This is a genomic window from Sphingobacterium sp. BIGb0165 (genome assembly GCF_024810095.1).
In the GTDB taxonomy this organism is placed as follows: Bacteria; Bacteroidota; Bacteroidia; order Sphingobacteriales; family Sphingobacteriaceae; genus Sphingobacterium; species Sphingobacterium detergens.
Genome location: NZ_JANUEB010000004.1, coordinates 461,372 through 519,042, shown reverse-complemented (window position 1 = coordinate 519,042; position 57,671 = coordinate 461,372). Strand labels below are relative to the sequence as shown.

Sequence of the window (57,671 nt, the reverse complement as noted above, 5' to 3'; positions counted from 1 at the left end):
ATAACTTCTCTAAATCATTTTTCTTCAATTGGTAAACCGAACTTTCTTCAATGGCCTCTATGGTCAACATGGCGGGAAGTGTATTTATAAAGCAATACATATCCGTCACCCACCAATCCTTTATAGCAAACATGATCGTGGATTCTCTCCCCGATACATCCAAATAAAATGCCCGCAATGCACCGCAATCAACAAAAAAGATCGAATCGCACAATTGCCCTTGTGTCAGGAGCTTGTTTTTTCGTGGTATTTTCTTTTTCTTGAGCAGGGACAAAAACAACGAACACTCGCTTTCCGTGAGTGTGATGTGTCTATTGATATTTTCTAAAAGTGACCGGTCTTCCATACATGCTCAATCTACAAATTTCTTTGGATTCCGGCGGTTAATTTTATAAAAGAGGAAGAGCCGGAACTTAAAAATTAAGTACGCGGCTATCTGGGGACAGATCGTATTTAAAGTTTATCTGTTATATTCTCTATCGGTAATATTGGTAGTTAAATCAGTAATATGTATACATTCAAGTATTCCTTTTATAGCATCTTTGCAAAGATGAGTTTATGTGGGGCACACTTTTATAAGCCGCCACTTAAATATGATCGGCTGTAGTTTTAAATAATCCAGTATATTAAAAAGTTAAAACCAATATATCTCAATGAAAAAAGCAATTATCGCGCTATTATTTGTAGTTGTGGGCATGCAATTGTCCTTCGCACAAAGTTCTTCCGTTGAACAGGAGCTTAAAGAGCTTTCTAAAAATAAATGGCAATGGATGGCCGACAAAAACGTAGCGAAACTAGCTTCACTCTTTCATGATAAATCCAAATTTGTCCACATGAGTGGAACCTGGAAAAAAGATGAAGAACTGGAGATTATTAAAACGGGTAGTATCTGGTACAAAAATGCGAATGTACATGATGTTGCCGTGGAAGTTGATGGCGATGTCGCTGTTCTTTGGAACCGCATTACATTAGATGCTGTCGTTCGGGGAAACATAGCAGTTACTGAATTTACGGTTACGGAGGTTTACAAGAAAGATAATGAAGGTTGGAAATTGCTGGCTTTGACTTTTAGCAGTGTCCGCGACACACATAAGATCAAGCATTAGTTTATCGAAATAGTACTTTCGGGAAATCATCTGGTTTAGATCCAATGCGTTTTTAAAGAGGCAGGGAAAATGAAGCTTTCGTTATCAGCTCAGCCGTTGTATGGCAAGGTCCAGGCTATCTTCTTTATCCAACTTTAGCTTTTGTTTGATCCGGTAACGTGCCATCAAAATGCTTTTGGGGTCTACAGCAAGTCGATTGGCAATTTCTTTGTTGGAAAGCCCCATCAGGATATAGGAGCAATGCTTTAGATCCAGACGCGTGAGCTTGTTGTCGGCCAGCTGTTGAAGCCGATTAAAAAACTCGGGGTGTATATCGGCAATACTGCTCTTGATATGCTCCACATCTTCGTCCATCCGCAGATCCTCTTTAAGGATGCGTTCCATCTGGTTTTTGAGCATGTCATATTCCGGATGGTCGGCCAATTTATCGCGCATCGTCTGGAGAAGCTCATTTTTTTGCTCTACCTGCAGATTGCCGGCCAGCAGTTCTTTTTGGAGCCTGTCTTGTCTTTCCTGTAACAGTTCCTGTTCTGCTTTCAGCCGCGCAGCTTCTTCTGTCTGCAATTTTTCCTGTTGAATAGATGATTTCAGCCGAAAGTGGTAGGAGCGGAAAAGAAAGATCAACGCAAGTACACCAGCGATAATCAGTCCGATGTAAATAACATTGAGCTGTTTGTTAAAGGTGGCTCGCTCTTGCAGCCGCTCCAGTTCTTTATCCTTCTTCTCGGCCTCATATTGGACTTCCAGCCGCTGTGTAATGGCCATTTTTCCGGCGTCATAAACCTGACTCTCATACTGCATATACCGCTTGAAGTAAGCCAATGCTTTAACAGGATCGCCAGCTTTTTCGGCGACGGAGGCCAGTCCTTTTAACATCGAAGCTTTGACCTGTAGGCTGCTGCCAACATGGCTTTCTACTTCGCTGAGCCCCAGCAGAAAAAGTTTTTCCGCAGCCTCGTAGTTGCCTTCGGCAAGAGCATACTCGCTCAATATTCCATAGCTATTGGCAATGATCTCCTCGTGACCGGACTTTCGGCCAATGATCAGGGCCAGGTTGATGTATTTATCAACGCTGTCTTTATACTGCTTCGGAAAGAACTCCCAATAAATATTGGCCAGATTTAGCGCGGCAGCACCGCTGTTGATATGATTGATAATCCTGCCGGATTGTGCCTTGGACAGCTGCAGCAGTTGTCGATTATAATACATCGAAGAATCTAGTAATTGCCTCTTCGAGGGTTCCAGTCTAAAATCCTTCAAGAAAGAGGCCCCTACAGCCAGGTAGGCATTACAGATCATGTCCGGGTCACCTGAACTGTACGCTGATTGAAGGCTTAATTGGGTGTATGTCTTTAATTTTGTATTGTCTTTGAGATCTCCATAAATACTTGCTAAGTAATGGTATACCAAGCTCCGATAGGCATCCGCAGGTTGTCCTTCCAAGGCTTTAAGTGCTTTAAACAAACTGGCGGTGGACCGATCCGGCTGATTAACGATGTATTCCAGCCAGCCCTTTCTTAACCACACATAGCCATTGACAACCTTATCCGTAGATGTCGCGCTATAGATCAATGCGCTATCGATATTCCGTTGGGCGAGTACCAGACTGTCCCGTTGCACATTCAGATAGGTCAATGTGGCCAATGCAAAAGCAGCGTATTGGCCGTCGGAAAGTCCGCGGCTTAACCGCAAGGCTTCATTTGCCGAAGCTAAAGCGGCTGGCAGATCGCTTTCATAAACGGTCCTGCCAAGCTGAGCAAGTGTCAAGGCTCTTTTTTCAGTGGCCAGATCCGGCTGACGAAGAACTGTTCGCAGCGAATCCTCAATGCGCGATTGCGCACCTGCCGGCTTTAGCGCGGTGAAAAATACAACTAAGATCAGGCTGAGGCTTATATAGATCTTCATAACAGTTCGCGGTATGGAATAGTAATTTTCAAAATTCTTTGTTCATAAAAATACAACTTAATCCATAATATGCAGCTGATCCCCATTGTCTACAGGGTTGAAAAATAGACGAGACAGCGCTGTAGACGTTTTATAGAGCTATTCTTTTTCACTTGTAGATACTTTGTAGAGGCTTTATTCTTGGACAATGTAGGCATTCGATAGCACCTTTGTATAAAAAAGAACCTCATCTAAAGAACTCATTTTAAATTTTATCTTATGGACAACAAAACCACTGCAATCGTATCTTACATCACCATCGTTGGCTGGCTGATCGCATATTTCTCTTATAAAAACCGGACCGAAAAAGATGCCTACGTAAGCTATCATCTGGAGCAAAGCCTGGGTGTATTTATTTTTAGTATCATCATTTCGGTCATCACCGGAATCCTGGTCACCGTCATACCGACCTTGTCTGGTATCTTTTCTTTACTCACGCTTGCTCCCCTGATCCTGTTGGTCTTGGGTATTATCAATGCATCGAATGAAGTCACGAAACCGGTACCGCTGATCGGAAGTTTTTTTGAGAGAAAATTCAGCTTTCTACACTAAGTTTTAATAAAAAATGTCATGAAAAATATCCTCGTATTCCTGTTTTCCATTGTAAGCGCTTACAGCGTTTACGGACAAAATACAGAAAAGCCTTTTATAGAAGTAAGAGGTATGGCAAAAATTGAAAGAACCATTAAGTCGTATACCATGGACATCGTCATTACCGAGGAGCTTGCTTATCTCGAAGAAAAAAAACCTTTTGAAGATGTAAAAAAAGCTTTTTTTGAAAAGGTTAAAACTGCGGGTCTTGATGTCTCCCGGTTTAAAGAAGATAAACTGGCCTTTGCACTTACACAGTACAGCGCCCTAGGTAGCCAGTTCAGTTTTGAAACAAGGGATCCTGCTGATATCATCAAGCTGAGTAACCTCATGGTGGATAAAAACGGTACACAATCTATTACTGCCCGAAAGGTGAACTATCTGCCCGTGAAAGATTTTTCAAAGGTGATCGCAGCTGCTTTTGCCGATGGAAAAACACGTGCAGAAAAAGTAGCTACCGCCATCGGTAAAAAACTGGGACCACTGCAAGCTGTTGTCGATTATTCCACCACCAATGATGAAGTGGAGGACAGCGCTTATTACCAGCCAAAGGACGATAGGTACTATTACCTCTCTTTAAAATATCATGTGGAGTAAATAGAAAATAAATTATAGACCGATGAAAAAGACAATTTTTAATCTTCTCGTTTTGATCCTCACCTTCAGTATGGTGGGCTGTAAAAAAGACCAAATATCCGATAAGCCTATATCGGAAAGGATATTGGGAAAATGGACCTTTGTCTCGCAGGCTACAGAAATGCTTGAACCTCCAAATCCCCCCAAGGTAAAAACAAAGCCAGGAGAAACGGGGGACTATATTGATTTTCGTCAGGATGGCATAATATATTATGTCATCAATAGTTCCGATGAAAGACAGGATGACTACAAACTGAATGGTGCTGAAATTGATATTGACGGCGGCACCTATACGATCATAGAACTGACCGAGACGAGTTTCATTATGCGCAGTATTGAACAAGAAGATAATATAACATATACAACCACAATTACGTTAAGAAAATAGCAAGTCGATGAAAACCAATAAATTTTCAGCAACAATATTCCTCATAATTGCCATTCTGACACTAGGTACCGCCTGTAAAAAAGACAATCCGGATCAGGAGGGAGGCAGTGAGGAAGATAAAATCGTACAGGTCATGCGGCAGAAAATTCTGGGACGTTGGAACCTAGTGGAATTTATAGAGGAAACAAAAACAGGGAATGAACCACCTGAAGTCATTAACAATGATCCTAAAAACGTTTACTTCGATTTCTCCGCCAATGGTCGCGTAAAAACAAATGCCGAGGGTGAGGATGAGTTGCCTTACGAAGTGAAAGCAAATAATAAACTCCTGTTGTGGGAGAACGAACAAACAATCGTTGAACTAACGGCTAACAAGCTGACTTTTAGAAATACCGCAAGTTCGGAAGGCACCACTTACACACAAACTTATTTTTTAACGCGATAGGCAAACGTTTGAAACAACAGATATGCAAGAATTTATCCAGAATCAACCGGGCGAAAAGGACGCCCGCCCCAAGTATAATCCGCAGGATGGTAATGCTACTCTTTCAGGATGGGCAGCTTTTGTACTCGCTGCTGTGGTGGTCGTGATTACCTATGCCGTGCTGGACAGGCTGCGGGAAATAAATAAGGTACAGTCCTGGATGTACTATACCAGCATTGTGCTTGCATTAGCATTGGGAGCTTTACTCGGCAGTTTTTTAGTTCGGAAAATGACCCGTAAACGAATCAAGGAGCAAAAGCGGTATTACCAACTGTATGGTGCCGACTGGCTCCCGCAGGAGAAACGGGAAGCTTTGCAATTGGATGTACCAGATGGTTATCAGCATGGTGAGTGGATCGAAACCCTGGAGTACTGGCCTTGTGAAGCCAGGGGGGCGGCAGTGAAGGATTTCAGGACTTTTATAGTGACAAGCAAAGAGGAGCGGCTCACGGGCAATGACCAAAGCTGGGGGGTACTGTCGGCGCAGTCCTATCATGAAACCATTGACCGGCTTTTTAACGGCATGCACAGCCAGCTTTTCGCCGCCGATAGGGCATTGATGCCAGCGGAGGCCAGACAAAATATGCAACGCAGGGTAGCGGCCCTCACACAATTACCCGAGGCCTATGTCGAGAGCTGTTGGGAACGAAAGGATAACAGAGCACCACAATTGCTCTGGGGATTTGACCTAAACCGGGTCATTGAATTATCCCGAACCTCATTTATGGCCGGATTGATCAGCGAAGAAACGGCCTGGAACAATATATTAAAAACATCAGGTTATACCCATACGCTATTTGACAGCCTGGACGATTTCTATACGAATTTCAGGCTGGGCCATGCCTATTGGTGCAACGATTTTAGGCTGACCAATGAAAAGCTGAAAGCGCATAAATCTTATAACGAAAGCTGCGACTGGCCAATAAAGAAAATTAGCTGGCGCAAAAATGAGGCCCCTCTGCCCGAAGTTATCCAAAATGCCTGTGAAGAATTTGTCGCCTTTGAAACACGAAAAAGTCAGCATAAGGAGATCAAGGGCTTTCAGCAGGATAATAATGAGATTTAGAACGTATTGATAGTTGATCCAAACATGAAAGAAAAAACTGACAATAGTCATTGGGAATTGTTGCCCGCTGTAGGATTAGGAAAAGTGACTTTTCGGATGAGCAGACTACAAGTTGCTGCCTTTGATGAAGTTTTAGGCAAAGTTACCTCAGAACACAATCCCGCAGACATGAAAGATCATGTCTTGGATACCTACAACTTACTAAAAGACTTTATTACCGAAGCCGAGTTGAAAACTGTTATGGAAGCGCTAGAAGCAACAAATGCAAATGATCAACGGGGTATTGTCCTGATGCAACATCGCATGACAACCGGATTGACATTGGAATTTGAAGACGAACAATTGACCGAAATCTTTGCTGATAATAGGGCAGGGCAACTTCATTTTAAACAGACCCCAATCTTTTCTAGCTGCCCACTAAATTTGGTCAAAAAAATGGCGGAAGATCTAAACGAAAATCCTATCGTTCAAGATGATGAACTTGTATTTCCCAAAAACCATCTATACCTATATTCCTTTTTGAGAAAAGATCTGGCTGAAGGAAATCCCCGAAACAGAACCATGATGTGGCGTATAAAACCACGGATTTTAGGAACAGATTTATCGGACTATACAGTTTTGAAAATCATATGAAAATAGGATACTACTTCTGCCTGTTGTTTTTACTTTTCCTCTCCTGCGATGGAACACAAACCGCCCGTAATAATACCACGGCAGGAAAAGACGCAGACAGCAGCTTAAAATGGATAGACTATCGGCAGGGTGAGCTGCCTCCGGAAGGATATTACAGCGCATTGGACAGTACCATCAAAAAATGGGATATCCGCTATGAACGCATCGAAGGTGGCTGCGAAATTATACCGGGCGAAAAGCAACGGTACGAGCAGCACAATGAAAAATACTTCGAGCTGCTGGAAAAACAGTTTGGTAGCGACTGGCGGCAACGTTTTGATCAAGAAGTAAGAATATTGGACAGCATATTAAACAGTTCAGCACAAACAAGAGTTGACAATAGCGAAAGGATAAACAACAAGGTAAAGCGGATCGATGCGCTGAAACTCAAAACAAAGTCCTATCCCTACAGCAACAAATGCGGCGTCATAAAGGCTTCTATTGTTATTTACAGCGAAAATAATACGGTAAAAAAAATTACAGATATCGGTGTGGGGGATGATGATCGGGCAGCAAGTTCCTGGAGGTATGCCTACTATTTTGAAAACGGCTTATTGATTTTTTCAGAGGAGATGCGGCGTTATCACAATAATGAAACGAATAGGGAGGATCTGGATAAAATCCAGCAATACTATACGGATAACCATTTAGTTATGCAGGCAGAAAATGGGAAAACGGGTTACCCAAAGAATGTTTCTATTGATAACAGCGATACTAGGTATCGATTAAAAGAACTCCTCCGGGCCTCGGATATTGAAAAAATATACGCATGTCCAGCGCTGTAGTGTAAATAAAAGTTCTAGGGTCAGGGTTGAGATTTTGCACTTATCATTTTTGTGTTTCACTAAACAAGACTTTTTCATTCGCTATGATTATAGATATTCATCAAAAGAAGCTTTCACTTGGCGACAAATACAAGGTTTTCATAAACCATGTATTAACCTATGTCGTTTCGAAACAACCACTCCAGCTCAAACCTGAAATACTGGTGATGGATGCAGACAATAACAGGCTTAAAATAAGGATTGTTAAATGTCTCCAATGGATCAAGGCCAAATATGTTATTTCATTTTCTGAAACCCTAATTTATTCTTTTAAAACAGTCTCTTATTTTAGATCACACTTCCAATGTGCAACAAAGGATGCAATATACGACATCTATCGCCATCGGGGCAGGAAGTGTTCCATTTATAAAGACCATGATCAGATCGCCTGGTGGCAAAAGGATCTGATTACCTGGCTGGAAGGAGATACCTATCGAATCACGAGCAACGAAAACGCTGATATTGACTTGCTTATTTCCTTTTGTCTTATCTTGGATAACTACAATAGCGGCAACAAAGGCGAGGATGTATTGACCATCAATCTAGGTTATATGGGACTACAGGCAAAGCGATTTAATAAAGAATGGATACCTAATAGTAAAAATTAAGCTCAACAGACAGGTCAACCAACAACCAGCTTAAACCCCTTGCCGCGGATATTGACAATCTTAATCGCGGGATCTCTTTCCAAAAACTTGCGCAGTTTACTGATAAAAACATCCATGCTACGGCTATTGAAATAGCTATCATCACCCCAGACGTAGTCTAGCGCCACCTTACGGTCAAGTACAGCATCCCGATGGTCAACCAGTAGTTTTAGTAATTGGGCTTCCTTATAAGAAAGGATCTGCTGTTTATCGCCCATGCTGAGCTGTAGATTCCTGAAGCTAAAATGAAATTTGCCAATGACATATTCTTCAGTCAGGCTACTAGGGGATTGTTTCGTGGCAGAGCGCCTATGGAGCAACGCATGCATACGAATAATCAATTCTTCCATGCTGAATGGCTTTTTGATATAATCGTTGGCCCCGACCTCAAAGCCGGTGGCCAGATCCTGAATCGTCGATTTTGCCGTTAGAAATATAATCGGAACTTCGCTGGCCAGCCCACGTACTTCTTGCGCCAATGTAAACCCATCCTTGTAGGGCATCATCACATCAAATATACAGATGTCTGGCCGTGCAACACAGAAGGAGGAAAACGCTTTGAGACCATCTATCGCCCAAACGACTTCAAAGTCACGGAGCTCTAAGGCTTCCTTGATCAGCTTACCCATCATGGGTTCATCTTCGGCCAATAATACTTTTATTTTATTCATAAGGATGATAACAAAGGAATTAAGATTTAACTGGAATATAAAGGACAAATGTCGTCCCCTTGTCTAATTGACTCTCCACCTGAATGGTGCCGCCATGGAGCTGCACGATTTTTTTTACATAGGATAAGCCTAAGCCAAAACCTTTGGTTGCATGTACATTGCCCATGGGCACCCGAAAGAATTGATCAAATACCCGGTCGAGGTAATCCCTTGGTATTCCCATGCCGTTGTCACTAAAGGATAACCGAAAGTGTTGTTTCTCCAGGCTGACACTAATTTGAATAGCAGGCACTTGCCGGCTATATTTCAAGCTATTATCGAGCAGATTATAGAGAATATTTTCCAAATGTGTCTTGTCCACTTCGATATTCGGAAAATCGTCAGTGATTGTTATTGTCAACGTTCCTTTCGTTTCATCAAGTTTGGACTTTGTCTGACGCTGAAAATCATGCAACATTTGGCTGAGATCTGTCGATTCCTTTTTTAGCATATAGGGATTATCCTGTGCCAACCGAAGCACGGTTTCAATCATACTCGACACACGCTTGAGTTCGGCACCGCAGATATTGAGATATTCATCCAGTTTTTCGGGATTGTCCTTTATCCCAAACTTGCTCATCAACTCTACCGCCAGACTTGCTGTGGCGATAGGTGTTTTAAACTCGTGGGTCATATTGGAGATAAAATCATTCTTAATCTCGGTCATTTGCTTTTCGCGATTGAAGGAATTAATAAGGGCAAGCGCAGTATAAAATAGCATACCCAAGATAAGTATTGAGACGAAGAGTAGCCATTTCATGCCATCTAAGCTTGTGAATAGATCCGGTTTTACGGTAATCACTGCGCTGTAGATAGGGCTGATGGTACCTCTTACTAAGAAGTAGTGAGCGACGGAATCCAAGGGTTGCTTTGCGCTATCTGCAAGGGTAGCAAAGGAAACCTTAAATTGATTTTTCAGTTGTAATTCATCAAAATTGGCGCCTACCAATGAGTCCAGCAATCTGCCAATGGCAAGCGTATCGACGTCTTTTTGTGTAAATTCGGTTTCGTTTGCATAAACCTTGACAGCAGAGCCTCTGGAATGGCGTGCGGCGATAGACTTTGATGGTTGCCCCTTCATTTTTACTTGTACAGTATCTACCAATGCGGTATATATCCCTTTGTTACCCCCTGAAGAAAGTTGAACGAAGGTATCCTGAACCCTATGCGTGGTGACTTTTACATGTTTCGGGCCTTTGCTCGTATAGTTTGCCCGTAAGATCGAATCGACCAGCTTTTTTTCGACATCCTTGGCACTTTCAGCGATATCCATCCGAAATTCATGGGTCGTCTTTTTTGAGGCGTTTGTACAGGTATCACAGCTTTTCTTCGTCGTTGAATCTTTTGTAATCTGCCGATGAATCTGAACGCCTTTCAGTTCATTATTGGAGACTTGGTCAAGTATACCACCCATAGCACGCAGAATGGACGATTGTTCTTTGGAGAGGGAGCTATCAATACCGAAGTATGTTTTGAGACGAACGACATCTACGGCATCTTTGATGGCTCCTTGTATCATGATCTTCTCCTTTTGCTGATTGATACGAAAGGCATTAGACAGCCAAAACACCTGCATGACAATAACAGCTATCGTGCTAGCGATTAGTAAGGCAATGATAACGCGTGTTTTCCTATGTGTAGTCATAATAAAATTCTCAGCTACAATGCTAGCTAAAATCCACGAAAAAGAGGGATTTGCTAACAGTTCATAACATTACTTAACAGTAGTTAACAATTCCGTTTCCGGTTAACAGTATTTAACAAAGCAATAGAAATGGGAGCCACACTTCCATTCTACTTTTGATTCACTGACAATATAAAAGTAATAAAAATGAACACAACAAAGTTTTCGCTGACCGCTATTATCGGTCTTTTTCTCTTCGTCCAAGGGCTATTTGCTCAAGACAATCAAGTGAATATGTTTATTAAGTATGATTTTGAACATATCGCTGATAGCACAAAAAAGGAGGCCCCTATTACACGTTCCATGTACCTGTATATCGGTAACGGAAACGCCTTCTATTCCATGGCACCCATGGAAAAAAATAAGGAGCAGGGAGCACTTCATATCAGTATGGATGCTGTTGATCAGTCTGATGGACTGGTCAATCTGTATACACCTTTCGGAACAGGGGAGCGTCCTTGTTTAGTGACCATGCTCGGCCAATTGTATAAGGTGTATCCCAACAAGAACTATAAAATAGAGTGGGCCATCACTGAAGAAAAGCGGGATATCGGGGGTTATGCCTGCATCAAGGCGACAGGACAATTCGGAGGCCGTACCTATGAAGCCTGGTTTACCGAAGAAATCCCATTTCCGGTGGGGCCCTGGAAGCTGAATGGCTTGCCCGGTGCTATTCTTGAGGCCAAAGATTTGACCAATGAAGTTCGTTTTCGTTATGCCGGATTGGATAAGGTCACCGACAAGATGCCCCTGATGGAGATTGACAAACTGCCCGAACTTCCCTATGAAAAATATCGTAAGGCGATGGAAAATAGTAAAGCGGACAAACTAGGGGCAATGATGGCGCAATTACCTGCCGGTGCTACCATAAAGTTCAAGACAGAGGACGGACGGGAAATCTCTCAGGAACAAGCTGAGGCCCTGATGAAAGAAAGTGGGAAAAATAAACAAAAATTTCAGTTGAACAATCCTGTAGAACGTACGATCAAATAACGATTCTGATGAAAGAAATCTTTTGTAGCCTATGCTTGACCATGGTGTCCACACTTACTTTTGCTCAGGGCAAAATTGAGGGTACCATCAGTAGCAACAAGCAGGCAATACCGTATGCGACCATCGTCATCGGCTATGCCAACAGCAGCCTCCACACCGTCAGAAGCAATAGCGCGGGACAGTATGTATTTAACCTGACGAAAGAAGAAATGTCCAAAGTTCAATGGATCGAGGTTAGCCATATTTCGTATGAGAAAGTCCGAAAAGAGTATAAAGACCAAAGTCCGAGAATGGACTTTGAAATGGTCAAAAAGTCCATTCAGCTGGCAGATGTTACCGTCAAGAGCAAACCCTTGGCGGTACGTCGCGCCGGTGATACCACACGGTATGCAGTCAACAACTTTGTTTCTGCGGAAGACAGGAACATCGGCGATGTACTGCGCCGCATGCCTGGTATAGAGGTCGACGACAACGGCGTCATCAAACACAATGGCAAGACCGTCAGTCGGATGTACGTTGATGGGGACAATATCTTTCAGAACGGCTATGGCGTTGGAACAAGAACAATACAACCCAAAGCAGTAAAAGATGTTGAACTTGTCCAAAATCATGAACATAAAAAAGTCAAACAGGGGGTAAGCAACTCCGAAGATGTCGCATTGAATCTTGTTCTTAACGAAGATGCGAAAATGATCTGGTCAGGTGAAGCTACTGTTGGTATTGCCGCACCGATCGATGGTTTTGTCAATGGGAATGCCATGAGCTTCAAAAAGAAGTATAAAACCCTCAATACGCTGCAATATAATTCAATTGGTGAGCGTATTAACAATGATGTGGAATCCATCAACTCATTCAACCTGACCGAACCGATCGCAGCGGCAACGCCCTCTGTGCCGACAAACAAATACTACAACAATCGATCTGTCGCCTTTAATACCAATCAATTTTATAAGTGGTCCGAGGCATGGAGTTCTAGCGTGAATGGCAATCTGTGGGCCGACAGGGAGCGGCTCAGCAGCGATGGCACGCAAAAATATCTATTGGCCGATGGCAGTCAGGTCACTTACAATAATTATTATAATACAACAAAAAAACCATTTTATGGCCGCGGCAGCTTTACATTGGAAGGCAACGATAATCGGTATTATTTAAAAAATACAATCGATTTTAAAGCCGAAAACCAAAACCACCACACCTGGTTACTGGATAATGGGGCACGTTATGACCAATGGGGGCGGGATCAGCTGAATTTTATATCCGAATCGCTGGAGTATACGCCCAAATTAAAAAACAAGGATCTGATCACCTTTAATCTGGATCTGGGGCGAAAATGGCATAAAGATCGCCTGGAGGTATTGCCAGGCGTAATGGCGAATTATTTAAATCAAAATCAGCCCTATGATGCTGTTCGACAAACGGTCTCTTTGCCACAGACCAATGGTAATATACAAGTGGCCTATACACGTAATAATACACGCTTAAAACGTACTTACTTTGCCCGTTTGAATTACCTCGATAAAGAACTCAACTCGGCATTAAACTTGATTAAAGATGGGGCTGTATTTGATAACGAAAGGTTTCCCGACAACAATCTGCGCTGGAAACAACAGCAAATGTCAACTGGCATAAAACTGGACTGGAAAAATAAGGACTTTATCCTTTCGGGAGCCTTTCCTTTAACCTGGAATGCCTGGGATATTGCGGACCGCCAAGCAGTATCAGCCGCAGTGACGAAGAAACTGTTGTTTACACCGACTGTATCTATGCAAGCCTATCTCCCCAATAGGGATTATTTCCTATTGTCCTTACGTTTCAATCAGGAAAATTCGGATCTAGATCAGCTCTACCCGAATCCAATTTTGAGCAATTTCAGGGAAATAAAAAGTTTCGCTGCACCACTGTATTTCACAGCAAGCCAAGCATATGTATTGCGTTACAATATCGAACGGCCAATCAGCTTATTTTACCTGAATGTAACAGCATCACATCTGCGAACACAAAATGATTATTTAGTCGGTCAAGATGTGACACAACAGGGGATTATCAGTAAGTTGATGTCCTATGACAATCGGACAAGTAGTAATGCCCTGACATTGGGTATGTCTAAATCCTTATTGAAAGAAGGAATTTATCTGGGATTCAATGCAAGTGCAAATCAAAATAAATACAATCAATTTTTAAATGGTCAATTTGCAGCAGCCACTGGCACGACAATGACGGTGAGCCCAAGACTTGAATATAAGGGCATCTCTCATACGACATTATCTTATCAGTATACCTATAGCAATTTTCTAAATCGACTAAAAAGTGAGGAAGAGCGGAGTTCCAACCGATACACATCGAATACCCATAGCTTGGGAATGCTTTATGTCGTTGGCGCTTACCTCTTTATAAAGGGAACCTGGAGTTATGGTAGTTATAAAAGCAGTGGACTTGACCCCATCGCCAATGGCTTTCTAGACGCATCCATCCGCTATAAACCACTTAAAAGTAAACATAGCCTGGAACTCAATATCAATAATATCCTCAACAAAAAAATATATACCAGTTACAGTTTGACTGCGAACCTGGAAAACCGCCAAACCATTCCGTTACGTGGGTCCCAGTCGGTATTAAAATATAGTTTCCTCTTCTAAATACGGACAGGGTAGCGTTTCACTTTGCATTGGTTAAATGGACAGTAATACAAAAAAGGCTGACTTGCAAAAAATGTAAGTCAGCCTTTTGCTATTAAACTAAGCGAGATCGCCAAAAGCGGAAATTGCCAGATTAGCTATAGGTTATTTTTTAGGGATTAACCAATGATATCAATTGTCGCGTAACTGGATAGTTGGTTGGGACAATCTGATTTTGTCCGTAAGGAACGCCATCGCGATCTATCGCATAACTAAATACACCGGCTTTTTTTCCCTGTGTAGGATTCCAGTTGGTATAGCTATATGCTCTGCTGCTTGCCAAAGGCGAGGTAACATCACCCCAATTTGCACCATTCTCCTCATAAAAAGAAAAACCGATCAAATATTGATTGGGAAGGATTTTACCGGAATAGGAATTAAAAGTACTCTGTAAACCATTTACCGAACGACCATAAGATTGCACCAATACGTAATCGAGTAAGCCATGAACAGCTGTAAATAACGGTGTATTGCCCTCTTGATTGGTATCATAGATCAACAACTTTCCCGTACCAGATTTTGGGCCCAAAGATTTCGAAAGGGCTGTAAAAACACCTGTGGCACGCTGTAAATCTTCAGTATTAAGCGAGCGTTCGACATCAAAATCGATACCATCCAAATCATACTTTGTTATTTTATCATTTATGATTTTGGTTGCAAGTGCCTCGTAACCTGCTGCAGTGTTCGGAAAATTCTTATCCAATGCTGCACCAATATCCGCAGTCATCACCACTTTGGTACCACGCGCTCTTAAATGCGGTACATAGGAGGTCTTTAACGAATCCCAAAAAGCATTGGTCTCAGGTGTATAGTCCGGAAAGACAAAGGCAATATCCAAACTATCTGGTAGTTCCTTCATAGATGTCTTGTTGTTCGCAGGATCTGTTGCTTTGTCCCGCCAAGTACGAAAGTAACCCGCCATAATCTGGTGATCGCTCTTTTTGTAGTTGCGGAGATTTTCTAAATAGTTTGCAGCTGTATCAGCCGGATAAAGAACCGTGTTGTCCTTTGTACAGGAGAAAACTGACGCAGATAGGAGAAGTACGGTCAGTCCATAACCAAAATAATAAGTTACGTTATTCTTAAATTTAGTCATAATTTAAATGTTATATATTGTTAGAAAACGTTTTAAATAACAAATTGTTGTATAATGAATTAAATATTTTTACAGTATTATTAATATTGCCTTACTAATATATTGTTGCTGGCCAATCAACGATAGTCTGCAATGGGAGCATCTTTGTTCATAAAGCCAACGATTGTTGGCAATCTTTCCTATTCTACAGCTTATAACACAATTAAAATTTAGTATGTGCGTCGTATTATACCTATTCTAGCATGTGTTATGCCAATTTTTAACGTTTAAGGCTATCATATTCTTAAAAGTGTGTTACAGCAATCCTGCAGCAATATAGATCATGTGTGCGGGCCAAAATACCTATTTGGTAAAAGTGAACTTCCTTTCCAGCAACACACAGTAACTAAACTTAATTTATTTTTTATCAAAAATACTATTGTTTCAATAAAATATATTTTTTAGATTTGACTTAATGTAACACAGTTGTTACATTTTTGGTTGTTAGTTTTTCATGTGGCCACGTTGTAAGCTGACTTAAATTATGATTGCTTAAAAAATTAGAACGTATGGAATTAAGAAAAAAAATCCTATTTGGATTGATCATTTCCGCATCGGCTACGCTCGTAGCTTGCAACAAAAACGCAGACAGTACAGAAGCCCCACAAGATTCTGAAGAACTGAAACCTGTTTCAAAAGCTGACATACCAGCTGGCTTTAAAGATGCACATGTCTGTAAAGACGTGTATTTGCCCGGTGGTACAGATCCTAGAGGCGCGGTGATCAGCGCAAAAAAATGGACAAATGGTAGTGTAATTACCGTACGCCTGTATGGTGGCTCGACCAAAGTACGCCAAAAAGTAATGCAATATGCCAATGAATGGTCCAAGTACGCCAATATTACCTTTCGTTTTGTCACCAGCGGTAACGCACAGTTAAGGGTTACGTTTACCGATGGAGCTGGATCTTACTCGTATATTGGTACTGACGCATTGCGCATCGCTTCGAATGAGGAAACCATGAATTTTGGCTGGTTTGATGACAATACACCAGATTCCGAATTTAGCCGGACAGTAATCCATGAATTTGGTCATGCACTCGGTATGATCCATGAACATCAGCATCCTCTGGCGGCTATTCCATGGGATAAGGACAAGGTTTATACCTATTACGCAGGATATCCAAATTATTGGAGTAAAAGTGATGTCGATAATAATCTGTTTGCAAAATACGCAACGACACAGACCCAGTACAGCAGCTATGACAAGAATTCAATTATGCACTATTCTATCAGCAGCGCATTGACAACCAATGGTTTTAGTGTTGGCAACAATACAGTATTATCCGCAACGGACAAGTCCTTTATTGCGCAGGTCTATCCTAAAAATTAATTATTAAGCTGATCTTTTCATACACCCCAGTAGATCGGGGTGTATGATCTTTCTTATGTATGAAAAAATATCTTGCCCTCTTTTGTTCCAGCTTGTTTGCATTTGCAGTCTTTGCGCAGGAAAAAAAGCCTAAATTCACGATAACTCCTATTATTGGGTGGAACCAGGAAAAATTGGACTGGAATATTGCGGGTGATGAAAATGGACAAAATCCCAATATATTATCCGAACTCAAATGGCGAAAACTCAGGGGGCCTGAGATAGGACTTTCCTCAACGATAGCTTTATCCTCGGTTTTACAGGCCGAAGTCACCTTTCACCACTTTTGGATCAGCCAAGGTACCGTCAATGATGCTGATTATGCAAGCGATAATAGAGCAGTAAAAACTGCAGATTATGATTTTAAGGCCAATCGAGGTCATTCAAGCAATATCCGGGCGGAAATTTTTTACACGATCAGGACAACTGAAAAGTTTGCGTTCGCAGCACATACCGGCTATTTCGGTCGCTATCAAACCTTGTATATGTTGGATGGCACGCAGCCACTTGTCGAAGGTAAAGAACTGAAGAGTACCTATAAACCCCGATGGCATGGTCTGATTTTGGGATTAAAGACTGATTATCATACTGATCACTGGAGCTTCCTACTCGATGTCAGCGGCCTATATTTTCCCCGTTATTCCGCAAATGCCAATTGGAACCTCCAGGAGGATTTTAGCCATCCCATTAGCTTTACCCATAAAGCAAAAGGTCTGGGCTGGGAAACGAACTTCCGGTTAGAACGTCAGGTTACCAAAACAATTTTTCCTTTTTTACAGGTCGGTTATACAGGCCTAAATACCAGAACCGGTACTGACCAACTGTTTAAGATCGATGGCACCAGCACGACAAGCCAGCTGAATGCTGTTCATTCTTCGAGTTTTAGATTGGGATTGGGTGTTAGCATTAAGCTTTAATAATAACCATAAGCGGGTGGTCTATCTTAAGATAGACCACCCGCTTATGGTTATTCATTCAGAAGAGATGATCTTATTCTTCCTTATTTTGTGCTTTCATTAAAAGAGCGAAGGCATTTTTTAAGACTAATGCCCAGTATGGCTCATTATGGAACTACTGTGGTTATGGCAGTGTCGTAAGATCTATCGCCGGTGCAGCATTCCCATTGGTTACCGTAAACAGAGTGCCCGGGCTGACCACCGTATTGAAAAAACCACCATTTTTAAGGAAGAAGCTATTTCCATTGCTGCCACCCATGGCATCGATGCGCTGGTTGCTGGAATAGGTTCCATCCACTGTAAATTTGGCCTGAACCACCGGCATCCAGGTGCCCGATGCTGTCCGTACCCATTGATTTTTATAATCTGCGGAGCGTCCAAGGTAGCCGTTATCGGCGTTAAAGTTTTCAAGGAAGCTGTGGAAGTTGGTCAGATAAGTGGATATCTTGGGTCTTTTCCAGCTCGCAACCAATACCCAGCTGTTGATAGAAGGATCATTAAACCAAGCGGTAAAATCGGTGGCACCATTTCCATCAGGTTCACCTTTAAGCAAGAATTTGTAGCTCTTGCCGCTTGTCCAGCTGTATTTCATATAACTCTGTCCACCTGAACCTTCGCCACCAAACTCGCCAGTCGTGGTGTTAGCTCCTTTGCGGTTGAGTGTAATGCGATCTTCAACGGGTATTTCCGCTGGATTGTCCGTGCTATAAGGACTCCATACCGAGAACAGTATACGGCGTTCTGTAGCCGAATTGACCTGCATACCAAAATAACCCTGGCCGAATCCATTGGCCATAAAGTAGGAACCGATTTTATCTTCGCCGGTAGGGACATTGATTTCGCTATAATAATAGGAGACCTGTTGGCTGGTCGGTACGGTGTACCCCAAGTGACAGGAAGGTCCACGTCTTGACCAATAGTAGGTATTGTCGATATTGTTGTCGCTATAGATTGCGGTACCTGTTGTCGCTGATCCGCTCAAAATAAGATGGGAAACATCAGCAAAGTAACCACCGGTTTTGGAAACACCTTGCAGGTCCATTTTGACATAACCGCCAGCATTGATCGTATAGTTCCCTACGGTATAATCCTTCACTGTGCCGCCCTTGAGGCTCAGCTGCTTACTCACACCGTTGATGGTCAACTTAACAATGCTGCTGTCACCATTGGGCAATACTTTGGCTCGGATTTTCACGCTTAATGTACCTCCCTGTGGCAACTTGGCGTAGGTGCTCAAAATACTGTTGGCATTGGTCCAGTTGGCTAAGCCATTGCTATTGATGACTTCAACTGCGCCGGAGGGTGCTGCAGTAACGAAGGCATTGCCACCTAGTGGAACTTCATAGCCGTTGGGACCTGGGGTGGCCGCCCTCAAGGACAGTTTTTCCTCTGCCTCTGATTTAACAAGAGTCTTTTGACAGGAAACAAAACAGATCAGTGCAGCACCGAGCAGCGCCGCGAATTTAATTTTTCTCATAATTTATCTTTAATTGTTCACTATTAATTTATCAAAAAACTTACATGTTACGAAAAGGAATTAAACGCAATCGATTGTGCTATTTACTTCTGTAACAAGTTCTGCACTTTTACAGCAATTTACAACGGCCTGACATTTAAGTCGATCCTTGAACCACTGATTTTAGTATATTGCGTTAACCGCTTATTACCCCAAATTAGAACAGGTATAATTAAACTTTAGTACAAACACAGCTCTTAGGAATGGAAATAAAAATCAGACAAGCACAGGAGAATGAAATCGATGTATTACTGGAATTTGAACAGGGCATTGTTGCCGCCGAGCGCCCCTATGACGAAACCTTAAAAGAAGGAAAATTTCATTATTATGATCTGCTGGAATTAATAAAATCAGCGGAAGCAGAGGTTTTGGTTGCTGCAATCGGCGATCAGATCGTCGGATCAGGCTATGCCAAAATAGTGGATGCCAAACCTTATCAAAAGTATGCGAAATATGTCCATTTGGGATTTATGTATGTAAGGCCTGAATATCGCGGTCAGGGCATTAATAAATTGATTCTGGAGGCCTTGACAAGCTGGGCAAAGGAACAAAATATCTCCGAGGTCAGACTGCAGGTTTATGATCAGAATGAAAGTGCAAAAAAAGCATACAGCAAAGCAGGGTTTAAGCCCAATTTATTGGAAATGAGAATAGAGATTTAACTTCCTAAAACAATGAAAGACTCAGCATTAAAAAACTATCTGGAGCGAATAGCTATATCGGAAGGTGTTTCCGGAGATCTGGAAACATTAAAAAAGCTTACGCAGGGACATCCGAAGCATATTACTTTTGAAAACATAGATTCATTTACAGGCATTGTCCCGGCAATAGATACAGCGGATATTTTCCATAAACTGGTCACTGAAAAACGGGGTGGCTATTGTTACGAACAGAATTCTTTATTTAAAGAAGTGCTGCAAACCCTGGGGTTCAACATGAAAATGCATTTGGCGCGAGTTTTATGGAGCAGCAAAGATGGCTCGGAAACCGCCCGTACACATATGCTGCTGACGACCGATATCGGAGGCGAAAAATATCTGGTGGATGTAGGATTTGGCTCGATGACACTAACAGCACCAGTATTATTTCATTCGGAGCAGGAGACTCCAAACGGTCTATTTCGTCTGATCAGCCTAGACGATAATTTCTACCGATTGGATGTGTTCAAAAATGAGTGGTTACCAATTTATAAATTTACTTTAGAGGAGGTTCAACTATCGGATCTGGATATGGCTAATTGGTATGTAGCGACCGGCCCCAGTTCGATGTTTAATAAATTTCTGATGATCACCCGTGTCGATGAGCATGCACGATACGCGCTTTTCAACAAGGAATTTAATATCCGTGATAATGAGGGTGGCAAGAAAAGCAGTGAAATCACCAGCGAGGAGGAGCTAGAGTTGATTTTGACAAACTACTTTAAGCTAAATATACCATCCCCATTATTAACAGCGCTCTATACTAAGCTTGACGCAGCTCAAAACAGCTTTCAGGTTACACAGTAGGGGGGGGGGTGCACAAAGGCTAGGCACGCAGCACGGACAGGCCCTATTGTCCGTGCTGCGTGTAGAATAATGGATAGCTTGTCATTATTTTTCTTGCACCTGTATTTAGATTTATTCAAAATAATGATATCTTTGGACCGTTATTATTTTGAATTTAATCGATACCATAATCATCTATCAGACCGCTACAAGAAATGAAAGTTAATCCTTCTAAGCTCACAATCGCATTATTATCTTGTTCTTTTTCCTTAAACCCATTAGTCTCCACAGGGTCGGTATTTAGCAGCAAATCTTCTTTATATAATTCGGTTCCCAAAACACAGCAAAAGGGCTCGATCTTAGGCCAGGTGGTCAATGCACAAGGTATTGCATTATCAAATGTGCATGTTCAGCTACATGGTGCAAAGAGCAGCAAGTCTGACAAAGATGGTTACTTCAGATTAGCCGATATTGAATATGGTAAATACCGTTTGACATTAAGCTCCGTGGGGTTTGGTAAGCTATCTCAAGATATTGAATTGCACGATGATAATCTTGATTTAGAAACTTTTACGTTGATTGCTGAACAACAGAGTTTGGATGAGGTTGTGGTTACAGCAAGTCGATTAGCTGAACATATTGATGAAGTACCCTCATCGATCACCTATATTGGTGGTAAGGCGCTCGATCAGCAACGACAGATCAACGATAACCTACCATCCATCTTGATGCAGAAGGTGCCCAGCATTTCACCCAGTGAAGAAAGCCAAAATAACTTTATAGCAAAAATTCGTGGGCGCAATTTTTTGGTATTGATTGACGGTATTCCACAGTCTACACCTTTACGTAATGGTGGGCGTGACTTGCGGACGATCGATGTCAGTGCAATCGATCATATCGAGGTTATTAATGGTGCTACAGCGATGTATGGTAACGGAGCCGCGGGAGGTGTGATAAACTACATTACCAAAAAACCGCAGCGAGGTAAAAAACTGAGTTCATCAACCTATCTCAATAATTCAATGAGTCTGGTAAAACCGAGCGAAACTTATGGCTATAATATTGCGCAGGTATTTTCAGGGCAGTTAGACAAATGGGATTATGTTATTCAGGGTAAAGCTGGGCGTACCGGAGTGGTTCGGAGCTCCGATGGGGCGGTTGCCAGTCCATTCTATGGACTGGGTGAGACAGATTCTTATAACGTCCTTGCCAAAATTGGCTATCAAATAGCCCCCGATCATCGTGTCGAATTTATGGGCAATTATTATCGTAGTTTGCAAGATAGTAAATATGTCGGTACCAAGGGCGATTTTGGCAAGTCACCTGCTATTGGTATCCCTTCGGATACCGTCATTAACGGTGGCACCCCTTATAACAAGGCATTTCATTTAAAGTATGATGGTCAATATGGAAAGACGGCAGCAAATTTAAGCTTATACTATGAAGATATGAATACGGTGTTTGAAACCTACAACCAAAATTATTCTGACCACAAAGGAGTAAGGTTAAATTTTAATACACCTTTTCAGCTGGGGACATCAACCAATATGTCTCTGATCTACGGTGCTGACTTTTTGAAGGATCATACTGTGCAGAAAACCATGAAAGATGATCTGGTTACACCAGATATGAATATGAACAATATCGCCTTTTACCTGCAGAGTAAATTGAACATCGGTGCTGACTGGATTTTAAAAGGCGGGGTACGTTATGAAAATATCCGATTTAAGGTAGGCGATCTGACCAAAAATGGCAAGCTAACTGCTGGTGAAAATAATAATTCAGATGCCTTTGTATTTAATATCGCTACGCGGTACAATAAGTATAGTTATGCGCAACCTTTTGCTTCCTTCTCGCAAGGATATTCCATTGGTGATGTCGGACTTATTCTGCGCAATGGTGTGCCATTGAGCCAAATAGATCCTAAGCCTGTTGTGGTCAATAATTTCGAACTGGGTGTAAATGGCAAGATGGATATATGGGACTACCAAGTGACAGGGTATTATAGTACGTCCAAGAAAGGGACCACTTTTGCTGAGACTTCCACACCGGGCAATTACGAACTGAGCCAAGTACCACAACGTATTTATGGTGTGGAATTTGTCGGAAACGTAAAACCCGTCCGATGGCTATCATTAGGTACTGTGCTTGGTTATATGGATGGACGTCAGGATCTGAAGAATGAAGGCAACTACAAAGATAAATTGGACAACTCCATTATTTCTCCGTTCAAGATTAATCTAAATGCAGATTTCAAATTAACAGACCAATGGAATGTGTATTTGCAATACCTTCATTTGGGTGGACGGGACGTATTTCCTGCGGCAGAATATAATTATGGAAAATACCCGATTTCCGGTTATAATCTTGTTGATTTCCAAACGCGATACAAATACCAGAAGTTTACCTTTTCATTCTCCATCAACAATTTATTCAATGCTGATTACTATCCCATCCATGCCGAAGTACGTGGTGCAACCAATGAAGGACGCTATTACATCAAAGGAACTGGAACTATGGCAAATTTAGGGGTGCAGTTTGACCTTTAAGCCTTCTCTTTTTTCTGGGGGTCGTCTTTTTACCGCTCTTGTTGAACCATATCCAAAGACCGGTTATGGGGAGGCTGGCCGCTAGACTAACCGCCAGAAACACGATAATTTTTGAGGGAAGGCCAAATACCGAACCAACGTGGATGGGCTTGACCATCTTTCGCATTTGTTCAGCCAAAGGCAACTTGTTCATGGGGTTGTTTTTAATCAGCTTTCCAGATCTGCTGTCGAAATAGGCCTGATTGATCTGCAACAGTGTGCCAGCAAAAGATTCTTTTGTCAATGAAAAAGCTAGATTTCCTTGATCCGGAAATGTCATTAGTATATTTCCCGGATTAGGATAAAGGTTGTTAATCTGCTGATACATTGTCTCAAGCGGCGAAAAAACAACAGGAATTTCAGATGTTGGATTTTTTACTTTTTCTTTTACCGTCTTGGTATCTGCTCCAAATAGTCTAAAAAACTGCCTATTGTACCAGTCAAAGCTCCAGGTTAAACCAGTTAGGGTAAAAATAAGGAGGAAGAATGTCGCATAGAATCCCCCTACAGCGTGAAAATCCCATACTTTTCTTTTAGTGGAACCAGATAGGCCAATTTTAAGACGTTGCTTTAGGAGCTTTTTATTTTTGGGCCACCATAGATAAATCCCGCTTATCGCGAGAAATAAGGTCGCAATGGCCGAAATCCCCGTAATGGTAGCTCCAATTTTGTCGATCAAAAGAAAGCGATGGATGTCCAATACTTTCTGAAAAAAACGCCCCGCCTGTGCTCCTTTAGACAAGACTTCACCCGTATAGGGGCTGATATAGGCATACCAATATTTTTCTTTTTTTGAACCATATTGAACCCGATAACTCCTTGAGGGATCGGCGGGAATTTCAACACGAAAAAGCCTTTTATTCGGAAAAATATTTCTTGCCTTTGATACAATCGCATCAAGAGGTAAGCGATTGTCTAGGACAACAACTCGCTGTTCTTTAGGCCATAGCAAAGGCGTCAGTTCTTTCTCAAAACTGAGGAGCATACCTGTAACACAAACGGTCAAAAAAATGAGGCCAAAAAGTAATCCGATATAAAGATGTAGTTGTTGAAATACTTTTTTTAGACTGGTTTTATTGGTCGTCTTATTTGCCATTGCTTTCGATAAAGTATGATGATGGCACAAAAGTACAGTATTATTAGTAATTATTCTAAACAAGAAAGATGAATTCCTATAAATAGAGGGCTAGCGTTATCTATATTATTTATCTATCGTCCAACAACCGAATGCTGAAACACAGTATTGTAGATTTAAGTATGGAGAAAATGGTAGTAGAAATCATGATATAAGTGTTAGCGTTTCTTTCCAATTGTCCAACGAATCGTAATTTTCTGTTGACGGATTTTAAATAGGAGGTTACTGATATTGTCGAATCCCTTATTTTTATTTCGAAAATTTATATAGATGAAAATAATTTGGACATGCATTCAATGGTTAGTGGTTGCCGCCTTCATCGTTGTATTCGTTTTTGTATTCAACAGTTACCGTTATCTGCTCTATGCCTTGATATGTTCTTCCGTGCTCTATTTTCCATTGACAAAAATAATTGTCAGCAAATTAAGCAATCAAGATGGCAGCGAGAAGGTTCGCTATGATGTCAATGGAAAACGTGTAACAATACAAATGAGCAAACTCACCGCATCGGTCATTTTGCTAATCGTTGTTTATAGTATAGTGATTAGTGTCTTTTCCGTAAGTCCGCATCTGGAGCGGAAAGAGTTTATGGTCACGCATCCGAACTGGATTGCGGTAACGCCTTCTATCCTAAACCTTACAGCTGACATTCAACGCGGGAAAAATAAATACGCGTACGTCGATTTGGAATACCAGTTTACTGCCGATGAACATTCGTATTCACAAAAAATAGATAAAGCAGCAAAGTTGTATTCATTTTTCCCCATTATTGGGACGCGACGTTTTGAAGAAATGCGGGTTGAATTGTTAGACAGAGCAACTCAAAAAAATGTAGCTAAAGAATGCCTATTGTTTTATAACCCAAAGGACCCCAAACAGCAAAAGTTTTTTCTGGCTAACGATAGTTTCTATCCGCAGGGATCATGGCTGTACGATATATTGTTTGTATTTTCCACAATATTTTCTGTTATTTTGGTTATGGCCCTGTTGTTTAAAATAAGACCATAATAATAGCATGAAAAATCAAATCATCCAGAGATGAAAAAATGCTTAATATTGCTTGCAATTGTTCCGTTTATTAGGTGTAGTGGACAAAATACGTCCGACACAAATGAGTTTGTAAATAGCTCAGATCTGAAAGGGGAAGTGTGGTATGTCGGTAAAAGCCATGTAATAAATAAACGTGGCGGGATTATCTTTTCCGATGATGTCTATTTACATTTTTTGGATAAAGACAGTATTCAAATGACATATAACCGGTATACTCCAAGCATTGGTCTTAGTACCATGACGACAAATGGAATTTACCGAGTTAGCAGGAAAAACGAAGTTTCCATCGTTTTCTTTGAATCAAAAGACGCATTTGGACGTAGTCGAGTTTCAATAGGTGAAAAAGAAGTACAGTTTTCGCTATATGCAATGAGTTCTGTCAGAAATCCCAATGAGCCAGCATTCGAAATTACCGCATTACCGCAAATTAAAACGTATCATTTTAAAATAAGCAAGTATGTGACGAATGGTGATTTTATAGCGGAGCTTACCTTGTTGGATGACAAGCAAGTAGCCTATCCTTTCGGAACTTACGCGTTTGACAATAATAAAACCGCGAAGCAACAATAATCAGGGCGATATTGCCTTTTTTGTTTTGTCGGGCTTTTTTAATGATCAAGATAAACATAGCTGCCAGGCTAAATGTCTAACTATACAAAGATCTGTTATACAATAGCACTATTTATTATTCCATCACTAAGTAAATTTATAACAAAATACAACAGCATCTGTTGAGGCAATAAGATGGTGATTATTTGCTTCAATAGCAATGGTTTCTAGAATATGCGAACATTACGATGATAAGGAAGAAAAAACGGATCATTTGGTTTGACAAATAATCCGTGTAATGAATGGGGTTATTGCGTTAGATTATTGATGCTGCATTTTAGCTGGATCGTCATAATTTATCATCCAGCTAATCCCAAACTGATCGACAAACATGCCGAAATATGCACCCCAGAATGTATTTTCCATTGGCATGGTTACCATTCCACCGGCGGAAAGCCCACTGAAAATGTGGTCCGCTTCCGTTCTGCTTTCCGCATTTACAGAAATGGAAAAATTGTTTCCCTGTTTGTAATCCGCGGCCCATTCGCGGGTCGTATCACTTCCCATTAAAATCGTTTCTTTACTGATCGGGAGATTGATATGCATAATTCGGTCTTTATCCTCGTCGGCAATAGGGTTTTCATCACCTGAGGGCATATCTCCGAATCGGCCAACAAAAGGAAAGTCTCCGCCAAATACAGATTTATAGAAATCAAAGGCTTCCTTACAATTTCCGTTAAAGGTTAAATAAACATTGACTGTTGCCATATTTTTAAATTTTAATAATAATCAAGTTAAATTATACGTTGAAGATCCATTTCCGTTGGGTATAAGCTGCTGACGCGGGGTCTTTTCTTTTCCTAAGATGACAACATCAATAACCTTATTTTTGTTCTACACATTTAAACAAAAACCTCCGCAACCGAAAGCTATTATTTATTTTTCGTTCGGTCGCGAAAGCCTGTTATAGTCCGGAGGAGCAATAGCAATTTTTTTCAGCTATTGCTTGATGGTTCTGATCGAACCAATGACAATTAAAATTGCTGCGATACAAAGGATTCCGGCCGCGAAAAATGCTGTTTGAAAACCCGCATTTAATGCATCGGCATCTGTGGCGCCAGTCATTTTCAAGGTATTGGTTTTCGCGGCCGAAACAGCAACGATAATCGCTAAGCCCAGGGCCGATCCGACCTGATAACTTGTATTCACCAATCCTGAAGCCAGACCCATCTCGTCCGGTTTGGCGCCAGACATGGACGCAATCGTTCCCGGAATATAGGTCAGGGACATCCCCAAAGCCCCCAATAGAGAGGCTGGCAATACATCCTTCAGGAAAGAACCGTCTGCTGGAATCGTGCTAAATAGAAATAAGGAGCCCGCAAGGATAATCAGTCCAGCTATAATATTGGTTTTAAATCCAAAGCGAGCGACCAGCTTTCCTGTAAAACCAACCATCAGGATCATAATGGCGATGGTCATCGGTAACAGGGCCAGACCGCTATGAAAAGCTGAATAATGCAGGATCTGCTGTAAGTAAAGGTTAAGAAAAAACCATAAGGGTATCCATGCTGCGGCCAATAGGGACATCATGAGGTTACCCGCGGATAAATTAGGAACCTTAAAAATAGCCATAGGTACAAGTGGATCGCTTTTCTTCTTTTGCAGCATAATAAACACAATGAATAATAGGATCGATATACCCAGCAATACAACCGTCTGTACGGAATTCCAACCAACATGTTCTGCCGACACAATGGTATATACCATCAACACAAGTGCGGCGGTGGCCAATATTGCTCCGGCAAGGTCGATTTTTCCTTTTTTTGTGCTGCCCTTAAACAACAGTCGCTTGCTGAACAGTAGGACAATAAGCCCTGCGGGGATATTGATCAGAAATATCCAATGCCAGGAAAGCCATTCGGTAATGACACCACCGAGAAATACTCCGGCAGATCCACCAGCTGCTGCCGCTGCTCCCCAAAATCCGAAAGCGCGATTGAGCTCTTTTGGATCGGTAAATTTGGACATGACCAGGGTCAGGGCGGCAGGAGCAATTAGCGCAGAGCCCAGTCCCTGTAGTCCACGACCAATATTCAACAGCAGTTCGGACCAGGCGATACCGGCTAAAAGAGATGCCGCGGTAAGAATACCAAATCCCCACATAAAGACCTTACGCGCACCAAAGAGATCAGACAAACGGCCTCCGAGCAGTAGGAAGCCGCCAAATAGGATAACGTAAGCGTTGAAAATCCATTGCAGACTGGATTGTGAATAGCCCAAATCGGCCTTTATTGCCGGAAGGGCAACCCCGATAATGGAGGTGTCCATAATAACGATAAACTGTGCCGTGCAGAGTAAGAAAAGTGCTGCCCAGCGTTTTGGATAGGGTACTGTTTTACCCTGTTGTTCTATAGTTTGCGTATTCATATTGTGTTTTCTTCAAATTGTCTTCGTAAAATCTACTAGTTTGTTTTTGATTGCAGGTCCAACAATCCCAAGGCATGTTGCATCTCCGTATGGAGCATCCTCAGGTTGTAAGTCGCCCGCAACCGGTTTATCCGTGCCTGTGTCAGCGCTAGGTCAGCATCCGTCAGCTCAAGGCGCGAACCTAAGCCATTTTTGAAACGGTCTTCGTTCATCTGATAGTTCAGTTCGGCTGAACTGACAGTGGTTTTCTGTATCTCCAATTGCATAATGGCTTCTCTCCATTTGCTGATAATAGCGGCCAGTTGGGTTTTGATTTCATCTCTAAAATCATCCAAGCGTATCTGTTCCTGTTTTAGTTTAATATTCGCTTGATTGATTTGCGATCGGGTCCTGTTGCCGTTGAAAATCGGTATAGACAGCTGTAATCCCAAAAACGAAGTTCTGGGCCAGGCATAGTCTCCCAACCGCATATTATCTGCCTGGGCTTGCACCTGATACTGACCTACTAATGCCAGCTTGGGCATGAGCTCGGTCTCTTTGGCTTCCATTTTTTTCTGTTGGAGATCAATGAGCAGTTGCTTTATAGCAAGGTCCTTCCGATTTTGAGCTGCCGTTTTCAATAGATCATCCAATAAATAAGTTTCCTGCTGGCCGCTAAATTCCAGCTTATCACTCAATACAATACCTTGGGATTCATCTATTCCAAGCAGCCTTTTTAATTCGATGAGCGAAACATGGGTATTGTTTTTCAGATACGAGACCGATGACTTGATATTTTCTACCTCAATAAAACTCCTCAGCGTATCGGATTTCAGCGCCCGGCCCTGTGCAAATAAGGAGCGGGCATCATTCAGGGATCTGATATTTCGGAGCAGGCTTTGTTGAAGTAAAGCTAGCTGCTCGTTCATGATCAATATGTTAAGATAGTTTACCGAAACCTGAAGCGCAACTTTGCTTTTAAGGTCAGCTGTTTTTTGAAGTTCAATCTGTTCATTGATAAATGCTGTTTTCCTTTGCATGCTGAGATCTGCTGCAAAAATGGGCTGATACAAGGAGAGCATACCGTTAAAAGCATTTTTTCCCCCAACAGCAACATCTTGTACGGGTTTGCTTGTACCAGCAAAATACCCCGGTAGAAATATTGTTTGCCGGTCAAAGTAGTAGGAATAGGCCACGTTTGCCGTAATGGTCGGCAATAAAGCTCCTCTGCTCTCCGCTGTCAGCGCTGTCGCGTGTATTTCCTCCAATAGCTGTGCCTGTACTGTTTTATTTCCCTTTTCTGCGATTTCCAATGCAGCAGTGAGGGAGAGCGCTTTATCCTGAGCAAGCAGTGGTTTGCCTCCGTAGATCAGCAGCAGCGTGGTAATGCATGTATATATTGTTTTTTTCATTGTAATAAACTTTGAAATTGATAATTAGTGCGTTGCGTCTTCTTGTAGGCTCTCGCCATCTTCTTCAACAATGACTTCCCTGCGCTTATTACTGGACAGGTAGGAGTAGACGGCAGGAATAATGAATAACGTAAGTATACCTGAGAACACAAGTCCACCGGCGATGACAATGCCCAGGGACTGACGACTATTTACCGTAAGCGCAATGGGCAATGCACCGAATATCATCGCCAGAGAGGTCATCAGTATGGGGCGAAAACGTTGTTCGGCGGCGCTGATAGCAGCATCGTATTTCGAAAGTCCGGTATCTTTCAGGTGATTGGCAAATTCGACGATTAGAATACCATTCTTGGTAATGAGTCCAACGAGCGTAATGATGCCGATTTGGCTAAATACATTTAAGCTCTGACCAAACCAGTGCAGGCTCAGTATAGCTCCTGTTACTGCCATCGGTACCGTAAGCATAATGGTGAGCGGGTCTCTGAGACTTTCAAACTGGGCGGCCAATATCATATAGATGAGTAGGAGCGCCAGTATTAATGTGAAGGTGATATTGCCCTGGCTTTCGCTGAAATCGCGTGACTGCCCAGCTAAGGAGGATTTAAAATTCTCCCCCAGCACTTCGGTTTTTATCTTTTCGATCTCTTGGATAGCTTCAGCAAGGCTTACACCCGGCATGGGTGCTGCGGATATCGTAGCAGAGGTATATTGATCGTATCTGTAAATCGCGGCTGGACTTACAGCTTCTTTCGTGGTGATCAGGTTACTCAGTGGAATCATCTGACCTGTTGTTGAGTGGACATAAATACCATTTAAGTCATTGATATCATTCCTATAAGGGCGTGACAACTGCCCGATCACTTCGTATTGACGGTCATCGCGCAGGAAATAACCATAACGTTGTCCCGAAAGGGATAGCTGTAGGGTACGAGCCACCTCTTCGATGGATACACCCATCAGTGCTGCCTTCTCCCGATCTATCGTTATTTTTACCTCTGGTTTGTTTATTTTAAGATCCGAATCGGCAAACATCAGTTTTTTGCTCTGACGTACCGCACCCAAAAATTTAGGTAAGACAGCGGTCAGACTATCCAGGTTTTGTGCCTGTAACACAAACTGGACTGGCATACCACCGCCATACCGGGTACCTATGGTTGGGGGAAGATAGGGAAATAGAAGGAACCCCCGGAAATTACCTGAGGCAGCACCATATTGGTTGTACAGGTCCTGGATAGACTTTTTCCTTTCTTTCGGGTCTTTCAGGTAGATACTTTGCACCGCAACATTAACCGGAGCGGGAGCAGGGATAAAGGAAATGGCCACCATGGAATAGGTCTGGTACAAGCCATCGGTGGAATCGTTTACATACTTACCGACCTCGATCATATTCTTTTTCATGTACTCAAAAGAAACTCCTTCGGGGGCTACAGCAATCAGATTCATATTGGAGCGGTCTTCTACGGGTGCAAGTTCCGATGGCAATTGTTTACCGACGAAGTAAATCAGTCCTGTCGTAACAATCAGAAACACCCAGGCGAGCCAGCGTACTTTCATGAAAAGAACCAGCAATTGCGTATAGCCGTTATTTAAGCGGACAAAAAAAGGTTCGGTCACTCGATAGAACCAACCTGGACCGGCTTTCTTTTTGAGAAAATAAGCGCTCAGCATGGGCGTCAGTGTCAGGGCCACGAAAGCGGAAACCAAGACAGATCCGGAAACTACAACGGCAAACTCAAGAAAAAGCTGACCGCTGATACCGCCCATAAATACAATTGGCAAGAATACCGCTGCCAAGGTAATGGTGGTTGAAATTACGGCAAAGTAGATTTCTTTGGAACCTTTAAATGCGGCCTGTATCGGGGACATCCCTTCCTCAATTTTCTTGTAGATGTTTTCAAGTACCACGATAGCATCATCGACCACAAGTCCTATTGCAAGTACGAGCCCTAGCAATGTGAGCACATTGATGGAAAAACCAGCAATATACATAATGAAAAATGCAGATAAGATAGATACCGGTATGGCCAATACCGGAATAATGGTCGAACGCCAATCCCGAAGGAAAAGGAAAATAATAAGCACGACCAATCCAAATGCGATAAATAGGGTTTCTTCAACCTCTTTGATGGATTCACGGACGGAACGCGTGAAATCAAATCCTACAATAAGGCGGTAATCGGAAGGTATATCTTTTTTGAGTTGTGCCAGGCGTTTATAAAATTCGTCCACAACCTCTATGGCATTGGCATCGCGTTGAATCTGGATCGCTACCCCGATACCGATACGATTCAGATTTCCCGTCTCGTTGATAATAGCGGTACGTTCGTTCATTTCACCGAGTTCTGCTACACCAATATCCTTCAGTTTGATAACACTGTTGCCGACTTTTTTGATAAGCATCTCATTAAAATCTGCAGCACTGTTGAGTCGTCCAAGCGTTCGTATACTCAATTCACTCTGATCACCTTCGATGCGCCCCGAGGGTAGATCAATATTTTCTCTGAGCAGGGCCTGTCGGACATCTTCGGGGCTAAGCTGATAGGAAGCTAATTTAATCGGGTCAAACCGGAGTCGCATGGCATATTTATGCTCCCCGACAATAGCGACGTTATTGATTCCTGGAATGGATTGCATCCTGTCTTTGATAACCGTGGAGGCAATATGACTGACCTCTTTGATATCTTTTGTATCACTTTCAACTTCAAGAAAGGCGACCAGGTTGTCTGCGGAGGATGCTTTCTGAACAATAGGTGGATCTACATCTGCTGGCAGCTGCTTCCGGGATTTAGCGACTTTGTCTCTGACATCATTTAATGCGTCCTCAATGTCAGTCTCACGGTTAAATTCGACCGAGATAACACTGACCTGTTCACGCGATTCCGAAGAGATCGTCCGGATACCACCGGCTTCGGCGATAGACTCCTCCATAGGGCGCGTAAGTTTGGATGCGATGACATCAGGGCTCGCACCGGGGTAGAAGGTAATCACGGAGATGACCGGAGGTTCGGTGAGTGGAAACTCCCGCACCCCCAACTGTTTCCATCCGACAATTCCCAATATAACCAACAAAAGAGAAAATACTCCAGCCAATACGGGCTTTTTTATACTTAGTGACGATATACTCATGGCATCTTATTTAGTTGGAATAATAGCTTTTACGGGTGTACCATCCGTAATACGTAACATATTGGAAACGATAACACTGTCACCAGTACTCAGACCGGATGTGATAACGGCATCGGCTTCCGTTCGGTTACTGATGGTAACTGCAACGGGCTTCGCTTTGCCATCGGCGATAACAAATGCATTGTATCCGCCATCCCAGGGCATGAGGGCCTCTGTCGGTATTTTGACACCTTTAGCACCTTTGTCGCTGCTACCAAAATGTATTTTGGCCGACATACCTGGCCGGATTTTTTTATCGGAATTATCCACGCGCGCCTGAACTTCTAGGCTTCGGCCCGAAGCATCCAGTCCCGGCTCCGTAGCGAGTACCGTCGCCTCAAGTTGCTCTGCGGATAGTGCTGTTGTGAAGCGGACTTTTGTCCCATTATTGATCAAAGGCAGGTGTTTCTCAGAAATAGAAAAGTTAATCTTGAGGCTGATTTGATCCTGCAGGGTAACCAGCACGGCACCCGGGATGACATAGGCGCCCACATGCACTTTTGAAATGCCTATTTTTCCAGAAAAAGGAGCTCTGATGATAGTCTTGGCCAGTTCTACACGAAGCAGTTCCTGCTGGGCGGTTAAGAAACGAAAGCGCATAAGTGCTTCATCGTATTCCTGTTGTTTTATCGTTTCGGTTTTCAACAGGTTCTGTAACCGTTCTTTATTCAGTTTTGCGAGTTCCAATTCAGCTCCGATCTGATTAAGACGTGCCCTGATATCGGTATCATTCAGTATATAGAGTATGGCTCCCTGCTCCACGTAGCTACCGTCCTGAAATGCGACACGGGTAATTCTTTGTGGTAGTTCGCCGACAATGGACACTTCCCGATAAGGCATCATGGTTCCTATGGCGGTCTCATCGTGATGAAGTTCCTCCTCCTGTGCAATCAATATATCGACAGGTAACCGTGCGTCATCAGCCTTGATGCTGGTAGGTGCGGCGGCTGGTTTTTCAGGCTTGTTTTCACAGGCAATAAGTATGATACCAAGTAGGGGAACTAACATACCCGTCCTGGATTTTGTTGATTTGTATAACATGGTCTTGCTTTTTATTATTTGCAATAAATGATTAAACGTTACTATTTTTATAAATTGATTATTGGAATTTTTCGGACATTGTGTCCAGATCGTTTATCCGAATACAAAATTGACGATACTCGCGCAGGCGCAGCGTATGCAACTCCTTATTCGATTTATAAGATTTACTGATTTTTCCGGCGGCGCTAATAACGACGAGAATATCGGTAGATACTGAAAGGTATTGTATCCAAAATCCGTAACATCAGAGAGTCAGGTTCTTTTATCTCTGGATTGTTAAATGAACAGGAAAAGGGTTATATGGTCTCCCCACAACACTAATGCTGCGAGGATGTTGGTCGATGTTGATAAACATTGCGCACGAAGCCCGTAACATCAGATGCTAAGGTTCATTTGTTCTGGAAGGGTTAAATACGAAGTGGGGGTATAAACAAGAAGAGCTACTGTTATTTCAGTAGCTCTGTTGGTTTTCTGTCCTGTTTAGCCTGTTTAAAATGGCTTGATGTGAAGCCCGTGTATTTTTTTAGTTGGTTGGATAGGTATGCCTGACTGCTGTAGCCCAAGGCGTAGGCAATTTCCGTCAGGGACATTTCGGTGTAAGTCAACAACTGTTTTACCTTTTCGAGTTTCCTAAAAATAATATACTTTTCAAGTGTTATTCCCTCAGTCGACGAAAACAGGGTACTCAAGGTATCGTAATTCTTGTTTAGCTGATCGCTGATCAGGGCCGTAAACCGAGTGGGAACTCCACTTGCCAATTGCATATCGATCCCTTTTTCAACATACGCTTTTATACCATTGATTATCTTCTGTTTCTTTTCATAAAGCAATTCGAAACCGTTTCCTTTCAGCATCAGTTCCATTGTATTCATCTTTTGAGGAAAATCATCCGTCGCCTTTAGGATGACTTGCCCAAGCATAATGTCCAATACCTCAAAACCCAGCGTTGTCATTTCCCTTTCAAGTACATACACACATCTATTGCACACCATTCCTTTTATTAACAGAGTCCTAGTTTTCATCATGTATTTGTCCCTCTTTTATATTCGGATAAAATTCAGCATTTGTGTCAAATATGATTATATGATATTCCGGCTTAGATTTGCGAAATTTTAGGTTATTTTCTGTGGTAGCATTAAATATCATAAAATTAAGGGGGAAAAGTATATAGCTAAGGCTGTCGATCTTTCTGAATTTTGTAACAGATAATACGTTAGCAAGATGAAGAACAAAGCAAGTAATGAACATCAGATCAGCAAGGTACTGAAAGACTATAATTTAGGAAAAAGTGGCGTGGAGCTTTTTGATAAATATGGCGTGTACGGCGCCACGATTTACGAACTGAAAGATAAATATAAAGATGTCGCGATGGATATACTGGTCGTATTGGTGAATTTGAACAAAGAGAACAATACCTTAAAAACGATGTATGCCGATCTATGTCTGGAGCATCGAAATCTAAAGGAACTGTTGAAGGAAAATTTCTGAACTGTATGTGTTACTGCAAAGTAACACATACATCCCCAGTTAAGGGGTAACTTTGACAGAGCAAAACTATTCCCGCTGCAATATCCTCTGGGGGTAATGCGTCATGACGGTGCATACGAATTATACCTGTTGTTTTGACCGCCCAACAGGTTCCACAAGTTCCATTGTTGCAAGAACTTGCTACGTTAATAGCATGTATTTTCATCGCCTCCAATAACGATTGCCGTGGTTTAACCTCCACAAGTGTCGTACATTCGAATGTTTGTACTTCATCGTCCACATAGCTGTCCTCGTAGTGTGTTACGATTACCTCATTTGTGCTGTCTGCTGTTTCAAAATCAGCCAGATCTGTAGCTGTCGCATTGAAATATTCCATATGGATATTTTCTTCGGGAATTTTCAGGCCTATCAGGGCATCCCTGTAAAGGTCCATCAGCGCAACGGGACCACAGATATAATAATGTGTATCATTAATTGCTGCGACAAGCCTTTTGATCACTGACCGGAGCACAAGTAAAGAAAACCTCCCTGGGATATGATTCATTTTTGTTGAGACAAATCCCGGTGCTGTAAAAGAATAGCAGATGTCCAATCTGCGCTCAGCTTCGAGTGATGTTAATAGATCCCAAAAAATAGTTTCTTCCTGTGATTTACTACTGTAGATCAACAAGGGAGTATGTTTTGTGCTGCCGATACTCTTCAACATCGAAAATAGCGGTGAAATGCCACTTCCCCCTGCCAGCAGAACTACTTGCTGTTGATTTGCGATCTCTTGATCCAAAATAAAACTTCCAAATGGACCTTCTACATCCCAGGTTTCGATATTTGCCGCATGATCTACAATATAAGAACTCATCTTACCGCCTTCAACCCGTTTAACCGTAATTGCAGGATAACTGTCGGAAGGGATGGAACTCAATGAATAAGATCTTATAAGCAATTCACCGTTGATATTAAACTGGATATTCAGGTACTGCCCGGGCAGGTAGGTCATCTTATGTGCTGTTGCATCGAAGTATATCGTTACCGTGTCTTCTGTTTCCTTTACAACTTTATGTGTACGCCAAGTATATTTTTTCATTCCACGATTCCTTTTCTGACAATAATTGTAAGTGCCAACCCCTTATATTTTTTTCTGTTGTCGCCTGATGTTTTCCAGTTTGATTTTTCGGATACGTTTGAAGTGAGCCGATGTTAAGCCGGTATAGCGCATCAACTGTTCCGATAGGTCACTTGATTTTTCATAACCTAGTGCATTTGCGATCTGTGACAATGGCTGTTCGGTATACACAAGCAACTCTTTTACCTTCTCGACAATCTGTTTTAGGAAAATTACCTCCAGACTCATATGACATCGGGCGAGGAATAGATTGTTCAATTCCTGATAATCTGTTTTTAGTTCGTTGCTAAGTTCCAGCGCAAATTGGACGGATTTTCCAGTTTCCAACTGCGATTGAATAATCTGCTCCGCCAAACGATAAACTTTCGTTATCATATCCGGGCATTCATCTGAATTGTACATATTTATCATAGCTATTTTATAAAAGGGGACTTTTTGCAGGTATTCCTACCAATAATGCAGAGAAGCAGATGGCTGGCTTCTCTGCATTATTGCGCATTATCCGCAACAGCCTGTTGAACAACTTGAAGATTTTTCACTACGCTCAGGTGTTACGTTGTAACCTGCGCGCGTGATCGCGGATACCAGTTGTTCTTCAATTTCATTACGTTCAATTAAAACAGTAAGTCTTCCAGCTTCCAATCTTTCGATTTTGATATCCTCAAACTCGTTAACCACAGCGTTCACTCTTGTTTGACAGTGTGTGCTCTGCATATCTGGTATGCTCAATTCTACATTTTTCATCTTGAATTTATTTTAGTCTTACAAATTTCCTGATTACCTACCGGGGAATTACTATGGTATTTCGGGTAAGAGTTGTGAAATTTACTGATATGCTATGCTGGTGACTATTGGTTAATTGTCCTATTTTGAAACAGAGGCAATAGTTTAATGTGACTGTAATCTTTTGCCATATGGTTTCTTTGTTTTGATAATATATTCATATACAATTGCTGCTCCTTTGCTGCGATAGCCTGTATTAATGTCGCATATCTGTTGGGCAGGGATAATATGCCCTTATAATAATTATAAAGTATGCTGTTCTTTCTTAGATAGATTGCCCGAAGCAGATTGAGTTCGGCTATCAGATGTGGGTTGTCCAAGCCAGCCAAAAGATTACGGGCAATAAGATCATAACTGCACTCAAGTTCTTCTGAAATGACTAATTCCAAGATAATATTCATATTTCCAAAGAAACGAAAGAACTTGCTCCTAGAGAGATTCAGCGCTGAAATAAGATCTGAAACTCTGAGCTGTCTTATTTTTCTAGTCAATAAAAGAGACCTCGTATCCGCTATGGACTTCCAAAGGAGATTCGTGTTTTTTATATCATTTTTATTCATGAGATATTTCCGCTAAAACAGTTGAAGGCAATCCTGTCAGCAACGTATGCTACGACAAGTTTAACCACAGGTAAAATTCGCAACAAAATCAAAATTGCCCATATGGAATTGCGGAGGTGATTTGTAATATTTTGATTTTGAAAAAATACGAAGTACTATGAGGTGTAGTACCACGAAGATCAGTCCTTGTTCATTAGCTATAATCCCTGATAGGCTCTATCAGGGATTCGTTAGAATTTCGTGAATTACTGGATTTGAGGGACAGCTTAAAAGGAGCTCGGAAACAGTCGATAACTTGATAAGGAGAGGAACAAAAAAAAGTGCAACAGTAATCTGTTACACTTTCTTAGAAGATGCGCCATGCAACTTCGAGATTGAGTATTCTACTTAATTAAGCGATACGTACATTGGTCGCGTTAATGCCCTTTTTTCCGTTTTCTACATCAAATGTTACGCTATCATTTTCGCGTACTTCATTGATTAGACCGGTAACATGTACGAAAATGTCTTCACCACCATCAGCTGGTGTAATAAAACCGAAACCTTTTGTCTGGTTAAAGAATTTTACTGTTCCTTCTTGCATTGTATTATATATTAGTATTAAATTATTCATTATTAAACTCATTGACAAGATACTGCTATCCCTGCAATGGTAAATCTATTTGTTCGCAAGAAAATGATGTTTTGTATTTTAATGGGCTTGAATTTATGCAAGTTCAAAAAAGGTACTTCACCTATTATTTTGGCAACAAAATTAGCTTCTGGAAATGCAAAAACTGAACGGAAAGTGATACTTTGACGATTTCAGAAAAGCAAAGGCGGAGCCTGATTATGTTACAAGTATAGGTATAAAATATTGATATATAACATATTTTATGTTTTATTTTCGAAACGCATTCATTCTTGACCTTTACGTTCACATTAAAAACTTCTTTTATCACAATTAACTTTGAAACAGAAAGTTAATTAACCGACTGTTATTAAAAAGAAATCTCGATCATTGTATGACTTTCTATCTGTTTCAGACGCATATTGCCCTCCAAAAGTTCCTAGCATATGAATATCTAGCGGAATACAAGTTCCTGCTTAGGCATACCGATACCGAAGTAGATGCCGATGCTTAATTGTTGTACCAGCTTACAAGCTAAATAAATCAGGTGAGAAGCTTTCGATGTGAATACTTACCTTTGTATATCATTGGATTTCTCTACGGTTACTCGATTTTGGTAGGTTATATTTATAGCTGCATAGCAGGAGAAATTAAAAAAACAAGGGATTACATGGACGATACCAATTCAAATTTTATCTACCTCGATTATAATGCAACAACACCGGTCGACGAGCGGGTACTGCATGAAATGCTTCCATTTTTCGGGATCAGTTACGCGAATCCAAGTAGTACACATCTTTTTGGACTGACCGTACAAGATGCCATCGAACAGGCAATGGCGGAAATAGCAAGCGCATTGGGTGCACAAACAAAAAATATTATCTACACTTCCGGTGCTACTGAAGCAATCAATCTGGCAATCCAAGGACAGCAATTTTCTCCGCGGAAACATATCGTCTGCATCGCCACCGAACATAAGGCGGTATTGGAAACCTGCGCTTTTATGGAGCGGATGGGATTTGAGATCTCTTATCTTACTGTAGACGAATTGGGGATGACTGATCTGACTTTGCTGGCGGAAACCATCCGCGAAGACACCGCATTGGTCTGCTGCATGCTAGTGAATAACGAAACGGGTGTTATACTACCCGTAAAGAAAATCACTGAAATTGCCCATCAGCGCAATGCATTGGTCTTATGTGATGCAACTCAGGCAGTGGGCAAAATGCCCGTCGACCTCAGGGAGCTCGCTGTTGATTTACTGGCATTTTCGGCCCATAAATTTTATGGCCCAAAGGGAATTGGAGGGCTTTATATTGCTGATCAAGCAAAAAATATGCTATTGCCGCTGATCCAGGGTGGTGGGCAGCAACAGGGATGGCGTGGTGGTACAGTCAACACGACGGGGATTATCGGAATGGCTGCAGCCCTAAGGATTGCGGTAAATGGATTGCAGCATGAGCAACAGCGAATCGCTCAGTTAAGAGATCTGCTGGAGACCGAACTACTGTCTATCGATCGGGCATTCCGAAATGGTAGCCCTATCGATAGACTTTATAATACAACAAATCTTTGTTTTCCCGGTGCGCTTTCCGAACAACTTATCGTGCGGCTGGGGGCAATCGCTGTGTCAAGCGGTTCGGCTTGTTCGGCGGTAACTTCACGTCCTTCACATGTGCTCAAAGCTATGGGGATCCCAGATCTCGACGCGCTATCTTCCATTCGCTTCAGCCTGGGCCGGTTCAGCAGTGAAGCGGAAATCCACCAAACGATCGAACGGGTTAAACAGCATGTTCAAAAATTGAGAAATACGGATTAATGTCCTGTATTTTCCCGCACCTGAAAAACATGGAGAACATGCGGAAAAAGTGCTGCAATGCTCTCACGTACACCATTGGGCGATCCAGGCAGCGTAAGTATCAACATACGGTCGGCAAAGCCAGAAATGCCTCTGGAGAGCATGGCCGTCCTGACTCGTTGTTGTCCATACTGCCGTGCCGTCTCCATAATACCGGGTATATGCCTAGTTATATATGGGGCCACGGTATCAGGCGTTATATCGCGGTCCGAGAGACCTGTCCCTCCCGTAAAAACCAGGAGGTCTATTCCTGTTTGCTGATAATGTTCCACACGCTCCTCTATTGCCACAGATTCATCGGCAACCACCGCATAGGCGATATCACGTAAACCTTGTTGTTCAAGAAGTTCGAACAGAAGCTTGCCCGAAACGTCTTGCTTGTGGCCCTTGGCAACAGAATCGCTACAGACCACGACTGCGGCTTTGAGCTGCCCAATCCAAGGAAGGGATTCATTGCTCTTACCACCACGTTTCTCCAGCAAGCGGATACCGCCGATTTCCACCTGCTTGTCCACAGGTTTCAGCATATCATAGATAACTAGGGCTGCAACCGAAGCGCCATGCATGGCCTCGACTTCCACACCAGTTTTGTAAATCGTATGTACTTCGACCTCAATACGGATCTGTAACCCTACTAAGGAATAGCGAATGGCGGCATACTCGACTGGTAAAGGATGACAGTCCGGAATCATATCGCCCGTTTTTTTTATGGCGAGTAGCGCTGAAGCACGTGCAAATTCAAATATATCCCCTTTAGGAACCTGCTTTTGCTCGATCAGCCTGATGGTATTTTCGGAGGAAACATTTACCGTAGCCTGTGCAATAGCCTTCCGTAGGGTGGCACTTTTATGTGTAATATCGACCATGTTATCTATTAGTTTTCCATTGATGGGTATCGTCTTCAAATATTTCTTTGCCCCAGATGGGCATTTCCTTTTTTATACGTTCTACAAGTTCGCCACAGGCATCCATTGCTGCCTGCCGATGTACTGAAGATGTAAAAACAAAAAAACAGATCCCACCGACCTCTACCAGCCCCTCACTATGATAGACATGCATACAGGTCAAGGAGTATTTGTCAAACACTGCTTCACGGATCTCGGTCATCTTTGACAAGGCCAGTTCCCAATTGATGCTATAGTCAATGGACCTAACTGTCTTTCCTTCCACCTGATCGGCCCGGATCTGTCCTAGAAAGATACTATGGGCACCAATTTCGGGTTTACTGCCATGCAGTACAATAGTTGCTGCAATCTGTTGAGGAGCAATGGGACCCTGAATAAATATATCGTTTTTTTGTTTAGTCATTTAAATATTTTTTTAAGGCCATTATGCCACCATCCGCATGAAAAATCTGTTGGTTGCTGTTTGCCTGCTCATGGAAATACTGGGCCGCCGTCAAGCTTCGTTTGCCACTCTGACAGATAAAGATAACGCGTGCGCTATTGATTTGTTCCAACTGCGCTGGCAATGCTGCAAGCGGAATGGAAAGATGGGGCACAGGAAGCCGTGGCAATTCGTCGATCTCTCGTACATCGACAAGCAACAGATCTGTGGCATGCCAATCCGTAATAAGTTCTGCAGCTGTGATGACCTGTATCTGTCCAGTTGCCGAAGTACAAGAATTGATATAATCGAAATCTTTTAATGCGTCCAGTGTTTGGGGATAACTGCCGCTTTCGGGGGCAGCAGGAGGTACATCAAAGGTAAAAGTACTATGATCGAGTAAATTGACAGTCATTAACTTATTTATCAAAACAACACCAATACCCGTCAATAATTTGATGGCTTCTGTTGCTTGTAAGATTCCGATCATACCGGGTAGCACGCCCAGAACACCGGCAGCATTGCAGTCTGGCGCTTCTAATGGACTTGGAGGTTGTGGGAATAAATGCCGGTAGCTTGTCTTGATCCCTTGACCATCGGGTACGTTGAATACAGCGAGCTGACCTTCATATTGATAGATAGCGCCAAAAATCAATGGCTTATCCAGGAGACTACAGACATCGCATAATAAATAGCGCGCCGCGAAATTATCTGTACAATCCAGGATGACATCGTATGATTGAAGCAGGCCAGCAGCATTTGTAGGCTTCAGTTGTTCCACCCAATACTTAAGGTCGATATCAGGGTTCTGCAGCCCCAGTTTACGGGCAGCGACCTCAGCTTTGGCCTGACCAATATCAGCTGTATCGTATAACACCTGTCGATGCAGATTGCTCAGATCAATCCGATCATCATCTATAATACCGATGTGCCCAACTCCGGCAGCGGCGAGGTACTGTAGGACCGGGCAGCCCAACCCTCCGGCACCAACGACAAGCAGACGTGCTGCCTGTAATTTTTGCTGACCTGCTTCGCCGAAGCCTTGTAGCATATAATGTCTTGCATAACGCTCATTCCGCATGTTTATCCTCCTGAATAAGGTGGCATCAGCGCCACGACATCATTTTCCTGCAACACGACAGGTTTGTTGATAATTGTATTATTGACAGCAATCAGTAGTTTACGATGGCTAAGTGCTGTATGCTGACTGGATAATACCGTCAGGAGCTCTTCGGTATCAGCTGCTGTGGTATAAAATTCCTTCTCCAGAATGTCTGTCAAAGCTCCAAATGTCTTTACCTGAACTCTCATTGTCCGATACGTCTAATGTGTATATAACGCAAGCCTTTTACATAGCGCCTGCCTGTGGCAAGGTCTGCGGCCGAAAGCAAAGCAAAAGGATCTTTTTCTTTACCATTGCTGGCCTGTTCAATATTGGTCACCAATATGGTCTGATCACCAATTGCCGTGTTGAACAACTCGTTCCATGAAAATACAACTTTATAGCCATCATTGGCCTCACAGACCAGGTAGTATTCACTGAGTATCTTCGGCGAGTCAGCTCCAAAAGGAATTTCCTTTAACAGATCTCTGAGCAAGCGTCCCTGGATATTTTTGAGGGTAGAACGATAAGCCCCAGTATGATTATAGATCCGGAGGCTATCCACCACTGTATGTCCGGGAACCTGTTTGATCTGGTCCAGGCTCATGCTGGCCTGTTGCTTTCCCAAAACGGTAATAACAAGACCTGTTGGTTGTTGCGCGTAGAGTACAATACACAAAAAGGATAAAATGAGAGTTGCAAACGTTATTTTCATACCATGAATTAAGCTGTTGTAAACAATAATTTATAAGCTGCTACCAGAAGCACGGTAGCAAGCACATATTTTAATACATCTTGATTTAATTTTTTTGACCCCAGATATGCGCCCAATAAGCCACCAATGAATGCCACAGCGACATAAGCCCACATATGTGCATTAAATGAGATACCCTGTGTGAGCATACCTCCAAGTCCCGACAATGAATTTACAAAAATAAATGCAGCACTGATTGCTGCAGTCTGTTTTTGATCGGTCCACTTGAGCAGGATCAAAAAGGGAGATAGAATAATCCCGCCACCAATACCGATCATGCCGGATAATAAGCCAACAACAGCACCGATTGCCAGTGCGCCAAGGTTGTTGTAAGGTTTTAATTCATCTTCGGTCGGACTTCGGAAAAAGAAAAACCGAACGATCGGAAAGAGCAGCAGTAGGCCCAGTAAACGTTTGTAGAGATGATCCTCCAAAGTGATCATTCCCCCAATGAAAGCCATAGGTACCGAAGCAACAGCCACCATCAGAAACAGATTACGTTTAAAATAATGACCTCTGTAATACTGTATAAAAGAGGTCAGCGAAACAAAAAGATTAAGCACCAACGCTGTAGGTTTCATCTCCTGTGGTGCAATACCATACAGGGCCATCAGGGCCAAATAACCGCTGGCACCGCCATGCCCAACGGCTGCATAAAGGAAAGCGAGAATAAATAGAAAAAGGTAGAAGAGCTCAAAATGCATGGTTCCTTAGGTTAAAAGATGGATAAAAACTTCGTCGCCCGCCGCACAGCCTTCCGAATCCTCCTCCAGAATCAAAAGGCAGTTGGCCTGGGCATAAGATTGCAGTCGATAAGACTCTTGTGCATGCAGGGGTTCGACGGCATGCCCATCATAGTGCGCTTTTAGGAAATGGGTCAAGCCGGTTTTTTTGCTATAAGCGCGGGTGGTATGTGTCTTGATACAACGGTTGCGTTCGGGCAGCTGCATCATGCGCTCCAATGCCGCTGCAACATAGAGGTAAAAGCAGGTCAAGGCGGAGGAGGGATTACCTGGCAGCCCAAAAACCAGTTTCTGCTCGTGGGTACCGAAAAACAGCGGTTTGCCCGGTTTTTGACGGATACGGTGAAAATGTTGTTTGACAGCACAGCCCTTGGCCACATCCACCACGTAATCGTAGTCACCGACGCTGACGCCACCGACCAAAAGGACAACATCTGCCTTTTCCAGCACACCCTCAAGTGCTGTACGGAGTAGACTTTTGTCGTCGCGCACATGGCTGCTTTCCACCCTGTATATGCCCAACTGCTGTAAAGCAGCTTTGAGCTGATAGGAGTTGGACTCATAGACTTCACCATAACCGAGCGCTGTACCCGTGGATCTAAGTTCATCGCCCGTGAGGATAATATGTACAAGGGGAGCTGCATAAACCACTACCTCAGTACAGCCGATATTGGCGAGATAACCGATGGCGGCTGGAGTCATGATCGTTCCAGGAAGCATAGCGATACTTCCGGCTTCCACTTCGGATCCTTCAGGACGGACATTGTCTCCCAATTTTAGGCCTTCGTCTTGTATAAGAATTGCATTTGTTTCACTTAGAATTACTTTTTCCTGCATCACTACAGTATCGGCTCCCAAGGGAAGTGGTGCGCCGGTATAGATGCGCATAGCCTGTCCGCTACGGAGTATCTTTGCCTTAGTAGTACCGGCGGGAATCTTATCCACAACGGGAAGCTCTTGCGCACTGTCCGCAAAACGGAGAGCATAACCATCCATCGAAGATTGTGCAAATCCCGGGATAGCCTGCGCGGCGATTACCGTTTGCGATAGGGTATAACCCAATGCATCTGGAAGAGCAAGTCGCTCTTCCCGTGGAGCAGGCAGATAATGATGAATGATGTCTTTAGCTTGCTGCACACTAATAAACTGATGGGGGAGGCGGAAGTAGTCTTCTTGGGTATCCACATCGTATTTTGCGGCTTCATAAGGGAATATGATCCGATCATCGGGATACTGTTCTGCAAGTTTCTTTGCTCCCTGTTGACCTTCGAGCTGCATAAGGTTATCAAAGTATTTTTTATCAAAAAGAACCGGTGCACCCCATGTTCCGGAAAAACCTGTTGCAACAATGCCCTTACCGCTACTATCGGCAAGTTGAATAAGCTGCTGAAAGACATGATGATCCACAAAAGGTTGATCGCATAAACTAATAATACAGCGGTCTACTTGAGGCTGATTTTTTAAAAGATCTTTTAATCCCACAATGATTGATGTGGATAAGCCTGCCATCCAATGTGGGTTGATCGCAACGCTGACCTTACTATTTTGCAGTGCTGCATGAATCGGATCGGGATAAGCGCCGATAACAACACTTACGCTGACATCCGGAACGGTCATGGCTGCTCTACTGATGCGCCTCAATAAAGGTTCACCTTCAAACTCAAGCAACTGCTTGGGAAGACCGAGCCGCGAAGAATTGCCTGCCGCCAATATAATTATACCTGTTTGTTTTGTCATCCACCAATCGTTATCATACTCCGATTTTTCAGAAAATCGGTGTCTATCTGTTCAAAATGTGTCATTAACTGTCCACCAAGTTCCTTGGACTTGGATCGTATATTTTCCTGGATCAAAGGCAGCACATCTCCACCAGCGCGCAAAGTTGTCAACAGATCTGTTTCGCCTTGAGAAAACAGACAGTTTTTGAGTTTACCGTCCGCCGTGAGCCGTATCCGGTTGCATCCGGCACAGAAAGGCGCGGTCATGGTACTGATGAGCGCAATACGTCCAGTATGGCCGGTAATCGAAAATGCTTTCGCTGTATCGTGAGGGCCCGCAGGAATGGGGTCGGTAGGATAGACCTTATGAATTTGGTCGAGGATATCGGCTTGTGTATACACTTGGTTACTGGTCCATTTGTTTCCGCTGAATGGCATAAATTCGATAAAACGGATCTCCAAAGGATTATTTTTGGTCAAAGCGACAAAATCGAGGATCTCATCATCGTTGACACCTTTCATAACAACCATATTGATCTTGGTCCGGACCCCATGCTGCAGGAGCAGATCAATATTATTACGCACACGGTCAAAGTAATCTCTTCGGGTGATCTGAAAAAACCGTTCAGGTCGTAAGGTATCCAGGCTGATATTGATGCTTTTGAAATTCGCCGCCACAAGCTGGGGCAACATATCGTCAATCCGGATACCATTGCTGGTCATATGGAGTTCAACTGGAAGTTGGGATAAGCGTTCAATAATAGCCGGTGCATCCTTCCGCACCAATGGTTCGCCACCCGTCAGACGGATCTTACTGATGCCCTGATCCACAAACAATCTGGCTAGTACTTCGATCTCATCGGCCTGCATCAGCTGACCATGGGGTGTAAAACTATATTCTTCCTCCGGCATACAATAGAAGCAGCGCAGATTGCAGTTATCGGTAAGCGATATCCGTAAATAATTGTGTATGCGTCCAAATGTATCCTTGAGCATGATATTTAATGTATTAGTGGATTTACGGCATGTATTTTTGTTTTAAGAAACTTGAGGGGACCAGCCGGCCGACCGTTTAAAACAGCCTTGATCTCAGCGATAATAGCAATTGCAATTTCGTCTGATGTTTCGGCACCGATATCGAGACCGATAGGGCCATAAATAATCTTTTGCTGTGCCACGGTGAATTCGACACCAAGCTTCTTGAGATCGTCAAACATCCGTAGTAATTTGGTTTTCGGTCCCAACGAACCAATGTAGCTGGTCGGCGTGTAGATCAGCTCTTTAAGTAACGTGAGGTCGTAGCGATAATTATGAGTCATCAGCACAAAAACCGTCCAGGGATCTATACCTATTTTTTTTATGACCTCGTCTGCCGGGCCGATGATAACCCGGTCGGCTTTCGGAAATCGTCCTGTCGTGGCATGACTGGGCCGTCCGTCCAGCACGGTAATTTCCCAACCCAATAATTTGGCTGTTTCTACAACAGGTTGTGCATCATTGCCTGCACCGGCAACGACCAGGCGTATTGTAGGAGTGAGGTATTCAATAAGCACCTCCTTATTGTTTCCGGCTTCCTCAAAGGAAGCCAGTACAGACTGTCGTTTTGTTTTGGCTAACCTGATATGCTCCGTCAGTTCCAGCAATTGCTTATCTTCAGGCGGCATTTCATCTGTGAAATCGATAACAAGCAGACGGGTTCCGTCTTGTTCTCCTTGTCGGTCAATTGAAAATTGGGTAATTAATAGGACTTCCTGTCGCTGTTGTAATAAGCTTTCCAGCCATATAATCGGATGATCGGCCCTTTGCAGATCAATATATTCGAAAAAAATATGGACAATACCATTGCATCCAAGCTGCAATCCGATTGCCGAACCTTCTTCTGTATTGGTATCGTAACTAACAAGCCTATTTTTTCGCTGATGAATGGCCAACAGTGCTTTTTTTAATGCATCACCTTCCAGACAGCCGCCACTGATGGCGCCAGTCATCTGGCCATCTTCAGTCACCAACATACGGGCGCCCGGTCTGCGATACGAAGACCCCTCCACCCTGACCACCGTAGCAAGTGCCATAGCGTTATCTTCGGAAGCGGCTACACGCGCAGCTAAAACAATGTCTTTGATCTCTTTCATGCAATTACGGGCAAGATGGTTGAACGCGGATATAATGATTAAATCGAACAGCTTTCCTATGACAATGCTGTTGATCAAATTTAATGATTTACACGGTAAAAAACACGAAAACTGTAATAATGGTAAAAACATCTGTAAAATGTATAATTAATTGATTAATTTAAATAAGATTTTGCAGTAGTGAATACGTTGAAAGCGAATAGATAAATAAAAACTTATCGTATACGACAACGAAAAACGAAACCATTAAACCGATTAAATAAAAACTTGTAAAGACAAGAAAAAAATAACGATTATGGCAAAATATTCAATTCTGGTAAACGGTAAAAAGCACGATGTTGATGTGTTAGAGGATATGCCTTTACTGTGGGTGCTCCGTGATATCATAGGTCTAAAAGGGACCAAATTTGGCTGTGGAAAAGCTCTTTGCGGTGCCTGTACTGTGCACCTCAATGATACAGCGATCCGATCCTGTTCATTTCCTATTTCTGCCATAGGCGATGGTAAGGTGACAACGATCGAAGGATTATCTGAAGAGGGCGATCATCCGGTACAGGAGGCCTGGGAGAAATATGTTGTTCCCCAATGTGGCTACTGTCAAACGGGACAGATTATGAATGCTGCAGCATTATTGAAAAAAAATGCTAAACCTTCGGAACAGGAGATTGAGCAAGCCATGCAGGGCAATCTCTGTCGCTGTGGCACCTATAACAGAATTAAAGCAGCCATCATGGATGCGGCCGGTACTCCGGTCACAACCGGCTAGGCCTTCACCCCAAAAGTAAAGATCGCATGAAAATATTAGCTCCTTTTCAAAAAAGAAAGTCCGAAAGGGTAGACTCGGAGATTTTTAGTGTTTCCCGGAGAGACTTTTTAAAAGCCAGTGGACTGTTAACCGGAGGATTGGTACTCGGTGTCAGCTTTTTCAGCTGCGACGATAAGGGTAAAAAAGTGGCCACTGTGGCACCTCATGTTTATTTGAGTATCGCTTCGGATGGCAAGGTAACCATTGTCGCGCATCGTTCGGAGATGGGACAGGGAATCCGCACCTCACTGCCACTTATCGTCGCCGATGAACTCGGGGCAGACTGGACTAAGGTAGAAATTGTACAAGCCGAGGGCGATGAAAAGAAATATGGAAACCAGAACACCGATGGTTCATTCTCAGTACGCATGTTTTATAAACCCATGCGGGAAGCCGGTGCCATCGCGCGGTTGCTACTGTTACAGGCTGCAGCCAAAGAATGGCAGGTTGACATCGCTGAATTAGATACCCAAAATGGACAGGTCATCCAACGTGGATCAAGTAAAAAGAAGGATTTTGGTGATCTAGTACAAACCGCGCTATCCTTGCCGATTCCAAAAGTGAATCAAATTAAGCTGAAAGACAGGCAGCATTTTAATATGATAGGCAAGGAAACGCCAATCATTGACCTGCACAATATCGTCACAGGTAAAGCAGTTTTTGGGATTGACGCTGTTGCCGAAGGAATGAAAATCGCCGTGATCAAACGCTGCCCTGTTGTTGGGGGTACAGTAAAATCCGTCGACAATAGGAAAGCCTTGGCCGTCCCCGGTGTCATCAAGGTGATTACAATCAAAGGTGCAGGCTTACCGGCAACCTTATCCAGACCACTCAGTGGGGTAGCGGTGATCGCCGAGAATACCTGGGCAGCCATCAAAGCCCGCGACCTACTGGAAGTCCAATGGGAACTGGGGCCCAATGCGAGCTACGACTCCGCCAAACAAATCGAAGAACTCAAGCAAGTGGTTGCGCAGGAAGGTACAATGCGTCGCAAACGGGGTGATTTCAATGCCGCAAAGGCCAATGCCAAAAAAGTGATTGAACATACCTATATAGCACCATACCTGGCGCACGCTACCATAGAACCACCCTGTGCCTTGGCTATTGTAAAAAATGGGAGCTGTGAAGTATGGGCTTGTACCCAAAACCCACAAGGCGCACGTGATGCGGTGGCCAAGGAGTTGGGGATGGCGGTGGAAAAAGTAAAAATGAATGTAACGCTGCTGGGAGGCGGATTCGGCCGCAAGTCGAAACCCGATTTTATCCTCGAAGCGGCCATCCTAGCCAAAGAATCGGGTCTTCCGATCAAGGTACAATGGACACGAGAGGACGACATCCGTCATGATTACTACCATGCGATGAGTGTGCAACGTATTGTAGCAACTATCGACAGCCAAAATAAATTAAGCGGCTGGGCCCATCATATCGCTAATCCGTCCATCTCTGCGACGGAAGATCAAGCTGTGGTACAACCCAGTGATGGGGAACTGATGCTGGGAGCTTCGGATTTCCCCTACAATGTTCCGGCCATCAATATTGCGACACATGATGCCAAAGCACACCTTCGGATCGGCTGGCTGAGATCAGTACGCAATATCCCACAGGTATTTGCAGCTGCAACCATGCTCGATGAAATTGCCGAAGCCCGGGGTATCGACCCCATTGCCAATGCATTGGAACTGCTTGGGGAAGATCGTCATATTACTTTTGAACAGGAGCTGATCAAAACCACTTATCCCAACTATGGGGAGAAGATCACCGACTATCCTTGGGATACAGGCCGGATGAAGAAGGTGATCGAAAGGGTCGCCAAGGAATCAGGCTGGGGAAAAACAATGCCGGCGGGAAGCGCACTAGGTTTTGCAGCACACAAAAGCTTTCTAACCTATGTTGCTTGTGTGGTGGAGGTTCGTGTGGATCAAGACAAGAAAATTAGTATCCCCAATGTATATTATGCCGTAGACTGCGGTCTTGCTGTCAATGTGGACCGTGTAAAATCACAATTTGAAGGTGGAGCACAGTTTTCAGCCAGTCTGGCACTTAAAAGCACAATTACCGTAAAAGATGGTCAGGTTGAGCAGGGTAACTTTGACGGCTATCAGATCATTCGGATGCCCGATTCGCCTAAGCAGATCCATGTCCATATTCTGGACAGTGACGCCAAACCTACTGGCGTGGGTGAGCCTCCGGTACCACCGTTTACACCAGCACTCTGCAATGCCCTTTATGCCGCAACAGGAAAACGGATCTATACATTACCGATTGATCTGACAGTTTAATAGCTATATGCATATATCATACTGAATAGTAAATTAAATAATATGGTATGAGAAAATAAATGCTAAACAGGAAGCATGCAATCGTCGGCTTCCTGTATTTATATTAAGTATTAAATACTGATCTTTAAGCTAGTTGAACCCGTTTTATGAAATCCAACGCCTTACATAATACATCAATTAAACACATTGATCTTGTCAAAGTAACTGATCATTCTCAGGAATGGATAACGGATTGCATTTCGGTCGAGGAACCTTTGGAAATTCGGATACGAACAACAGTTGACGGACTTGCAGCCAATAAGAACATCTCCGTCACCATGCGTACTCCGGGCAATGATGCTGAGCTCGCAACTGGATTTCTCTTCACTGAAGGCCTTATTTCTGAAGCCAGTCAAATCCAATCGGTGGATCATGGAGATGCCTTATGTACAAGAAATAGCCATAATATTATTGTTGTTGAACTAAGCGATGGGTTTGTAGCAGAAACAACAGCCCTGGATCGGAATTTTTACACGACCTCCAGTTGTGGCGTCTGTGGGAAAGGTTCGATCGCAGCAATCAAAACCGTCAGCATTTTTAGAGACCTTGTTCCCGAATTTCGCGTTTTGAGCTGCGATATACTCTATGCTTTACCTGATCGACTTCGCGCTGCCCAGGGTAATTTCACAGCGACCGGTGGCATACACGCCGCGGGACTATTTGATCTCCATGGACAACTTATCGCTTCGCGCGAGGATGTGGGCCGCCATAATGCACTCGATAAGCTCATTGGACACGCGCTAATTGCTGATCTATTACCACTGCAACGACAGCTACTACTACTAAGTGGCCGTGCTAGTTTTGAGCTTGTGCAGAAAGCTGCTATGGCGGGTATCTCCATCATTGCTGCAATTGGCGCCCCTTCAAGTCTGGCAATAGAACTAGCCAAGGAATTTGATATTACACTATTAGGCTTTTTGCGGGATCACAGATTCAATATCTATCATCTTGGAAACAATATTGAGATAGAAGGGTTAATAGTATGAACACTTAGTGATATAAGGTCAATATTGTTTGAGTCTATGTATAGTGACAAAGAATGATAAAATCGGGCAATAAATTGATAAATAGATAAAAGATGAAAATAAGGATCAAGGATAATACGGTTAGACTACGATTGACCATGTCTGAAATTGATCGGTTAGGTACCGAGGGTGAAGTATCCGGTCGCACTGAATTTATCCAACAACCTCTTGTTTACAGCATTGTACATACAGATACAGAAGCACTCATCGCCTCTTTTGTTGATCATAAAATTACTATTGGCCTATCTGCTGTCATGATCAAGGAATTGGTCCAGACGGATCGGATAGGCTTCGAGGGACAGTCGGGAAAGGTGAAGTTGCTTGTTGAAAAGGATTTTGCCTGTATTGACAATACTGTGGAGGATCAGAGTGACAACTTTCCGAATCCGAATCTCAAATGCTGACCTCTTAATAAAAAATATAGGTATGCCAATAGCCAATCATCATGGAAGATAACAACAAAAAGCAAAAACTGGAACAGGAAATTAAGGCTGAGCCACAGGCGGAAAACCCCTATAAGCTCCTCGACCTCAAGTTGACACCCGTGGAAAGATCAGCAGCTGGTATCCCAGCGGTATTAGCAGCCTTTGCAGATCTTATTGAAGAAAAGACACTCGTTCGAGGAACCAAAGCGCTATTCAAAATGAATCAGGTTGGGGGATTTGACTGCCCCAGCTGCGCCTGGCCTGATCCAGACGATGAACGCTCCCCTGTAGGTGAATACTGTGAAAACGGCGCAAAAGCTTTAGCGGAGGAAGCAACCACAAAAAGGGTGACTCCGGAGTTCTTTAAAAATAATTCGATCTATGATCTTTCACAACTCAGCGACTATGAGATTGGCAAAATGGGGCGCCTGACAGACCCGATGTATCTAGCCCCTGGCGGAACACATTATGAACCAATCAGCTGGGAGGCTGCTTTTCAAAAAATTGCAGCACAACTGCATGCATTGACATCTCCGCACGAAGCCGCTTTTTATACCTCAGGCCGTACCAGCAATGAGGCTTCTTTTCTCTATCAGTTATTTGCCAAAGAATTTGGCACCAATAATATGCCCGATTGTTCCAACATGTGCCATGAAACTTCGGGCTCGGCATTGCGTCCTACAATAGGCATAGGAAAGGGAACTGTCACACTTGCTGACTTTTATGAAAGTGAATTGATTGTTATCATTGGTCATAATCCAGGTACTAATGCCCCACGTATGATGAGTGCGCTGGAAAAGGCAAAAAAAAATGGCGCCAAAATCATTGCCATTAACCCTTTGCCGGAAGCAGGTTTGATGGGATTCCATAACCCACAACAGATCAATGGAATAATTGGTAAGGGCGTAAGTTTGGCTGATCTCTACTTACCTGTGAAGATCAATGGTGATATGGCTCTCTTAAAAGCATTGGAGCTTATTATGCTGGACCTGGAGCATAAAAATCCGGGGAAAGTACTTCATGCCGACTTTATTAAAAGTAAAACAACGGGCTATGAAGCCTTTCGGGAGCAATTTGATACTACTAGATACACGCTTGAGCACCTAAGCCAACAGAGTGGTGTTGCTTTAGCTGATATTCAGCAAGCGGCTGAAATGATGGCCTTTAAAAACAAAATTATTTTCTGCTGGGGGATGGGTTTGACGCAACAACCCAACGGCGTGGATATGATCCGCGAGATCCTAAATATCTTGCTGCTAAAAGGAAGTATTGGGATTAAAGGAGGTGGTGTCTGTCCAGTACGAGGGCACAGTAATGTACAAGGCAACCGCACCATGCTTATTGACGAGAAACCTACAGATGAACAGCTGGACAGGCTACAGCAGTATTTTGGATTTGAACCACCACGCGAACATGGCTATGATGTCGTACGTGCCATTAAAGCCATGCATGCTGACAAGATTAAATTCCTGTTCTGTATGGGAGGGAATTTCCTATCAGCGACGCCTGACACAACATTTACAGCGCATGCGCTACGCAAGCTTAATCTATTGGTCTGCGTGTCTACAAAGTTAAACCGGGGACACCTAATCCATGGCAAAGAAGCACTTATTTTACCTACCTATGGTCGTAGTGATAAGGATATTGTCAATGGGGAGGTACAGATCGTCAGTACCGAGAATTCCATGGGCGTGGTACAGTCCTCAAAAGGTGTACTGGATGCAGTATCCAAAAATCTGATTAATGAAACACAGATTGTATGCCGTATGGCAATGGCTACATTAGGCAATCGGTCCGTTGTTGACTGGCAGCGCTATCACGATAGTTATGATGCAGTGCGTGATGCAATTGAGCAGTGTGTCCCTGGTTTTGAAAACTATAATGTCAGGGTACGGCAGAAAGACGGTTTCTACCTACCTAATGAAGCCCGGGATTCGCAGTTTTTTGCACAGCAACTTGGTGGTTTGGCACCTTTTACACGAACTGAAATACCTGACAACCACCTGGAGGAAGACGAATATATGATGGCAACAACACGCACGCATGATCAATTCAATACCACCATCTATGGACTGGACGATCGCTACCGCGGTATCAAAAATGAGCGGCGTGTGGTTTTTATGAACCAAAAGGATATTGAAAAAGCAGGTTTTAAAGCTGGGGACAAAGTCGATCTCTATAACTATGATGATGGAATAGAACGCGTAGCACCTTTATTTTTGATTGTATCCTATGCAATTCCTGAAAAGAATACAGTCACCTATTTCCCCGAAACAAATGTACTGGTATCAGTCAATAATGTGGTGAAGGAAAGCAATATGCCGGCCTCCAAATATGTGAAGATCAAGATCAAAAAACATGATCCTGAGGTTTACAAAAAAGTGGATGAAATGCTCTACCATGGGACGCTTCAACGGTCCTGAGATTTGCCTGCAATAATCGCTTTCATTCTGCTGGCCTCGCCAAGGGTATTAACGTTGGTGAGTATTTCTGCAACGGTGGAATCAATCAGCGCAGCCTGTTGTTGGATCAATACCTGACGTGGGGACAGTCTATTTTGTGCGACCTGCTCTTTGAGGATAGGATAACTACTCGGCTCCCAAATTGCAAATAAGGGTTCGGGGAGCATATCCTGTGGATTGGCGAATGCTGTCGCAATTTTTAGTGGATCACGGTGTTGGATCAAATAAGCGATAGCTGCGCTGTCTATTAACGGTAAATCACAAGCAAGGACAAGCCAAGCCTGCTCAGGCAGCAGATCAAATGCCGTCAGCATACCGCCAATAGGCCCAATATTTGGGTAGTTATCGGGCAGCAGTTTATAGCTTTGCTCCAATTCAAGACTATCTGCCATCTCTCTAGCTTGTTCCGCACGACAGGAAATATAAACCGTTTCACAGCAAGCCTGCAATAGATCAATCAGATAATAGCGTTGTTCCTTACCATGCCATTGGATGTTTTCTTTCGGGCTTCCCATACGCTGACTTCTGCCGCCTATGAGCACAAGACCATTTAATTTAGGGGATAAAGTATCATTGGAAACCATTGGTATTGCTATCTGTCAATCAATTTTATTGAAGTTACGTAATTTAGTTTGATGGGGAAAATATCGCTTTCCATCGCACATTGATCGCTAACCCCAATTACAGAATTTGTTACCAATATTACCTATTTCAGTAATAATTTATCCTACATATTGGTCAAATAGTTATTTTTATACGTAGATCCTTTAGCGGGGTAACTAAGAATAAACAATTATGAACAGCATACGAATCAATAAAAAAAAATATACGGTAGAAGTCGATAGCGAAATGCCTTTATTGTGGTTCTTAAGAGATCATGTGGGATTGACAGGGACAAAATATGGCTGCGGAGTTGCACAATGTGGTGCCTGTGTCGTTCACCTCGATGGTGAGGCTGTGCGTTCTTGTGTGACGAAGATGAAACGTGCAGTAGGTAAAGAAGTCATCACTATTGAAGGCTTGTCAGAACATGGCGACCACCCATTGCAACTTGCATGGAAAGATGTTGATGTACCACAATGTGGTTATTGCCATGCCGGACAAATTATGTCTGCCGCCGTACTGCTACGCGAGCGTCCAGATCCTACAGACCAAGATATCGACGATGCAATGACAGGAAATATCTGTCGTTGCGGTACTTACTCACGTATTCGCAAAGCGATTCATCATGCTGCGGAACTCCAGAAACAAAAGGGCTAAAGAATAAGCATATCCATGGAACTATATAAAGAAAAAAGACAGCTAAGAAAGACCAGATTTACTGTGACACTGAGTGTTATAGCACTGTTTTTAATTGGAATCGTCTCCGCTTTCTCGGATGAAACCAACTATACTACAAATGAAGAAATATATGCCACGGTGAAAAAAGATAGTGTCAAATCTGTCAACGCCTTTAAAAAAGTATATGCGGTATTACAAAGTCCCCGTTGCGTGAATTGCCATCCCAGCGGTGATATCCCGTTGCAAGGCGACGACAATAGGCTCCATGCCATGTTTCCCAAACGTGGTACTGATGGTAAGGGCATATTAGCGATGAAATGTACAAACTGTCATCAGACCGAAAATACAACGGGTTTAAAAACACCCCCAGGAAGTCCAGAATGGCATCTACCATCAGCTACAATGAAAATGGTGTTCCAGGGACGTAGTGCGCATGAACTTGCAAAGCAATTGGTGGACCCGAAACAAAATGGGAACAAAGATCTCAAAGCATTGATTGCACATGCCGATGATAGTCTGGTCAAGTGGGGTTGGAACCCCGGAGAGGGCAGGACATTGCCTCCTATAAGTCATGCCGAGTTTAAGGAAGCATGGATTACCTGGTTGACTACTGGTGCTTATGCACCAATACAGCAAGGGTTGGATGGATCAAATTTGAAAAATTAACGATGAAAGCAGAGAAAACAACAATAGATAGGAGATCTTTTTTAAAAGCCGCTTTGTTGGCTGGAGGTGGAATGATTTTGCAGTTTAATTGGCCTGGGACGATTGCATCTGCTGCAGAAAACAATCCGACCGAATCGGAACCCTTTACATTAAACAGTTATATCAAGATCCATCCGGATGGGAAAGTGACACTTTTTAATCCCAACCCGGAATTTGGGCAAAATGTCAAAACATCGTTGCCGATGATTTTGGCCGAGGAATTGGACGT

At 42.9% G+C, this 57,671-nt stretch carries 56 protein-coding genes (2 of these 56 running past the window's edge); 28 read left to right on the top strand and 28 right to left on the bottom strand.

The window, feature by feature from the left end:
- Positions 1 to 346, bottom strand: the 5' portion of a protein-coding gene (locus M2408_RS11695) for a Crp/Fnr family transcriptional regulator (RefSeq protein WP_259181962.1). 242 nt of this gene lie to the left of the window's left edge; the window shows 346 of its 588 coding nt (coding positions 1-346); the start codon lies at positions 344 to 346; its stop codon lies off the left edge, out of view.
- 307 nt (positions 347 to 653) lie between these two features.
- Here M2408_RS11695 and M2408_RS11690 point away from each other — a divergent pair, with 307 nt between their 5' ends.
- Entirely contained in the window at positions 654 to 1,106 is a 453-nt protein-coding gene (locus M2408_RS11690; protein ID WP_259181960.1) for a nuclear transport factor 2 family protein, read from the top strand.
- Between the two features lie 84 nt (positions 1,107 to 1,190).
- Here the strand turns inward: M2408_RS11690 and M2408_RS11685 are convergent, their stop codons facing one another.
- A complete protein-coding gene (locus tag M2408_RS11685) occupies positions 1,191 to 3,011 on the bottom strand; it encodes a LuxR family transcriptional regulator (protein ID WP_259181959.1) in 1,821 nt (606 codons plus the stop codon).
- A gap of 258 nt (positions 3,012 to 3,269) precedes the next feature.
- On the opposite strand from M2408_RS11685, the gene M2408_RS11680 reads away from it, so the two are divergent.
- The 8 genes from M2408_RS11680 to M2408_RS11645 all read left to right on the top strand — a co-directional run bounded on the left by M2408_RS11680 (position 3,270) and on the right by M2408_RS11645 (position 8,319).
- Positions 3,270 to 3,602 (top strand): DUF4870 domain-containing protein, encoded by a 333-nt coding sequence (locus M2408_RS11680; RefSeq protein ID WP_259181957.1) that lies wholly within the window; start codon positions 3,270 to 3,272, stop codon positions 3,600 to 3,602.
- Between the two features lie 18 nt (positions 3,603 to 3,620).
- Positions 3,621 to 4,238, top strand: coding sequence for an SIMPL domain-containing protein (locus tag M2408_RS11675; protein WP_259181955.1), 618 nt, complete (start codon positions 3,621 to 3,623; stop codon positions 4,236 to 4,238).
- A 22-nt stretch (positions 4,239 to 4,260) separates the two neighbouring features.
- Positions 4,261 to 4,665 (top strand): hypothetical protein, encoded by a 405-nt coding sequence (locus tag M2408_RS11670; protein ID WP_259181953.1) that lies wholly within the window; start codon positions 4,261 to 4,263, stop codon positions 4,663 to 4,665.
- Between the two features lie 7 nt (positions 4,666 to 4,672).
- Complete coding sequence (locus M2408_RS11665; protein WP_259181951.1) at positions 4,673 to 5,110, top strand: hypothetical protein; 438 nt, start codon at positions 4,673 to 4,675, stop codon at positions 5,108 to 5,110.
- 22 nt (positions 5,111 to 5,132) lie between these two features.
- Positions 5,133 to 6,215 carry a DUF1266 domain-containing protein gene (locus M2408_RS11660; protein ID WP_259181950.1) on the top strand — a complete coding sequence of 361 codons (1,083 nt, stop codon included), beginning with the start codon at positions 5,133 to 5,135 and terminating at the stop codon, positions 6,213 to 6,215.
- A 24-nt stretch (positions 6,216 to 6,239) separates the two neighbouring features.
- A complete protein-coding gene (locus M2408_RS11655; RefSeq protein WP_259181948.1) occupies positions 6,240 to 6,848 on the top strand; it encodes a hypothetical protein in 609 nt (202 codons plus the stop codon).
- Positions 6,845 to 7,672, top strand: coding sequence for a hypothetical protein (locus M2408_RS11650; RefSeq protein WP_259181947.1), 828 nt, complete (start codon positions 6,845 to 6,847; stop codon positions 7,670 to 7,672). The genes M2408_RS11655 and M2408_RS11650 overlap by 4 nt, the downstream gene beginning before the upstream one ends.
- Before the next feature lie 83 nt (positions 7,673 to 7,755).
- Complete coding sequence (locus M2408_RS11645; RefSeq protein ID WP_259181946.1) at positions 7,756 to 8,319, top strand: hypothetical protein; 564 nt, start codon at positions 7,756 to 7,758, stop codon at positions 8,317 to 8,319.
- Positions 8,320 to 8,333: 14 nt separating this feature from the next.
- Here the strand turns inward: M2408_RS11645 and M2408_RS11640 are convergent, their stop codons facing one another.
- Together M2408_RS11640 and M2408_RS11635 are read right to left on the bottom strand one after the other, a co-directional pair.
- Entirely contained in the window at positions 8,334 to 9,029 is a 696-nt protein-coding gene (locus tag M2408_RS11640; protein WP_259181945.1) for a response regulator transcription factor, read from the bottom strand.
- A 19-nt stretch (positions 9,030 to 9,048) separates the two neighbouring features.
- Positions 9,049 to 10,713, bottom strand: a complete 1,665-nt coding sequence (locus M2408_RS11635) for a sensor histidine kinase KdpD (RefSeq protein WP_259181944.1) — start codon at positions 10,711 to 10,713, stop codon at positions 9,049 to 9,051.
- 186 nt (positions 10,714 to 10,899) lie between these two features.
- Here M2408_RS11635 and M2408_RS11630 point away from each other — a divergent pair, with 186 nt between their 5' ends.
- Positions 10,900 to 11,745: a GLPGLI family protein gene (locus M2408_RS11630; protein ID WP_259181943.1), complete on the top strand. Its 846-nt coding sequence runs from the start codon at positions 10,900 to 10,902 to the stop codon at positions 11,743 to 11,745.
- A gap of 8 nt (positions 11,746 to 11,753) precedes the next feature.
- Positions 11,754 to 14,381, top strand: coding sequence for a hypothetical protein (locus M2408_RS11625; protein ID WP_259181940.1), 2,628 nt, complete (start codon positions 11,754 to 11,756; stop codon positions 14,379 to 14,381).
- Positions 14,382 to 14,532: 151 nt separating this feature from the next.
- Here M2408_RS11625 and M2408_RS11620 read toward each other — a convergent pair whose 3' ends face one another.
- Positions 14,533 to 15,516: a glycoside hydrolase family 18 gene (locus tag M2408_RS11620; RefSeq protein ID WP_259181939.1), complete on the bottom strand. Its 984-nt coding sequence runs from the start codon at positions 15,514 to 15,516 to the stop codon at positions 14,533 to 14,535.
- A 548-nt stretch (positions 15,517 to 16,064) separates the two neighbouring features.
- Between M2408_RS11620 and M2408_RS11615 the strand changes: the two genes are divergently transcribed.
- Both M2408_RS11615 and M2408_RS11610 read left to right on the top strand, forming a co-directional pair.
- On the top strand, positions 16,065 to 16,886 hold the full coding sequence (locus M2408_RS11615) for a M12 family metallopeptidase (protein WP_120257547.1): 822 nt from the start codon (positions 16,065 to 16,067) through the stop codon (positions 16,884 to 16,886).
- A 59-nt stretch (positions 16,887 to 16,945) separates the two neighbouring features.
- The gene (locus tag M2408_RS11610) at positions 16,946 to 17,842 is read left to right on the top strand and encodes a hypothetical protein (RefSeq protein WP_259181935.1); all 897 of its coding nucleotides are present in this window, start codon (positions 16,946 to 16,948) and stop codon (positions 17,840 to 17,842) included.
- A 163-nt stretch (positions 17,843 to 18,005) separates the two neighbouring features.
- Here M2408_RS11610 and M2408_RS11605 read toward each other — a convergent pair whose 3' ends face one another.
- Positions 18,006 to 19,358, bottom strand: coding sequence for a DUF3472 domain-containing protein (locus tag M2408_RS11605; RefSeq protein ID WP_259181934.1), 1,353 nt, complete (start codon positions 19,356 to 19,358; stop codon positions 18,006 to 18,008).
- A gap of 242 nt (positions 19,359 to 19,600) precedes the next feature.
- Between M2408_RS11605 and M2408_RS11600 the strand changes: the two genes are divergently transcribed.
- The 3 genes from M2408_RS11600 to M2408_RS11590 all read left to right on the top strand — a co-directional run bounded on the left by M2408_RS11600 (position 19,601) and on the right by M2408_RS11590 (position 23,430).
- On the top strand, positions 19,601 to 20,059 hold the full coding sequence (locus tag M2408_RS11600; protein ID WP_259181933.1) for a GNAT family N-acetyltransferase: 459 nt from the start codon (positions 19,601 to 19,603) through the stop codon (positions 20,057 to 20,059).
- 12 nt (positions 20,060 to 20,071) lie between these two features.
- Positions 20,072 to 20,902: an arylamine N-acetyltransferase gene (locus M2408_RS11595; protein WP_259181931.1), complete on the top strand. Its 831-nt coding sequence runs from the start codon at positions 20,072 to 20,074 to the stop codon at positions 20,900 to 20,902.
- A 194-nt stretch (positions 20,903 to 21,096) separates the two neighbouring features.
- On the top strand, positions 21,097 to 23,430 hold the full coding sequence (locus M2408_RS11590) for a TonB-dependent receptor (protein ID WP_259181929.1): 2,334 nt from the start codon (positions 21,097 to 21,099) through the stop codon (positions 23,428 to 23,430).
- On the opposite strand, the gene M2408_RS11585 is transcribed toward M2408_RS11590, so the two are convergent.
- Entirely contained in the window at positions 23,396 to 24,565 is a 1,170-nt protein-coding gene (locus M2408_RS11585) for a PepSY domain-containing protein (RefSeq protein ID WP_259181927.1), read from the bottom strand. The two genes, M2408_RS11590 and M2408_RS11585, sit on opposite strands and share 35 nt — an antisense overlap.
- Positions 24,566 to 24,874: 309 nt before the next feature.
- Between M2408_RS11585 and M2408_RS11580 the strand changes: the two genes are divergently transcribed.
- The gene (locus M2408_RS11580; RefSeq protein ID WP_259181925.1) at positions 24,875 to 25,612 is read left to right on the top strand and encodes a hypothetical protein; all 738 of its coding nucleotides are present in this window, start codon (positions 24,875 to 24,877) and stop codon (positions 25,610 to 25,612) included.
- Positions 25,613 to 25,642: 30 nt separating this feature from the next.
- The gene (locus tag M2408_RS11575; RefSeq protein WP_259181922.1) at positions 25,643 to 26,224 is read left to right on the top strand and encodes a hypothetical protein; all 582 of its coding nucleotides are present in this window, start codon (positions 25,643 to 25,645) and stop codon (positions 26,222 to 26,224) included.
- A 300-nt stretch (positions 26,225 to 26,524) separates the two neighbouring features.
- Here the strand turns inward: M2408_RS11575 and M2408_RS11570 are convergent, their stop codons facing one another.
- From M2408_RS11570 to M2408_RS11545, 6 genes are all read right to left on the bottom strand, one after another.
- On the bottom strand, positions 26,525 to 26,971 hold the full coding sequence (locus M2408_RS11570) for a VOC family protein (RefSeq protein WP_259181920.1): 447 nt from the start codon (positions 26,969 to 26,971) through the stop codon (positions 26,525 to 26,527).
- A gap of 231 nt (positions 26,972 to 27,202) precedes the next feature.
- Positions 27,203 to 28,630 carry an MFS transporter gene (locus M2408_RS11565; RefSeq protein WP_259181919.1) on the bottom strand — a complete coding sequence of 476 codons (1,428 nt, stop codon included), beginning with the start codon at positions 28,628 to 28,630 and terminating at the stop codon, positions 27,203 to 27,205.
- 35 nt (positions 28,631 to 28,665) lie between these two features.
- Positions 28,666 to 30,021, bottom strand: a complete 1,356-nt coding sequence (locus M2408_RS11560; RefSeq protein ID WP_259181915.1) for a TolC family protein — start codon at positions 30,019 to 30,021, stop codon at positions 28,666 to 28,668.
- A gap of 24 nt (positions 30,022 to 30,045) precedes the next feature.
- Complete coding sequence (locus tag M2408_RS11555; RefSeq protein WP_259181914.1) at positions 30,046 to 33,147, bottom strand: efflux RND transporter permease subunit; 3,102 nt, start codon at positions 33,145 to 33,147, stop codon at positions 30,046 to 30,048.
- A 6-nt stretch (positions 33,148 to 33,153) separates the two neighbouring features.
- Positions 33,154 to 34,227: an efflux RND transporter periplasmic adaptor subunit gene (locus M2408_RS11550; protein ID WP_259181913.1), complete on the bottom strand. Its 1,074-nt coding sequence runs from the start codon at positions 34,225 to 34,227 to the stop codon at positions 33,154 to 33,156.
- A gap of 446 nt (positions 34,228 to 34,673) precedes the next feature.
- A complete protein-coding gene (locus M2408_RS11545; protein WP_259181910.1) occupies positions 34,674 to 35,219 on the bottom strand; it encodes an AraC family transcriptional regulator in 546 nt (181 codons plus the stop codon).
- Positions 35,220 to 35,448: 229 nt separating this feature from the next.
- Between M2408_RS11545 and M2408_RS11540 the strand changes: the two genes are divergently transcribed.
- Positions 35,449 to 35,715 (top strand): hypothetical protein, encoded by a 267-nt coding sequence (locus M2408_RS11540; RefSeq protein WP_259181908.1) that lies wholly within the window; start codon positions 35,449 to 35,451, stop codon positions 35,713 to 35,715.
- Positions 35,716 to 35,725: 10 nt separating this feature from the next.
- Here the strand turns inward: M2408_RS11540 and M2408_RS11535 are convergent, their stop codons facing one another.
- From M2408_RS11535 to M2408_RS11515, 5 genes are all read right to left on the bottom strand, one after another.
- Complete coding sequence (locus M2408_RS11535) at positions 35,726 to 36,796, bottom strand: flavin reductase family protein (protein ID WP_259181905.1); 1,071 nt, start codon at positions 36,794 to 36,796, stop codon at positions 35,726 to 35,728.
- Positions 36,797 to 36,838: 42 nt separating this feature from the next.
- The gene (locus M2408_RS11530; protein WP_259181904.1) at positions 36,839 to 37,210 is read right to left on the bottom strand and encodes a helix-turn-helix domain-containing protein; all 372 of its coding nucleotides are present in this window, start codon (positions 37,208 to 37,210) and stop codon (positions 36,839 to 36,841) included.
- Positions 37,211 to 37,333: 123 nt separating this feature from the next.
- On the bottom strand, positions 37,334 to 37,549 hold the full coding sequence (locus tag M2408_RS11525) for a hypothetical protein (protein ID WP_259181903.1): 216 nt from the start codon (positions 37,547 to 37,549) through the stop codon (positions 37,334 to 37,336).
- Positions 37,550 to 37,683: 134 nt separating this feature from the next.
- Positions 37,684 to 38,178 (bottom strand): hypothetical protein, encoded by a 495-nt coding sequence (locus M2408_RS11520; protein ID WP_259181902.1) that lies wholly within the window; start codon positions 38,176 to 38,178, stop codon positions 37,684 to 37,686.
- 391 nt (positions 38,179 to 38,569) lie between these two features.
- Positions 38,570 to 38,761 carry a cold-shock protein gene (locus tag M2408_RS11515; RefSeq protein WP_120259193.1) on the bottom strand — a complete coding sequence of 64 codons (192 nt, stop codon included), beginning with the start codon at positions 38,759 to 38,761 and terminating at the stop codon, positions 38,570 to 38,572.
- 697 nt (positions 38,762 to 39,458) lie between these two features.
- Between M2408_RS11515 and M2408_RS11510 the strand changes: the two genes are divergently transcribed.
- Entirely contained in the window at positions 39,459 to 40,607 is a 1,149-nt protein-coding gene (locus tag M2408_RS11510) for a cysteine desulfurase family protein (protein WP_259181898.1), read from the top strand.
- On the opposite strand, the gene moaCB is transcribed toward M2408_RS11510, so the two are convergent.
- Genes moaCB through M2408_RS11465 form a run of 9 tightly spaced genes read right to left on the bottom strand, consistent with a single transcriptional unit; the run spans position 40,604 to position 48,421 of the window.
- Complete coding sequence (gene moaCB, locus M2408_RS11505) at positions 40,604 to 41,512, bottom strand: bifunctional molybdenum cofactor biosynthesis protein MoaC/MoaB (protein ID WP_259181896.1); 909 nt, start codon at positions 41,510 to 41,512, stop codon at positions 40,604 to 40,606. The genes M2408_RS11510 and moaCB overlap by 4 nt on opposite strands.
- Before the next feature lies 1 nt (position 41,513).
- Entirely contained in the window at positions 41,514 to 41,954 is a 441-nt protein-coding gene (locus M2408_RS11500; RefSeq protein ID WP_259181894.1) for a molybdenum cofactor biosynthesis protein MoaE, read from the bottom strand.
- Complete coding sequence (locus M2408_RS11495) at positions 41,947 to 43,053, bottom strand: ThiF family adenylyltransferase (protein WP_259181893.1); 1,107 nt, start codon at positions 43,051 to 43,053, stop codon at positions 41,947 to 41,949. The genes M2408_RS11500 and M2408_RS11495 overlap by 8 nt, the downstream gene beginning before the upstream one ends.
- Before the next feature lie 2 nt (positions 43,054 to 43,055).
- Complete coding sequence (locus tag M2408_RS11490; RefSeq protein WP_259181891.1) at positions 43,056 to 43,283, bottom strand: MoaD/ThiS family protein; 228 nt, start codon at positions 43,281 to 43,283, stop codon at positions 43,056 to 43,058.
- Positions 43,280 to 43,789 carry a molybdopterin-binding protein gene (locus M2408_RS11485; RefSeq protein ID WP_259181888.1) on the bottom strand — a complete coding sequence of 170 codons (510 nt, stop codon included), beginning with the start codon at positions 43,787 to 43,789 and terminating at the stop codon, positions 43,280 to 43,282. The genes M2408_RS11490 and M2408_RS11485 overlap by 4 nt, the downstream gene beginning before the upstream one ends.
- An 8-nt stretch (positions 43,790 to 43,797) precedes the next feature.
- Positions 43,798 to 44,532, bottom strand: a complete 735-nt coding sequence (locus M2408_RS11480; RefSeq protein WP_259181886.1) for a sulfite exporter TauE/SafE family protein — start codon at positions 44,530 to 44,532, stop codon at positions 43,798 to 43,800.
- Between the two features lie 6 nt (positions 44,533 to 44,538).
- Positions 44,539 to 46,308 (bottom strand): gephyrin-like molybdotransferase Glp, encoded by a 1,770-nt coding sequence (gene glp, locus M2408_RS11475; RefSeq protein WP_259181881.1) that lies wholly within the window; start codon positions 46,306 to 46,308, stop codon positions 44,539 to 44,541.
- Positions 46,305 to 47,285: a GTP 3',8-cyclase MoaA gene (gene moaA, locus M2408_RS11470; RefSeq protein WP_259181879.1), complete on the bottom strand. Its 981-nt coding sequence runs from the start codon at positions 47,283 to 47,285 to the stop codon at positions 46,305 to 46,307. The genes glp and moaA overlap by 4 nt, the downstream gene beginning before the upstream one ends.
- A gap of 5 nt (positions 47,286 to 47,290) precedes the next feature.
- Positions 47,291 to 48,421, bottom strand: coding sequence for an XdhC family protein (locus M2408_RS11465; RefSeq protein WP_259181877.1), 1,131 nt, complete (start codon positions 48,419 to 48,421; stop codon positions 47,291 to 47,293).
- A gap of 295 nt (positions 48,422 to 48,716) precedes the next feature.
- On the opposite strand from M2408_RS11465, the gene M2408_RS11460 reads away from it, so the two are divergent.
- The 5 genes from M2408_RS11460 to M2408_RS11440 all read left to right on the top strand — a co-directional run bounded on the left by M2408_RS11460 (position 48,717) and on the right by M2408_RS11440 (position 55,417).
- Positions 48,717 to 49,187, top strand: coding sequence for a (2Fe-2S)-binding protein (locus M2408_RS11460; protein WP_259181875.1), 471 nt, complete (start codon positions 48,717 to 48,719; stop codon positions 49,185 to 49,187).
- A 26-nt stretch (positions 49,188 to 49,213) separates the two neighbouring features.
- Entirely contained in the window at positions 49,214 to 51,505 is a 2,292-nt protein-coding gene (locus M2408_RS11455) for a xanthine dehydrogenase family protein molybdopterin-binding subunit (RefSeq protein WP_259181873.1), read from the top strand.
- Between the two features lie 146 nt (positions 51,506 to 51,651).
- Positions 51,652 to 52,530 carry a formate dehydrogenase accessory sulfurtransferase FdhD gene (gene fdhD, locus M2408_RS11450; RefSeq protein WP_259181870.1) on the top strand — a complete coding sequence of 293 codons (879 nt, stop codon included), beginning with the start codon at positions 51,652 to 51,654 and terminating at the stop codon, positions 52,528 to 52,530.
- A 92-nt stretch (positions 52,531 to 52,622) separates the two neighbouring features.
- Positions 52,623 to 52,973 (top strand): DUF7009 family protein, encoded by a 351-nt coding sequence (locus M2408_RS11445; RefSeq protein ID WP_259181868.1) that lies wholly within the window; start codon positions 52,623 to 52,625, stop codon positions 52,971 to 52,973.
- Positions 52,974 to 53,014: 41 nt separating this feature from the next.
- Entirely contained in the window at positions 53,015 to 55,417 is a 2,403-nt protein-coding gene (locus tag M2408_RS11440; protein WP_259181867.1) for an FdhF/YdeP family oxidoreductase, read from the top strand.
- Here the strand turns inward: M2408_RS11440 and M2408_RS11435 are convergent.
- Entirely contained in the window at positions 55,405 to 56,040 is a 636-nt protein-coding gene (locus tag M2408_RS11435; RefSeq protein ID WP_259181865.1) for an NTP transferase domain-containing protein, read from the bottom strand. The two genes, M2408_RS11440 and M2408_RS11435, sit on opposite strands and share 13 nt — an antisense overlap.
- Positions 56,041 to 56,251: 211 nt before the next feature.
- On the opposite strand from M2408_RS11435, the gene M2408_RS11430 reads away from it, so the two are divergent.
- The 3 genes in view from M2408_RS11430 to M2408_RS11420 are tightly spaced (at most 15 nt apart) and all read left to right on the top strand, a layout consistent with a single transcriptional unit that may run on beyond the window.
- A complete protein-coding gene (locus M2408_RS11430) occupies positions 56,252 to 56,716 on the top strand; it encodes a (2Fe-2S)-binding protein (protein ID WP_259181864.1) in 465 nt (154 codons plus the stop codon).
- A 15-nt stretch (positions 56,717 to 56,731) separates the two neighbouring features.
- Entirely contained in the window at positions 56,732 to 57,403 is a 672-nt protein-coding gene (locus tag M2408_RS11425) for a hypothetical protein (RefSeq protein WP_259181862.1), read from the top strand.
- A 2-nt stretch (positions 57,404 to 57,405) separates the two neighbouring features.
- Positions 57,406 to 57,671 carry the start of a xanthine dehydrogenase family protein molybdopterin-binding subunit gene (locus M2408_RS11420; protein ID WP_259181860.1) on the top strand. It continues 1,966 nt past the right edge of the window, so 266 of the gene's 2,232 nt are visible here — the first part of the coding sequence; the start codon lies at positions 57,406 to 57,408; the stop codon falls past the right edge of the window.

What these genes read in the sequence shown, in the direction of transcription:
- M2408_RS11605 (WP_259181934.1), bottom strand. Translation starts at nt 19,358, where the DNA reads ATGAGAAAAATTAAATTCGCGGCGCTGCTCGGTGCTGCACTGATCTGT.
- M2408_RS11685 (WP_259181959.1), bottom strand. Translation starts at nt 3,011, where the DNA reads ATGAAGATCTATATAAGCCTCAGCCTGATCTTAGTTGTATTTTTCACC.
- M2408_RS11545 (WP_259181910.1), bottom strand. Translation starts at nt 35,219, where the DNA reads ATGGTGTGCAATAGATGTGTGTATGTACTTGAAAGGGAAATGACAACG.
- M2408_RS11645 (WP_259181946.1), top strand. Translation starts at nt 7,756, where the DNA reads ATGATTATAGATATTCATCAAAAGAAGCTTTCACTTGGCGACAAATAC.
- M2408_RS11615 (WP_120257547.1), top strand. Translation starts at nt 16,065, where the DNA reads ATGGAATTAAGAAAAAAAATCCTATTTGGATTGATCATTTCCGCATCG.
- M2408_RS11435 (WP_259181865.1), bottom strand. Translation starts at nt 56,040, where the DNA reads ATGGTTTCCAATGATACTTTATCCCCTAAATTAAATGGTCTTGTGCTC.
- M2408_RS11675 (WP_259181955.1), top strand. Translation starts at nt 3,621, where the DNA reads ATGAAAAATATCCTCGTATTCCTGTTTTCCATTGTAAGCGCTTACAGC.
- M2408_RS11485 (WP_259181888.1), bottom strand. Translation starts at nt 43,789, where the DNA reads ATGAAAATAACGTTTGCAACTCTCATTTTATCCTTTTTGTGTATTGTA.
- M2408_RS11530 (WP_259181904.1), bottom strand. Translation starts at nt 37,210, where the DNA reads ATGATAACGAAAGTTTATCGTTTGGCGGAGCAGATTATTCAATCGCAG.
- M2408_RS11510 (WP_259181898.1), top strand. Translation starts at nt 39,459, where the DNA reads ATGGACGATACCAATTCAAATTTTATCTACCTCGATTATAATGCAACA.
- M2408_RS11635 (WP_259181944.1), bottom strand. Translation starts at nt 10,713, where the DNA reads ATGACTACACATAGGAAAACACGCGTTATCATTGCCTTACTAATCGCT.
- M2408_RS11535 (WP_259181905.1), bottom strand. Translation starts at nt 36,796, where the DNA reads ATGAAAAAATATACTTGGCGTACACATAAAGTTGTAAAGGAAACAGAA.
- M2408_RS11640 (WP_259181945.1), bottom strand. Translation starts at nt 9,029, where the DNA reads ATGAATAAAATAAAAGTATTATTGGCCGAAGATGAACCCATGATGGGT.
- M2408_RS11455 (WP_259181873.1), top strand. Translation starts at nt 49,214, where the DNA reads ATGAAAATATTAGCTCCTTTTCAAAAAAGAAAGTCCGAAAGGGTAGAC.
- M2408_RS11460 (WP_259181875.1), top strand. Translation starts at nt 48,717, where the DNA reads ATGGCAAAATATTCAATTCTGGTAAACGGTAAAAAGCACGATGTTGAT.
- M2408_RS11490 (WP_259181891.1), bottom strand. Translation starts at nt 43,283, where the DNA reads ATGAGAGTTCAGGTAAAGACATTTGGAGCTTTGACAGACATTCTGGAG.
- moaA (WP_259181879.1), bottom strand. Translation starts at nt 47,285, where the DNA reads ATGCTCAAGGATACATTTGGACGCATACACAATTATTTACGGATATCG.
- M2408_RS11585 (WP_259181927.1), bottom strand. Translation starts at nt 24,565, where the DNA reads ATGGCAAATAAGACGACCAATAAAACCAGTCTAAAAAAAGTATTTCAA.
- glp (WP_259181881.1), bottom strand. Translation starts at nt 46,308, where the DNA reads ATGACAAAACAAACAGGTATAATTATATTGGCGGCAGGCAATTCTTCG.
- M2408_RS11690 (WP_259181960.1), top strand. Translation starts at nt 654, where the DNA reads ATGAAAAAAGCAATTATCGCGCTATTATTTGTAGTTGTGGGCATGCAA.
- M2408_RS11580 (WP_259181925.1), top strand. Translation starts at nt 24,875, where the DNA reads ATGAAAATAATTTGGACATGCATTCAATGGTTAGTGGTTGCCGCCTTC.
- M2408_RS11440 (WP_259181867.1), top strand. Translation starts at nt 53,015, where the DNA reads ATGGAAGATAACAACAAAAAGCAAAAACTGGAACAGGAAATTAAGGCT.
- M2408_RS11480 (WP_259181886.1), bottom strand. Translation starts at nt 44,532, where the DNA reads ATGCATTTTGAGCTCTTCTACCTTTTTCTATTTATTCTCGCTTTCCTT.
- M2408_RS11575 (WP_259181922.1), top strand. Translation starts at nt 25,643, where the DNA reads ATGAAAAAATGCTTAATATTGCTTGCAATTGTTCCGTTTATTAGGTGT.
- M2408_RS11555 (WP_259181914.1), bottom strand. Translation starts at nt 33,147, where the DNA reads ATGAGTATATCGTCACTAAGTATAAAAAAGCCCGTATTGGCTGGAGTA.
- M2408_RS11630 (WP_259181943.1), top strand. Translation starts at nt 10,900, where the DNA reads ATGAACACAACAAAGTTTTCGCTGACCGCTATTATCGGTCTTTTTCTC.
- M2408_RS11665 (WP_259181951.1), top strand. Translation starts at nt 4,673, where the DNA reads ATGAAAACCAATAAATTTTCAGCAACAATATTCCTCATAATTGCCATT.
- M2408_RS11550 (WP_259181913.1), bottom strand. Translation starts at nt 34,227, where the DNA reads ATGTTATACAAATCAACAAAATCCAGGACGGGTATGTTAGTTCCCCTA.
- M2408_RS11560 (WP_259181915.1), bottom strand. Translation starts at nt 30,021, where the DNA reads ATGAAAAAAACAATATATACATGCATTACCACGCTGCTGCTGATCTAC.
- M2408_RS11430 (WP_259181864.1), top strand. Translation starts at nt 56,252, where the DNA reads ATGAACAGCATACGAATCAATAAAAAAAAATATACGGTAGAAGTCGAT.
- M2408_RS11465 (WP_259181877.1), bottom strand. Translation starts at nt 48,421, where the DNA reads ATGAAAGAGATCAAAGACATTGTTTTAGCTGCGCGTGTAGCCGCTTCC.
- M2408_RS11570 (WP_259181920.1), bottom strand. Translation starts at nt 26,971, where the DNA reads ATGGCAACAGTCAATGTTTATTTAACCTTTAACGGAAATTGTAAGGAA.
- M2408_RS11590 (WP_259181929.1), top strand. Translation starts at nt 21,097, where the DNA reads ATGAAAGTTAATCCTTCTAAGCTCACAATCGCATTATTATCTTGTTCT.
- M2408_RS11595 (WP_259181931.1), top strand. Translation starts at nt 20,072, where the DNA reads ATGAAAGACTCAGCATTAAAAAACTATCTGGAGCGAATAGCTATATCG.
- M2408_RS11620 (WP_259181939.1), bottom strand. Translation starts at nt 15,516, where the DNA reads ATGACTAAATTTAAGAATAACGTAACTTATTATTTTGGTTATGGACTG.
- M2408_RS11520 (WP_259181902.1), bottom strand. Translation starts at nt 38,178, where the DNA reads ATGAATAAAAATGATATAAAAAACACGAATCTCCTTTGGAAGTCCATA.
- M2408_RS11515 (WP_120259193.1), bottom strand. Translation starts at nt 38,761, where the DNA reads ATGCAAGAAGGAACAGTAAAATTCTTTAACCAGACAAAAGGTTTCGGT.
- M2408_RS11650 (WP_259181947.1), top strand. Translation starts at nt 6,845, where the DNA reads ATGAAAATAGGATACTACTTCTGCCTGTTGTTTTTACTTTTCCTCTCC.
- M2408_RS11610 (WP_259181935.1), top strand. Translation starts at nt 16,946, where the DNA reads ATGAAAAAATATCTTGCCCTCTTTTGTTCCAGCTTGTTTGCATTTGCA.
- M2408_RS11540 (WP_259181908.1), top strand. Translation starts at nt 35,449, where the DNA reads ATGAAGAACAAAGCAAGTAATGAACATCAGATCAGCAAGGTACTGAAA.
- fdhD (WP_259181870.1), top strand. Translation starts at nt 51,652, where the DNA reads ATGAAATCCAACGCCTTACATAATACATCAATTAAACACATTGATCTT.
- M2408_RS11425 (WP_259181862.1), top strand. Translation starts at nt 56,732, where the DNA reads ATGGAACTATATAAAGAAAAAAGACAGCTAAGAAAGACCAGATTTACT.
- moaCB (WP_259181896.1), bottom strand. Translation starts at nt 41,512, where the DNA reads ATGGTCGATATTACACATAAAAGTGCCACCCTACGGAAGGCTATTGCA.
- M2408_RS11500 (WP_259181894.1), bottom strand. Translation starts at nt 41,954, where the DNA reads ATGACTAAACAAAAAAACGATATATTTATTCAGGGTCCCATTGCTCCT.
- M2408_RS11600 (WP_259181933.1), top strand. Translation starts at nt 19,601, where the DNA reads ATGGAAATAAAAATCAGACAAGCACAGGAGAATGAAATCGATGTATTA.
- M2408_RS11655 (WP_259181948.1), top strand. Translation starts at nt 6,240, where the DNA reads ATGAAAGAAAAAACTGACAATAGTCATTGGGAATTGTTGCCCGCTGTA.
- M2408_RS11445 (WP_259181868.1), top strand. Translation starts at nt 52,623, where the DNA reads ATGAAAATAAGGATCAAGGATAATACGGTTAGACTACGATTGACCATG.
- M2408_RS11495 (WP_259181893.1), bottom strand. Translation starts at nt 43,053, where the DNA reads ATGCGGAATGAGCGTTATGCAAGACATTATATGCTACAAGGCTTCGGC.
- M2408_RS11525 (WP_259181903.1), bottom strand. Translation starts at nt 37,549, where the DNA reads ATGCAGAGCACACACTGTCAAACAAGAGTGAACGCTGTGGTTAACGAG.
- M2408_RS11565 (WP_259181919.1), bottom strand. Translation starts at nt 28,630, where the DNA reads ATGAATACGCAAACTATAGAACAACAGGGTAAAACAGTACCCTATCCA.
- M2408_RS11670 (WP_259181953.1), top strand. Translation starts at nt 4,261, where the DNA reads ATGAAAAAGACAATTTTTAATCTTCTCGTTTTGATCCTCACCTTCAGT.
- M2408_RS11660 (WP_259181950.1), top strand. Translation starts at nt 5,133, where the DNA reads ATGCAAGAATTTATCCAGAATCAACCGGGCGAAAAGGACGCCCGCCCC.
- M2408_RS11680 (WP_259181957.1), top strand. Translation starts at nt 3,270, where the DNA reads ATGGACAACAAAACCACTGCAATCGTATCTTACATCACCATCGTTGGC.
- M2408_RS11625 (WP_259181940.1), top strand. Translation starts at nt 11,754, where the DNA reads ATGAAAGAAATCTTTTGTAGCCTATGCTTGACCATGGTGTCCACACTT.